The sequence below is a fragment of the Cupriavidus sp. GW821-FHT07C08 genome (assembly GCF_059419025.1).
Genome location: NZ_JBWKQZ010000014.1, coordinates 113,962 through 171,632, shown reverse-complemented (window position 1 = coordinate 171,632; position 57,671 = coordinate 113,962). Strand labels below are relative to the sequence as shown.

General features: G+C 56.8%; 44 protein-coding genes and 1 pseudogene (2 of these 45 only partly in view). 18 read left to right on the top strand and 27 right to left on the bottom strand.

The window, feature by feature from the left end; all coding sequences use genetic code 11:
* On the top strand, positions 1-979 hold the 3' portion of the coding sequence (locus tag AC07UK_RS19080) for a Rieske 2Fe-2S domain-containing protein (protein WP_494686182.1). 578 nt of this gene lie to the left of the window's left edge; only the last 979 of its 1,557 coding nucleotides appear in the window; its start codon lies off the left edge, out of view; the stop codon is at positions 977-979.
* A gap of 67 nt (positions 980-1,046) precedes the next feature.
* Positions 1,047-2,039: a PDR/VanB family oxidoreductase gene (locus tag AC07UK_RS19075; protein ID WP_494686181.1), complete on the top strand. Its 993-nt coding sequence runs from the start codon at positions 1,047-1,049 to the stop codon at positions 2,037-2,039.
* A gap of 491 nt (positions 2,040-2,530) precedes the next feature.
* Here AC07UK_RS19075 and AC07UK_RS19070 read toward each other — a convergent pair whose 3' ends face one another.
* Positions 2,531-5,956, bottom strand: a complete 3,426-nt coding sequence (locus AC07UK_RS19070; RefSeq protein WP_494686180.1) for an adenylate/guanylate cyclase domain-containing protein — start codon at positions 5,954-5,956, stop codon at positions 2,531-2,533.
* A gap of 762 nt (positions 5,957-6,718) precedes the next feature.
* Here AC07UK_RS19070 and AC07UK_RS19065 point away from each other — a divergent pair.
* Positions 6,719-9,058 carry a DUF6351 family protein gene (locus tag AC07UK_RS19065; RefSeq protein ID WP_494686179.1) on the top strand — a complete coding sequence of 780 codons (2,340 nt, stop codon included), beginning with the start codon at positions 6,719-6,721 and terminating at the stop codon, positions 9,056-9,058.
* A 244-nt stretch (positions 9,059-9,302) separates the two neighbouring features.
* Here the strand turns inward: AC07UK_RS19065 and AC07UK_RS19060 are convergent, their stop codons facing one another.
* A complete protein-coding gene (locus AC07UK_RS19060) occupies positions 9,303-10,715 on the bottom strand; it encodes an IS4 family transposase (RefSeq protein WP_454742948.1) in 1,413 nt (470 codons plus the stop codon).
* 736 nt (positions 10,716-11,451) lie between these two features.
* Between AC07UK_RS19060 and AC07UK_RS19055 the strand changes: the two genes are divergently transcribed.
* The 8 genes from AC07UK_RS19055 to AC07UK_RS19020 all read left to right on the top strand — a co-directional run bounded on the left by AC07UK_RS19055 (position 11,452) and on the right by AC07UK_RS19020 (position 21,060).
* Entirely contained in the window at positions 11,452-12,762 is a 1,311-nt protein-coding gene (locus tag AC07UK_RS19055; protein WP_494686177.1) for a GDSL-type esterase/lipase family protein, read from the top strand.
* A 223-nt stretch (positions 12,763-12,985) separates the two neighbouring features.
* Complete coding sequence (locus AC07UK_RS19050; protein ID WP_494686176.1) at positions 12,986-13,843, top strand: helix-turn-helix domain-containing protein; 858 nt, start codon at positions 12,986-12,988, stop codon at positions 13,841-13,843.
* 271 nt (positions 13,844-14,114) lie between these two features.
* Complete coding sequence (locus tag AC07UK_RS19045; RefSeq protein WP_494686175.1) at positions 14,115-14,822, top strand: Crp/Fnr family transcriptional regulator; 708 nt, start codon at positions 14,115-14,117, stop codon at positions 14,820-14,822.
* A 379-nt stretch (positions 14,823-15,201) separates the two neighbouring features.
* Positions 15,202-17,391 (top strand): DUF6351 family protein, encoded by a 2,190-nt coding sequence (locus tag AC07UK_RS19040; RefSeq protein ID WP_494686174.1) that lies wholly within the window; start codon positions 15,202-15,204, stop codon positions 17,389-17,391.
* Between the two features lie 586 nt (positions 17,392-17,977).
* The gene (locus AC07UK_RS19035) at positions 17,978-18,871 is read left to right on the top strand and encodes a LysR family transcriptional regulator (protein WP_494686173.1); all 894 of its coding nucleotides are present in this window, start codon (positions 17,978-17,980) and stop codon (positions 18,869-18,871) included.
* A gap of 298 nt (positions 18,872-19,169) precedes the next feature.
* Positions 19,170-19,913 carry a glutamine amidotransferase gene (locus tag AC07UK_RS19030; RefSeq protein ID WP_494686172.1) on the top strand — a complete coding sequence of 248 codons (744 nt, stop codon included), beginning with the start codon at positions 19,170-19,172 and terminating at the stop codon, positions 19,911-19,913.
* A gap of 18 nt (positions 19,914-19,931) precedes the next feature.
* Positions 19,932-20,675 carry an aspartate/glutamate racemase family protein gene (locus AC07UK_RS19025; protein ID WP_494686171.1) on the top strand — a complete coding sequence of 248 codons (744 nt, stop codon included), beginning with the start codon at positions 19,932-19,934 and terminating at the stop codon, positions 20,673-20,675.
* Positions 20,676-20,682: 7 nt separating this feature from the next.
* Positions 20,683-21,060: a RidA family protein gene (locus tag AC07UK_RS19020; protein ID WP_494686170.1), complete on the top strand. Its 378-nt coding sequence runs from the start codon at positions 20,683-20,685 to the stop codon at positions 21,058-21,060.
* Between the two features lie 150 nt (positions 21,061-21,210).
* Here AC07UK_RS19020 and AC07UK_RS19015 read toward each other — a convergent pair whose 3' ends face one another.
* From AC07UK_RS19015 to AC07UK_RS18995, 5 genes are all read right to left on the bottom strand, one after another.
* A complete protein-coding gene (locus tag AC07UK_RS19015; RefSeq protein WP_494686169.1) occupies positions 21,211-22,128 on the bottom strand; it encodes an SMP-30/gluconolactonase/LRE family protein in 918 nt (305 codons plus the stop codon).
* A 17-nt stretch (positions 22,129-22,145) separates the two neighbouring features.
* Positions 22,146-23,117 (bottom strand): Bug family tripartite tricarboxylate transporter substrate binding protein, encoded by a 972-nt coding sequence (locus tag AC07UK_RS19010; protein ID WP_494686168.1) that lies wholly within the window; start codon positions 23,115-23,117, stop codon positions 22,146-22,148.
* A 68-nt stretch (positions 23,118-23,185) separates the two neighbouring features.
* On the bottom strand, positions 23,186-23,557 hold the full coding sequence (locus AC07UK_RS19005) for an AtuA-related protein (protein ID WP_494686167.1): 372 nt from the start codon (positions 23,555-23,557) through the stop codon (positions 23,186-23,188).
* Positions 23,554-24,906: an acyclic terpene utilization AtuA family protein gene (locus AC07UK_RS19000; protein ID WP_494686166.1), complete on the bottom strand. Its 1,353-nt coding sequence runs from the start codon at positions 24,904-24,906 to the stop codon at positions 23,554-23,556. The genes AC07UK_RS19005 and AC07UK_RS19000 overlap by 4 nt, the downstream gene beginning before the upstream one ends.
* 140 nt (positions 24,907-25,046) lie before the next feature.
* On the bottom strand, positions 25,047-25,928 hold the full coding sequence (locus tag AC07UK_RS18995; protein ID WP_494686165.1) for a LysR family transcriptional regulator: 882 nt from the start codon (positions 25,926-25,928) through the stop codon (positions 25,047-25,049).
* A 282-nt stretch (positions 25,929-26,210) separates the two neighbouring features.
* Between AC07UK_RS18995 and AC07UK_RS18990 the strand changes: the two genes are divergently transcribed.
* The 3 genes from AC07UK_RS18990 (at position 26,211) to AC07UK_RS18980 (ending at position 29,938) form a co-directional block, all read left to right on the top strand.
* Positions 26,211-27,170 (top strand): Bug family tripartite tricarboxylate transporter substrate binding protein, encoded by a 960-nt coding sequence (locus AC07UK_RS18990; protein ID WP_494686164.1) that lies wholly within the window; start codon positions 26,211-26,213, stop codon positions 27,168-27,170.
* Positions 27,171-28,328: 1,158 nt separating this feature from the next.
* Positions 28,329-29,282 carry a 5'/3'-nucleotidase SurE gene (locus tag AC07UK_RS18985; protein ID WP_494686163.1) on the top strand — a complete coding sequence of 318 codons (954 nt, stop codon included), beginning with the start codon at positions 28,329-28,331 and terminating at the stop codon, positions 29,280-29,282.
* Positions 29,279-29,938, top strand: a complete 660-nt coding sequence (locus AC07UK_RS18980) for a hypothetical protein (protein ID WP_494686162.1) — start codon at positions 29,279-29,281, stop codon at positions 29,936-29,938. Before AC07UK_RS18985 ends, AC07UK_RS18980 begins: the two co-directional genes overlap by 4 nt.
* Positions 29,939-30,435: 497 nt before the next feature.
* On the opposite strand, the gene AC07UK_RS18975 is transcribed toward AC07UK_RS18980, so the two are convergent.
* The 8 genes from AC07UK_RS18975 to AC07UK_RS18940 form a co-directional block, all read right to left on the bottom strand.
* The gene (locus AC07UK_RS18975; protein WP_494686161.1) at positions 30,436-31,935 is read right to left on the bottom strand and encodes an amino acid permease; all 1,500 of its coding nucleotides are present in this window, start codon (positions 31,933-31,935) and stop codon (positions 30,436-30,438) included.
* A 1,022-nt stretch (positions 31,936-32,957) separates the two neighbouring features.
* Entirely contained in the window at positions 32,958-34,064 is a 1,107-nt protein-coding gene (locus tag AC07UK_RS18970; RefSeq protein WP_464227449.1) for an alkene reductase, read from the bottom strand.
* A gap of 73 nt (positions 34,065-34,137) precedes the next feature.
* On the bottom strand, positions 34,138-34,692 hold the full coding sequence (locus AC07UK_RS18965) for an OsmC family protein (protein ID WP_494686160.1): 555 nt from the start codon (positions 34,690-34,692) through the stop codon (positions 34,138-34,140).
* Between the two features lie 137 nt (positions 34,693-34,829).
* On the bottom strand, positions 34,830-35,504 hold the full coding sequence (locus AC07UK_RS18960; protein ID WP_464227451.1) for a DsbA family oxidoreductase: 675 nt from the start codon (positions 35,502-35,504) through the stop codon (positions 34,830-34,832).
* A gap of 120 nt (positions 35,505-35,624) precedes the next feature.
* Entirely contained in the window at positions 35,625-36,221 is a 597-nt protein-coding gene (locus AC07UK_RS18955; protein ID WP_494686159.1) for a TetR/AcrR family transcriptional regulator, read from the bottom strand.
* 190 nt (positions 36,222-36,411) lie between these two features.
* On the bottom strand, positions 36,412-36,981 hold the full coding sequence (locus tag AC07UK_RS18950) for a c-type cytochrome (RefSeq protein ID WP_464227453.1): 570 nt from the start codon (positions 36,979-36,981) through the stop codon (positions 36,412-36,414).
* On the bottom strand, positions 36,965-38,185 hold the full coding sequence (gene soxC, locus AC07UK_RS18945) for a sulfite dehydrogenase (RefSeq protein WP_464227527.1): 1,221 nt from the start codon (positions 38,183-38,185) through the stop codon (positions 36,965-36,967). Before soxC ends, AC07UK_RS18950 begins: the two co-directional genes overlap by 17 nt.
* 278 nt (positions 38,186-38,463) lie before the next feature.
* Positions 38,464-39,042 (bottom strand): TetR/AcrR family transcriptional regulator, encoded by a 579-nt coding sequence (locus AC07UK_RS18940; protein WP_464227454.1) that lies wholly within the window; start codon positions 39,040-39,042, stop codon positions 38,464-38,466.
* A gap of 377 nt (positions 39,043-39,419) precedes the next feature.
* Between AC07UK_RS18940 and AC07UK_RS18935 the strand changes: the two genes are divergently transcribed.
* Positions 39,420-41,369 (top strand): sigma-54-dependent Fis family transcriptional regulator, encoded by a 1,950-nt coding sequence (locus AC07UK_RS18935; RefSeq protein WP_464227455.1) that lies wholly within the window; start codon positions 39,420-39,422, stop codon positions 41,367-41,369.
* A 76-nt stretch (positions 41,370-41,445) separates the two neighbouring features.
* Here AC07UK_RS18935 and AC07UK_RS18930 read toward each other — a convergent pair whose 3' ends face one another.
* The 6 genes from AC07UK_RS18930 to AC07UK_RS18905 form a co-directional block, all read right to left on the bottom strand.
* Entirely contained in the window at positions 41,446-42,195 is a 750-nt protein-coding gene (locus AC07UK_RS18930; protein ID WP_494686158.1) for a TSUP family transporter, read from the bottom strand.
* A gap of 114 nt (positions 42,196-42,309) precedes the next feature.
* A complete protein-coding gene (locus AC07UK_RS18925) occupies positions 42,310-43,620 on the bottom strand; it encodes an MFS transporter (RefSeq protein ID WP_494686157.1) in 1,311 nt (436 codons plus the stop codon).
* 110 nt (positions 43,621-43,730) lie between these two features.
* Positions 43,731-44,048, bottom strand: a complete 318-nt coding sequence (locus AC07UK_RS18920) for a Rieske 2Fe-2S domain-containing protein (protein WP_464227458.1) — start codon at positions 44,046-44,048, stop codon at positions 43,731-43,733.
* Between the two features lie 18 nt (positions 44,049-44,066).
* The gene (locus AC07UK_RS18915) at positions 44,067-45,107 is read right to left on the bottom strand and encodes a 2Fe-2S iron-sulfur cluster-binding protein (protein WP_464227459.1); all 1,041 of its coding nucleotides are present in this window, start codon (positions 45,105-45,107) and stop codon (positions 44,067-44,069) included.
* A 13-nt stretch (positions 45,108-45,120) separates the two neighbouring features.
* Complete coding sequence (locus tag AC07UK_RS18910; RefSeq protein ID WP_464227460.1) at positions 45,121-45,582, bottom strand: aromatic-ring-hydroxylating dioxygenase subunit beta; 462 nt, start codon at positions 45,580-45,582, stop codon at positions 45,121-45,123.
* A gap of 43 nt (positions 45,583-45,625) precedes the next feature.
* Positions 45,626-46,843, bottom strand: a complete 1,218-nt coding sequence (locus AC07UK_RS18905; protein ID WP_464227461.1) for an aromatic ring-hydroxylating oxygenase subunit alpha — start codon at positions 46,841-46,843, stop codon at positions 45,626-45,628.
* Between the two features lie 470 nt (positions 46,844-47,313).
* On the opposite strand from AC07UK_RS18905, the gene aldA reads away from it, so the two are divergent.
* Entirely contained in the window at positions 47,314-48,750 is a 1,437-nt protein-coding gene (gene aldA, locus AC07UK_RS18900) for an aldehyde dehydrogenase (RefSeq protein ID WP_494686156.1), read from the top strand.
* A gap of 224 nt (positions 48,751-48,974) precedes the next feature.
* Here aldA and AC07UK_RS18895 read toward each other — a convergent pair whose 3' ends face one another.
* The 6 genes and pseudogenes from AC07UK_RS18895 to AC07UK_RS18870 all read right to left on the bottom strand — a co-directional run.
* Positions 48,975-49,655, bottom strand: coding sequence for a Crp/Fnr family transcriptional regulator (locus tag AC07UK_RS18895; protein WP_494686155.1), 681 nt, complete (start codon positions 49,653-49,655; stop codon positions 48,975-48,977).
* A gap of 78 nt (positions 49,656-49,733) precedes the next feature.
* On the bottom strand, positions 49,734-51,716 hold the full coding sequence (acs, locus tag AC07UK_RS18890; protein WP_494686154.1) for an acetate--CoA ligase: 1,983 nt from the start codon (positions 51,714-51,716) through the stop codon (positions 49,734-49,736).
* A 118-nt stretch (positions 51,717-51,834) separates the two neighbouring features.
* On the bottom strand, positions 51,835-52,836 hold the full coding sequence (locus tag AC07UK_RS18885; RefSeq protein WP_494686153.1) for an AraC family transcriptional regulator: 1,002 nt from the start codon (positions 52,834-52,836) through the stop codon (positions 51,835-51,837).
* Positions 52,836-53,825: a LysR substrate-binding domain-containing protein gene (locus AC07UK_RS18880; RefSeq protein ID WP_494686152.1), complete on the bottom strand. Its 990-nt coding sequence runs from the start codon at positions 53,823-53,825 to the stop codon at positions 52,836-52,838. The genes AC07UK_RS18885 and AC07UK_RS18880 overlap by 1 nt, the downstream gene beginning before the upstream one ends.
* A gap of 136 nt (positions 53,826-53,961) precedes the next feature.
* Positions 53,962-54,756, bottom strand: a complete 795-nt coding sequence (locus AC07UK_RS18875; protein WP_464227473.1) for an enoyl-CoA hydratase — start codon at positions 54,754-54,756, stop codon at positions 53,962-53,964.
* 453 nt (positions 54,757-55,209) lie between these two features.
* A pseudogene (locus AC07UK_RS18870) lies at positions 55,210-56,328 on the bottom strand (sigma-54 interaction domain-containing protein); the annotation flags it as partial.
* 280 nt (positions 56,329-56,608) lie between these two features.
* On the opposite strand from AC07UK_RS18870, the gene AC07UK_RS18865 reads away from it, so the two are divergent.
* Together AC07UK_RS18865 and AC07UK_RS18860 are read left to right on the top strand one after the other, a co-directional pair.
* The gene (locus AC07UK_RS18865; protein ID WP_494686151.1) at positions 56,609-57,508 is read left to right on the top strand and encodes an MBL fold metallo-hydrolase; all 900 of its coding nucleotides are present in this window, start codon (positions 56,609-56,611) and stop codon (positions 57,506-57,508) included.
* A gap of 80 nt (positions 57,509-57,588) precedes the next feature.
* A protein-coding gene (locus AC07UK_RS18860; protein WP_494686150.1) for an NAD(P)/FAD-dependent oxidoreductase crosses the window boundary here: on the top strand, positions 57,589-57,671 show its beginning. It continues 1,228 nt past the right edge of the window; 83 of the gene's 1,311 nt are visible here — the first part of the coding sequence; the start codon lies at positions 57,589-57,591; the stop codon falls past the right edge of the window.

The following is a 57,671-nucleotide window of genomic DNA, read 5'->3' as shown; positions in this document are numbered from 1 at the left end:
GACCGACGAACTGGTGGCCTACAGCAACTTCCAGCACTGCAACTGGCTCCAGGTGCAGGACAACGCCGCCGACAACTTCCACCCGACCGCGCTGCATGCAGCGAAGAACGTAGTGGGCGGCAAGTTCCAAAGCACGACCTTCGACGAGGTCGGCGCCGCATCGATGGAAGTCGCACCCGACATGCAGTTCATCCCGGTCCACGGCGGCCGCGGCCTGGCCTGCGCCGGTGCGCGTCGGGTGGACAAGGACAAGATGTTTTTGCGCATCCAGCACCAGGTGCTGCCCAATCTCAGCCTGCACGCATACACGTCGGAAGACGGCTCGCAGAAGAAACTGTTCAGCCGGTTCCACATCATCCGCTGGACGGTACCCGTCGACGACGAGAACAGCAAGATGATCGGCTGGCGCGTGATGGGACCGGGCATTGACACGCGCGGCGTGGGCGACAAGCGCCTGGTTGGCTACGAGAGCATCGACTTTCTTGACGGCCAGGTCGCGCTGCGCCGCCCAGAGCGTTTCGGTAAGTACACGCTCGAGGACATGCCTCCGATTCCGTCGAACCACCGCGAACGCGAGAACTACAAGAATGCGCAGTACGCGCCCGGCGACTACGAGGCCATCATCAGCCAGCGTCCAATCGCCGTGCACTCGCTGGAAAATCCGACGAAGTTCGACGCCGGCCTGTTCGCCTTCCGCAAGATGTTGCGCGATGCTGTACGAGGCACCAATGCCGCCGCCGCAGCGCAGGGATTCGCGGAATGGCTGCGCGAGGTCAACGGCGCGCCAAATAGCTACTGTTCGGGCAATGTGTTCGAGTTGCCCCAGGCCGAGACGATGGAGCAGGAGGTAGCCAACCGGCGCCTCCTGGCTCGCAAGGCGGTCGCCATCCTGACTGAAGCTGACCGCCTCAGCGGAGAGGCACGCGCTGAGTTCGTTAAGGCGAAGTTCGACGAACTGGAGCAGAGCCTCAAGGCTTGAGCAAACCTGAATGGCCGGGCGGCACTGAACCGCCCGGCAGGTGCACCTGGAGACACGAGGTTCAAACATGAACTCAAGCAACAACGAGCGTGAAGCGCTAACCCATCTGGAATTAGTCCTTCGGCAAGTTCGCATGGAGGCCAACGGGATCAACTCTTTCGAGTTTGTCGATCCCGAAGGCCATGATCTGCCGGCCTTCACCGCCGGTGCCCACATCGACGTACACATCGCCCCCGGTATCGTCCGTCAGTATTCGCTGTGCAACAGCCCGAGCGAGCGTCACCGCTACGTGGTCGCGGTGCTACGCGACGAGGCTGGTCGTGGCGGATCCCGCGGCATGCACGAGAGTATGCGAGTTCCGAACCGGGTGAAGGTGAGCGTCCCGCGCAACAACTTCCTGCTGGCCAGGGACGCAGCGAAAGTCATCCTGCTTGCCGGCGGTATCGGCGTGACCCCGCTCAAGTCCATGGTGCACCAACTCGAGGCCGAGTCGAAGGACTATGAGTTGCACTACTGCGCCAAAGGACCAGATTTCGCCGCGTTCCAGAGCGAGCTGGAGGGCATGGCGAAGATCGGTAAGGTTCACTGTCATTTCGACGGTGGCGATCCCGCCAAAGGGCTGAATATCGCCCAATTGCTGCAAACCCCTCAGGTCGGCACTCACGTCTACTACTGCGGGCCGGGCGGCTTCATGGAAGCCTGCAAGCAAGCGGCGGCCCACTGGCCTGCAGATTCTGTGCACTGCGAGCACTTCAAGGCGCCGGTACAGAAAGTGCCTGCTGAAAGTTCCGGCACTGCCGAAGGCTACATCGTCGAGTTAGCTGCTTCGGGGCAGAAATTGACCGTCTTGCCGGACCAAAATCTGGCAGAAGTTCTTCAGCAAGCCGGCGCGCCTGTAGAAACGTCCTGCGCTTCCGGATTATGCGGGACATGCAAGGTCCGGCACTTGTCCGGCGAGATCGACCATCAGGATTTCATCCTCGACGACACCGAACGGCAGAGCTTTATGACGCCTTGCGTGTCGCGAGGCTGCGGCGGAACGCTCGTGTTGGACCTATAGCTGTGAAACAACCGGAGCCGAACCATGCATCACGAATGTCGCCCACTCGTGCTGGTCGCATTGTTGAGCGGTCTGGCTTCTACCGGTGCTTTTCCTAACGACCGCCTACTGACGAAGGCGATAGCCTCCGTGCAGGCGGCTGCCGTCCAATCCATTGACAATCGGTTGAGGACGTGCGGCGCGGAACAGTGCTCTCGCCTGTTGCTCCTTAAGGAGGCTCTGCTTTCCGCACGCTGCGAGCCGAGTTCACCGGCAATCGTGTTGTCGGCGTCCCTCATGACTGCGTGGGCAGACACGCCAGTGGTGTCTTGCTCTGACTAGAGAATAGCGGAGTGACCCGCTTCGCGGTCGGGCAACCAGGAAGCCACATTGTTAGGGTCAAGCGCCCCACCCCAGCCTCTCGGTGCGAGTCGACACGCATTGTCCCTGATGACTGTTGTCGCCTGGCGGCTGGCTAGCGTACGTCGCTCTAAGCTAGAAAACCCCTTCCCTTACGTCAGGTTTGCCAGCAGCGCTTTTGCCTCTTGCCAGTCGGCCGTCTCGAACCCCTCCGTGAACACGCCATGAATCCCAGCCAGCATGCGGTGCGCATCGTCCGTCTTGCCCTGTCGCTGCCATAGGCGCGCCAAGCTCAGCGAGGCGCGCAGCTCAAGCGAGTTGGCCCCCTGTTCATGAGCGACCACCACCGCCTTCCGCAAACAATCTTCCGCCTCTCGATCTTTGGCGAGCGCTCCATGAGCAGCTGTTTGCAAAAGCAGTTCGCCCTTGAGATGAAGCAGCATCGCTTCAGCGTACCGCTCTTGCCTGGACTCAGCCAGTGCTTGAGCATCAGCCAGAGTGGCAAGGCCGGCTTCCGGGTTCCCGGATAGTCCGTAGACCTCCGCCAGCAAACCCAAGAGCCGGGACTGTCCCAGTGCCGCACCAGTAGCTTCACAGGCCGCGAGGCCTTCCCGTATCCGGGCGATGCCTTCAGCATGATTGCCCTCTACGGCCACAGCCCAGCCGCGTAGGATCGTTCCCCACGCAAGGTATAGTGGGAACCCCTGCTCGCTAGAGAGGGCGATGGCTGCATCTGCATACTCCCGCACCAGTTGGGTCTCACGCCGGAACTGGTGCAGTTCGGCCGCGAAAAGCAGGCTCAGCGCAAGGCTGAAGGGCTCAGAGCATTTCTTGGCTAGCGCCAGAGCCTCCTCGTTGCGTTGGCGGGATTGGTCCGGAAAGCCCAGAAACCAGAGAATCCAGCCCAGGGCGCTCAAGGCATGGATTGCTGGGAGGCGACCGTAGCCCAGCAGGAAATCACGCACATACGCATCCGGACGATGAAGCGAGAGCACTCGCTCCATATGCGTGCGCGCTTCGCCGAACCGGCCAAGGCGCAACATGCTTGCCGCGGCGGTGCGATGCGCCTCTGCCAGATGCTCCGACCTTTTCGAGCGTTGCGCGAGTTTGAGCAAGCGCTCGGCCACGTTGAGTGCCGTTCCATACTGCCCATGAATTTGGTAAAAGGACCACAACCCCAACTGCGCTGAGAACAGTTCCGGAGTTTCCCCGCCCTGCTCGCACAGGACAAGTGCCCGCTTGTAGGTCGACTCCACTTCAGCTGATGCCTGCCCGCGCGCCGCCATCCAGGCCGGGCCCAGTGTTAGCAGCAAGATGAGTTCTTCGCGCGCCCGCTCGGGCGAATCAGGCGTGGATTTGAGGAGCTCGAGGGCTGTACTGAGATGACGGATGGCTTCGAGTTGCGCCGAGCGCTCCAAGGCCTGTTGAGCCGCCAGGTGGAGGTACTCAATCGCCTTCGGTACATTGCCGCTCTTGCTGTAATGGTGAGCCAACTCGCTGCAATAGTCCTTCTGGCGGCCCGGATACAGCGCCTCGATGGCCTGCGCCGTCCGCTCATGGAGCATGCTGCGCTGACCCGTCAGCAAGGAATTGCCTGCAACCTCCTGGGTCAAGGCATGCTTAAACGAATACTCCACCTCGGGGAAAGCTGGACACTCGAAAATGAAATCCCCTTGCTGGAGATTGCCCAGCAGAGCGCGCAATTCCTCTTCGGGCAGGGCCATGACTCGCCGGATTAGGCTAAGCGGAAACTCCTTACCAATGACCGCAAGCGTTTGGAGCAATTCCTTCTGCGCAACCGGAAGCCGATCGATACGGGCAGCGAGCACCCCCTGTACGGTCGTCGGAATATGTAGGTCCAACGGAGCCTTCTCAATCCAGTAGCTGCCGGACTGACCGAGCAGGACCGTTTCCTCAACTAATGTCTGGACCACCTCCTCCATAAAGAATGGGTTGCCTTCCGTCTTAGACAAAATCAGCGATGTCAGAGGAACGAGGGAGGGATGGTTCCCCAGCAGTCCCGTTAGCATGCCCTTCGCTTCGGGCTGCCCTAAGGGCTCCAAAAGAATTTGGCTGTAATAGGGCTTGCCGTCCCAATCATGCACGTACTCCGGGCGGTAATTAATCAGCAGCAGGATGCTGGCTTCCGGCACGGATTCAATGAGGATACTCAGGAACGCTTCAGTCTCGCTGTCCAGCCATTGCAAGTCTTCGAACAAGACCATAAGTGGCTGATTCTGGCTTTCCCGCACCAGCAGGCGTGCGATGGCTTCGAAGGTGCGCTGGCGCCGAATCGCCGAGTCCATGGTAGTCAATCCCGAACCTGGTTCGCTGAAGCCAAGCAGGTAAAGCAGGTAGGGCAAATGCTCTGCCAAGGTGCGATCCAGGATCATCAGCCTGCCGGCGACCTTCTCGCGGCTCTGGCGCTCGTCATCCTGTATCGTTATCTGAAAGTAGTTCCTCAGGAGATTGACAAGAGGCAGGTAAGGAAACGCCTTGCCATGCGAGACCGAGAAGGTTTCGAGCACCATGCAGCCTTGTTGCGACGACACTTTGAACTCGTGGAACAGCCGCGATTTACCAACGCCCGCCTCGCCAAGCACGCCAATAATTTGCCCTCGCCCTGCCTTCGCTAGGGTAGCGGCGTCCTGCAGTCGCTTCAGTTCGGCCTGGCGGCCGACGAATTTTGCCAAGCCGCGATGCGCCGCCACTTGCAGGCGTGTTCGCAATGGACCGAGCCCGAGCACCTCGTACACCGCAAGCGGCTCCCGGACTCCCTTGACGTTGGTGGTTCCGAGATCCTTGAACTCGAAATATCCCTTGGTTAGCTTGTACGTCGATTCGCTGACCAGGATAGAAGAGGGCATGGCGACGCTTTCCATGCGCGAGGCGATATGAATGGTGTGCCCCACCGGATCATAGTCGGTGTGCAGATTGTCCCTGCGTATGGACCGCACCACCACTTCACCAGTATGGACTCCGACCCGAATCTGAAGTGGTACACCCTGCTCCATGCGGACCCGGTCGCCGTGGCGACGCATTGCGTCTTGCATGTGCAGCGCACCATAGATGGCCCGCATGGGGTGATCTTCATGCGCAATGGGGGCGCCGAACAGCGCCAGGATGCCATCGCCAAGCAGCTTCGCGACATAACCCTCATAGTGGTGCACGGCCTCCATCATCAGGCTCACCACTGGGTCAATCAGGCCGCGCGCCTCCTCAGGGTCGAGATCCTGGATCAATGCTGTCGAGCCAGCCATATCCGCAAATAGCGCGGTAATTGTCTTGCGTTCGCCAGCTGAGGCTCCCCTGGCTTCCATGGCTGCCCGTTCGGCAAGAATGCGCTCGGCCAAATGGGGTGGCGTGTAAAGAACAGGCGCAGAAACAACGGGGTGCGAGACCGGTGAAGCTGGATGTGCGACAGGTTCGGGCAATGGAAGGCCACATGCGCTGCAGAACTTTGCGATGGAACTCGACTCACTTCCGCATTGAGGGCAGACCTGCGCAATTCTGTTCCCGCATTCCTCGCAGAACTTTGCGTGCGCAGAATTTTCATGACCGCAACTTGCGCAGCGCATATCGCCCTCTGACCACATTCACCTGCCACGACCCCATTAGAGGCGCAATTCAGGTACATCGCAAGCCAAATTGGGGCCGGCCTATGACGGGAGAGACGCCCCAACGCGACCTGCTTACCAAAAGCGCCTGATGTGCATCAACCACAACTTGGCAGTGAGCGCCTCGCCTTCGACGTTCCAGTCCGCGATTCCACACTGCATTGCCCTGCACCGACCACAGTGACCGCAATTTTCCCATTAATGAATGAGCGGGCTTTCCGAGCTTTCAATCCTGCCCGACCGCCTCGTCTGTAGCCGCGGCGAAGCAACTCTCTAGTCGTAGATGGGATGGTCAAGCTTTGCGATGAGAGCACGGTGCTTAGGCTCTAGCACTCGATGCAGTCGGACTGCACTCCTCCCGGCTCGTTTGTCTGACTTCGGGTCTCTTCTTGCACTACCTGAGCCGCTGAACGCAGCATCGTGTAGCCCCAATTTCTCCTCTCGGCCAGTCGATCTCAGCGGTGCTTGCCAGTAGGGAATATCCCTCGCTTTTGCCATAGCAACGCGCGAGGCTTACATGGAACTTACAGTCCCCGGGGATCGAAAGTCAGCATTCCGAATGCTAACTACTATTTCCCGACGGGACGAAGCCGGGACTCGGTTCACGCAGCACGCATCGTTCCGCAGGGCAATTCCCCAGCCCGAAATGCCCCTCCATGGACAGTCAGGACCACGACGAGACTCTATGGTTCTGGCCGTAGTGAAGGAGCGAATCAAGCCGTAATGAAGGCACCTATGGTGTGTTGTCCTGAGCAACAGAGCACTGTCGGATCGTTGGTGATCTTCCACACGGCGGTGTCTTCCAACCATAATCTACAGCGAGACGAGATGCCGATTACTAAACCCATCGTCCTGAGCGCGCTAATGACAACCCTGTTGCTACATGGCTGCGGCGGGGACGACGCCAGCCTGGCTGAAGAGCCAGCGGACGCTCAGCTCAGCGTGCTATCGAGTCGCCCCGACATGGTGAGCGGCGGAACCGCCCTAGTTTCCGTTGCGCTTCCTTCCGGGGTTACCTTGGAGCGGGTCAAGGTGCTGCGCGGAAGCACCGACGTCACCAAGAACTTCAAGCCGTCCGGTTCGTCGCTGGTTGGCCTTGTCAGCGACTTGCAGTTGGGTGAAAACAAAGTGAGCGTGTCCATTGACGACCGTCCCAAAGGTCAGCTCAGGATTCTTAACTATTCTCGTAACGGACCGATCATCTCCGGACCGCAGCAGACTCCTTGGCTCTGCGAAACCGAGAAGTTCAAGCTTCCCGATGGCACTACGATGGGCCAAGCACAAGACGAGTTCTGCAACGCGCCCACCAAGGTCTCGTACATCTACATGCCAGAAGGTGGGCAGGCCTACAAGCCACTTCCCTCTTTGGGCACATTGCCAGCGGACATGTCAAAGACCACGACATCCGACGGAAGGACAGTGAACTATATAGTTCGGGTGGAAACAGGCACTGTGAACCGCGCCATCTATCAATACGCCATACTTTTTGACCCCGCGACTGAGGCAGAGCCCACGCCGACTGCACAGTACAAGGGGTGGAACGGCAAAATGGTCTATGTGTATGGGGGCAGCGCCGCATCGGGTTACCACCAGGGAGACTTGATATCCTCGTCCCCGACGGACATCCTCGCAGAGAAAAGCAAGCTCTCCAAGGGTTTTGCGGTCGTGACCTCGACCTTGAATATTTTCGGAGTCATGGCGAACGACGTGGTGTCAGCGGAAACCACATCCATGGTGAAAGAGTTATTCATCAAGAAGTTCGGCCCGGTGAAATACACGATTGGCACTGGCGGCTCGGGCGGGTCCATGCAGGTCCATCTTATCGCCAACAACTACCCCGGACTTTTAGATGGCATTGCACCAGCTGCGAGTTTTCCGGACAACCATTCCATGGTTCAACCGGCGATAGACTGCGCGGTGCTGGCTCGGGCGGTCAACGAATCCGGAACGGCTTGGAGCGATGCCCAGAAAACAGCCGTTGCCGGCTTCAATACGTGGAATACCTGTGACAGCCCAGCGGGGGCATGGACGAACAATTTCGCACCAATGTGGTTGCAAGCTACGCGCAGCTCCATCCCTCTTTTCCCATGGCAGGACGGCTTCCTCGATGTAAACAATTGCAGCCTGGCTCTGCCGGTGGAGTGGATCTACGATCCCGTAACCAACCCTGCAGGACTTCGCTGCGACTTGTATCAAGCTATCCGCAACCAGGTTGGGATTGACCCTGCGACCGGGCAGCCCGCGCGTGCCTACGACAACATTGGTGTGCAATACGGCCTGAACGCATATCGAGTGGGGACGATCTCGGCGGACCAGTTCCTCGTGCTGAATGAGAAAGCTGGAGGCTACGACAACGACGGACTGCCTACCAGCGCTCGAACTGCGGCCAGCCCGATGGCACTCAAGAATCTTTTCCAGTACGGAAGGATCACGAATGGTCAGAACCTCGGCAGTATCCCGATTGTAGACAGCCGTACAGACCCTGGTCTCAGATCAGATGTGCATGACAGCGTGAGATCCGTGGCGATGCGCGCGCGCTTGGTTCGCGCGAACGGCAGCGCGGGCAACCACGTCATCCTGAGGAGCAATGGCATGCCGTTGCCTCCGGGAGCTGGAAGCAGCACAAGCATGGACTCGTTCCTGATGCTCGACCAATGGGTGTCCAATATCAAGAACGACACGAAGAAGTATTCCAGCCCACTAGCCAAAGTGACCGCCAACAAGCCCCCGGAACTCAATGACACGTGTCAGGATCCTTCGGGAGCCTTGATCACGGAACCCGCCGACGTCAACAACTCCGGACGGTGCGGCGCCGTGATGCCGTTCTACGGGGATCCTCGCATCGCCGCAGGCGCTCCTCTGACCGGAGACGTTCTGAAGTGCCAGCTCAAGCCGATTCAGGATCAAGATTACCCTGGAATGAGGGGCGATCAACTGGCGCGCCTACGAAACATCTTCCCGCACGGCGTATGTGACTACTCATTGCCCAGCGTTGGCGCCGAAGACTTGCTCGGTACCTGGTTGACCTACCCGTCGCCGGGGATTGCGAAGCCACTAAACTGAACGACGCCTGACGATACAAGCACTCGACTGAACGCGCAGTTCCTGCAATCACCGAAGGGGTCGCAGGTGCGGGTTGCCTCATCCCGACCGAGTCAAACAGAAGCCCCGAAATCGCGAGATCTTGGGGCTTCTGGTCTCGAAGGCCGCGCAATTTCAGGCACAACACCCATCAGCACTTCCAGGGGAGTCGGCCCTCCAGCCCGAGGTCAGAGACGTCGCAGCTATCGGGTTGCCCGGCTTGCGATTACCCACAATTTTTGGCGAGCTCGAACCCGAGCTGAATATCGATAAGTCTTCGTAAGCCTCGCCAGATCACGGTATTGCCTGGTGGGGGATCGTTAGCGCGTGCCAGATAGCCGCCCAATTGGGCGAGTTTGATGATGTACCGGGTAAGAGGCTCGGCAGTTGATGTCTTCGCGGTATCTTTGACCAACTGATCGAGGCGCTCCATTTCTGGCGGCGTTAATCCGATTTCTGCCGGTAGACGTGGGGTGGCTCGATGCAACATCGTCAGCCAAAAGATACGCCAACTCACAACACAGAATACGGCGATCAGATTCGCCAGGCGGTCGGCGGTACGCAACATGGAGTCCTCTGCCTTGCAGCCGGACTTCAGGATCTTGTGGAACACTTCAATTTTCCATCGTAGCGCGTACCAGTCCAGCTTCTCGACAGCTTGCCCGCGGGTGGTCACCGGCAAGTTTGTGATCAGCTTCCACTCTATGCGCTTCCTTCCTGCCGGTGCGCCCCGTTCAATAGCATGGATCACCGTTAGGCGCAAAGCAGGGTAACGTCGTTGTTTGCCAATCGGAGGCAACACTGTTATGCGCCGATATCGTAGCTCTAGTACCGCCCGATGAGCCTTGCCAGTTTGGTCCCGGACTGTAATCCGATGTACGCCTTTAACCGGAACCTCATCCATCTCGTTTGCGATCGTGTGGCTCCCATCCCCAGCGAGCCGGTCAACGCAGGTACGAACCAAAAAGTTGGTTTGAAGCTCCTCGGAAAGGCAGAAGAGTTCGTAAATATCGCTCTCACGATCGCCAACGTGAACGCACCGTTGCGGTTGTTCAAGCAGTGCCGTTGATTGCCGTAGATTTTCGAGCCACCGGTAGCTCTCCTTTTCTTCGATCGGCACGCGTGTCGGATTGATCTTGCGCTTGAGCGCGTTGCATCCTTTGAATTTCTTCCGCGTCCAGAATTTGACAGCGGCAAGACCCAATGGGACCCCTTGTGTGGTGACCGCTAGACTAGAATGCATCAGAATCCCACAGACCGTATGCGTCGAATTTCGGCCAGAATCGCCCTTGCGGGTTGCGACTTTGTGCGTCGAGCCAATCAGCTCTGGCCGCTCTCGTTTGTATGAGAATTCGGTCGTATCCTGCAATATCAGGACATGACCTTGCGATGCGGTGAAGCGGCTTCGAGTTGCTTCGAAGTGTCCTCTCAGAATATCCTGTTCACTGACCTTGGGATTGGAGAAGAACCTATAGGCTGCCTTCGTGTTGCACCAGTCCTGAAAGGCCATCGGAATGCTTTGTCCCATACAGGACCACAAACGCTCAAGAACCAACCGGAATCTCTTTCCCAATCGCTCGTCGCGGAACTGACTTCGTCTAGTCTCTTCATCCAGCCACGCATTGGTTTTCAACTCCATGGCCCCATTGCCTTTGCCGCCTCCGCTCGCCATCTCTCGTTGTTGTCGAATGTACACGCAACAACGTTAACAGAATGGCTCTCTGGTTAACAGAGGCAATCGACCAAATATTTGTGGGTAATCGCAAGGTTGCCCGGACGCTTACCAGCTATCGGCCTCGGCGTGTAAAGATCGTTGCCGATGGGCTGCGTCGTAACGGTTCGTCAGTAAGCCTCGATCGCCACTGTGGTACCGAGCGTCAGCCACTGCGCTGGATTGCAGCAGAGGGGCACACAAAGAATTTCACTTTCGAACTTCGTGACCAGTCCAAGCGCTTTTCCAATGCTCTTGCCGCAGCGGGGATTGGTCCCAGCAATGTGGGGGCGCCCTGCTACCGCGAAGGCCAAAACTTATCATTACCATTCTTGCTGCATGGCGCGTTGGCGCTGTTTGTCAGCCCCACATCACCGCTTTCGACCTCAAGGCCATTAAGCACCGATTCACAACGGGTCATACGAAGAGCGGGAAACTGACTAAATCGCCTCTTCCTGCCGTTGTGATAGTTGCCTAAGCTACGCTCGTTGCCCCCTTCTCGCCTCTGCGCAAAAGGCAACCCTCCCATCTGTCTTAGGGTTTTCCCGCAAAGTTTGCCATTTCCACCTGACCCGCTTACACGAAGCTTACAAGGCCACCAGACATCAAATCAGAGAGTCTCCGTCTCCAGTACAAGGTGCGTACAACTACAGAGGAGACGACCATGCGTAAGTTCTGTATTGCCCTGTCCCTAGTCATTGCGACAGCCCTCGCGGGCTGTGGTGGGGGTGACAATGACACTCCACCATCCTCTGCATCGCCGCCGACACAGACTCCAACATTCGAGGTTGCTGCCTTTGTCGCGCCTCAAAGCGATCTTCTTGAGGAAACCGGCTTCGCCGGCTTAGCACCAAGCTCCCCACAGTTCAAGGAACAAACCATTCGACAAGTTGCTCACCTATCCACAGGCGGCAGCGCACTGAAGATCAAGTTTTCGAACTTGTTCGGCGTAGAGCCGCTGACCCTGGACAAGGTCCACATTGCGCACAACCTTGGAAACGGCAGCATTGATGCTTCGACAGATAAAGCGCTGACATTCTCCGGCAGTCAATCTGTGACAATTCCTCCCGGGTCCGAAATGTACAGCGACGTTATTGCATATCCAACAGCCGCCTTTACGGACCTTGCTGTGAGCATCTACATGAAAAATGCGACCGTCCGAACGGCTAGAAGGTTTTCCTCAACAACGACCTACCTCGGGACGGGCGACTTGACTGCATCGGCCGCAATGCCAAGTGCTACAAAACTGAACGCAATCCACTACATGTCTCAAGTTGTTGTGGTCCGCGAAAGCAAAGTCAACGTCGTTGTAGCAATGGGTGATTCCATCACAGAGGGAGCTGGATCCAGCACTACTGATGCCTATAATTCCTGGCCTGACCAGTTAGCAAGGATCGCAAATTCTCGCTTCGAAGTTTCCGTTGTTAACGCTGGTTTAGGCGGAAATCGATGGGTAAAAAACGTCTTTGGTCAGTGCGGGCTTTGCAGACTGGATCGAGACGTATTGTCTGTACCGGGTGTCACTCACGTCATTATGTCGTTGGGCGTCAACGATATTGGCCTTGGGTACTATTACTCGAACACCTTCAAGGATCCGAGTCAGTTGGTCAATGCCAAACAGATTACTGACAACATCCAAGCCGCTGTGGACAAGGCCAAGGCTAAGGGTATCAAGGTGTACCTTGGCACGATTACGCCATTCAAAGGCACCTACTATTACACCTCCGGGCAGCCTGGCGAAGTCCCCTTTGGCGCAACCGTTCCCTACAATGGCGAGCAGGTCCGTCAGGACGTTAATGCATTCATTCGAGCAAACAAGACAATTGATGGGTTCATCGATTTCGACAAGGTCATGCAGGACCCTTCGGACCCGCAAAAGGCGCTGACCGCGTGGACGTTCGATGGCACACTGCATCCCAACGACGTCGGGTACGCACATATGGCGCAAGCAGTTGATGTCGAGACCCTTCGCTAGGCTAGACGTAAACAGTCTGAAACTTCCGGCTGCATCTCGAAAAATGGGAGACAGCCGGAAGGACAGTCGCACCGACCCCGTGGGTCCCAGCCCCTGGATGCGAACCGCTCTGCACAATTGATGCTTTCCCCTTGACGTTTTAGCAATGAGGGAGGAGGCTGCACACCCAGAAGATGCTGACCCAGCAGAAGGAAGATCCAACGCGGCATTGAGGGAGACATGCATGGAGGTGCAAACGGAGTTCCCTGATGGGTGGTTGCAACTCGCCCAACCCTCTCGGTGGGATGGATTACATATCAATCACTTAGTAGCCCCAAGCTACGAAGGTGAGTTCCAAACTTCCACGGTAATCGTCTCGTTCATCAAGAAGGCAGCGCGCACCTCTGAAGCGCCCTCTATATCAGGCCGCTGGAAGGAACTCGGGATCACTTCCGGAACGATTTGCTCTTTGCCATTTCACTATGGAGACAGGATAAGGACAGAAGGAAACGTCGAAGCGATCAATTTGTTTGTCGATTTTTCTTGGTTGAAGAGCCGTCTTAATGACAGCCTTAATCTATTGGACAGGCCACTTTATGGCATGCATGATAAAGTGTCTCAATGTTTGATGGAAGATATATACAAGGACAATCAAGCCGGGACACCCAATGGCCTTGTCTATTCCGAATCCTTGGCATTGGCCCTGCTGCATCGACTAAACGCGAAATCGCTACAGAGGCCTGTGGACATAAGAGTTCAGCGAGAACAGCGAGTCATCGGCCTTGCCATTGACTATATCCACGCGAACTTGCATGAATCTCTAGCATTGGCCGATATTGCTCGAGCGGCTGGCTACGAAGGCGATCTCTTCGCATTCCTTCGGCTTCTGAGGCGATACACAGGCAAACCACCTCATCGATACATTTTGGACATTCGCCTTGAAGTGGCAAAAAAGATGCTATTAGGAGGCAAGCACACCGTCACTGATGTAGCACTATCTTGTGGCTTCGGTAATATGAGCCACTTCTCCACTGCTTTTAAACGGCATTGGGGAGTAACACCTTCTGCGGTACTTCGGTCTCCAACGCAAGCTAGCGTTTGACAACGGACGGAGAATTCGGTACCCACCGCTCATGTAGTTCTGCTTGCGACAAGAAGGATTTTAGCGGCATGTCGAGTTCGCAGCGCTCCGTACGGCCCGGGCCGAACCGAAGGAACTAAGAGAGTTCCGCTTGTTTAGACCCCAACGGGAATTCCCCGCTGTGTGGCCATCTTTTCGGGTTCGGTACCCGCAAGCAACTCTCTACAAGACAACTATTCCGACAACGGCGCCCTCTCGAGTCAATGCGGCTCCCAAACCGAACATAGTGAGCATGAACAATTCCGCTCAACCGGATCTTGAAACGCTGTTTTCGGTGACTGACTGGGTGCAGCGCTTACCAGCAGCCGCAAAGCACCGAGTTATCGCGGACTCGTATGACCGCACCTACGGACCCCGTGAAATGGTGGGCCGTAGAGGCGAACTCGTTACGTCCTGGATAGGGGTAGTAGAAGGTCTACTCAAAGTCAGTACAGCTACGCCTAGCGGAAGAACAGTCATGTTTACCGCGATACCTGGCGGCTCTTGGGTTGGTGAAGGCTCTGTGATCAAACGCGAACTGAGGCGCTATGATCTCATCGCACTTCGAACAACCCGCGTAATCCACGTACCACAGGCGACATTCATGTGGTTGCTCGCCACGAGTAATGATTTTAGCCGCTACGTCATTGATTATCTGAACGAACGAGCTGGCCAATTCATCGGGATGCTCGAAGTAGCCCGGATCACCGATCCCGCCGGTCGAGTTGCAGGTGCAATCTGCAATTTGTTTCACCCGGTCCTATACGCGAATGCCGGGCCGCTCTTAAACATATCTCAGGAAGAGATTGGCGAACTGGCAGGTTTGTCCCGCTCAACGACTAACATAGCGCTGAAAAAGCTTCATCAGCTTGAATTAGTCGACACCCAGTATGGCGGACTGCTCGTCCTTAACCTTGACCGCCTGAAGACATTCGTGAACGATTGCTGGCCAGAAAGCTAACGTTCTTACCCGCACAACCTTCTCGGCGATGGGAAATCTGCTCTCCCATAGAAGCGCGCCAATCCGAGCTATCACAACTACGGTGGTGGCCGACTGAATTTCATCGCAGGATGCCTCGCTGCGGCGTGCAAACGCCTCACCGCCTGCAACGCGCCCTAGGTATAGCGCAAACGTATCCACAACTAACAGACACTGCGATCTTGCTTCCGCATCGCAGCATCCAGTAGGTCCCAATCCTCCTTCCAATCTGCTCGGGGCACCAGGCTGAGGGCTCTTCGGGTCCATTCATCAGGGTTACTCCTACTCGACATTGTCGGGGCGCAAACAATGTCTTGTTCAGAGACGAACTATTCTGCGAGCAAACTAGGAGGAGACAACCATGAAATCTGTTTTTAAGTCTCATCGAAGTGCTGCGGTGCTTGCAATCATGGCAGCGACCCTTCTTGCTTCCTGTGGAGGCGGAGACGATGAACGCGTGGCGTCGGTCGTAACACTCTCAAACAGAGCGGATATGGTATCTGGTGACGATGTCCTTGTGGAAGTCGTCCTTAAGCAAGGGCAAGATTCTGCTCAGGTTAAAGTTACTTTAAATGGAGACGATGTCACTAGCGCCTTCTCGAAAGGGACGGACGGTAGATTTAAGGCCATGCTGACTGGTTTGAAAAGAGGGACGAATCTGTTGGCTGCCAAGTACAAAGGAGGACCCGTTAAAGCGCTAACAATAACGAACTATCCCATTGGAGGACCGATTTTTTCGGGTTCCCAAATGCAGCCATGGATCTGCGAAACGGATACATTCGGGTTGGGCCCGTCAGTTGATGCCCAGTGCAACGCACCGAGTCAGGTCGCGTACGTCTACAGATCGAAGGATCCAGCGCAAGTGAGTTTCCTTCCGTTCGATCCAAAAAACCGCCCTACCGATGTGGCGACGGTTACGACGGACACGGGAGTGACGGTTCCCTATATTGTTAGAGTCGAAACTGGGACGGCAAATCGCGGCATATACGTCATTGCCTATATCGCTGATCCGGCTCAAACAGCATCACCGCTGAATCCCCCAGCAAGCTGGAACGGAGCGCTGGTCTACGCGTTTCGCGGGGGTGCCTTGCCTCAGCATCGCCAAGGCCCAATCGATTTCAACAAAGCGAGTGGCTATAACAATCCGCGGGATACTGTTCTGCAGCCGACGGCGGCCGCCGCTTTGGCCAAGGGGTATGCCGTGGTGACCAATACTCTCAATCACTTCGCGCAAAACACCAACAGTGTCACATCCGCTGAGACCGCGATCATGATGAAGGAGAAGGTCGCTGAGCTTCTTGGTGAGATTAAGTACACGATTGGCATCGGGGAGTCTGGTGGCTCAATTCAGCAGAATCTGATCGTCAATGCCTATCCTGGCATCATTGACGGCGCTATACCAAACGCCACTTTTACAGATGTTTGGTCTACGAACACGGAGGTTCAGGATTGCTCGCTGCTCGCGAGATACTTCGACGCCAACCCTGGCATGTGGTCGAACGTTTCGCTGCAGAACGCAGTGATGAGCAACGCTAATCTGACGCCCGGGACATGTAGGTCATGGATTTCCTCGCACAGATTAGATACAGGGTGGATGAATCCAGCATCCCCTGCATGCTTCAATGCCAACCCTACTTTGAGCGCAACACCGAATCCGAAGGAGCCTTGGGAGTATGACCCTGTCACAAATCGCAAAGGCGCGCGCTGTACATTGCAGGACTACCAGGCAAACACCTTCGGTTTGCGCGACGACGGCTTCGCTCACCGTCCGTACGACAACGTCGGGGTGCAATACGGTTTGGCAGCGCTCAATGCCGGAACGATCACAGCAGAGCAGTTCGTTGACTTGAACGAACGTATCGGGGGTCGTGATATTGACTGGAACTGGACGGAGTCGCGAGCCCTCGCAACGACGGAGGCCCTCGACAGGGTTTACCGATCTGGGCAATACAACCTAATGAACAATGCAGCCAGTACTCCTATCATCGACATTCGTAGTTGCACCAATACTGAGATCCACTCTTGCTTCAATACTTTCAAGCTTCGGCGAAGGCTTGAAAACTCAACCGGACAAAAAACCAGTGCAGTTCTGCTGCTCAACAAACCAGCGCTCGACAATATTGAGCTGGATATCATGGCGGCATGGTTGCGGGCGGTCAAGGCCGACAACAGAGCCGGTTCTTTGACCGAGAAGGTGGCACGGAACAGGCCAGCCGACGCTGTCGACTCTTGCTGGATTAACGGTAGCCGTGTGACAGATACCGAGGCGTGTGCCGCAGAGAATCCGTACTTTGGAGAGCCTCGGATGGGTGCTGGGGCGCCCATTGACGCCCCAGCTGCAAAGTGTCAGCTCGCACCACTGAACCGCGCAGGCTATGGCGTGACGTTTTCAGATTTACAGTGGGCAAGGATGCAGACGGCCTTTCCGCAAGGTGTATGTGATTGGACCAAGCCTGGGGCCGGTCAAAGTGGCGCTGTTCCATGGCTTTCGTATGTCAACGGTCCTGGCGGCGAACCCATACCTGCAGCGCCCGTAGCTCGGGATGAATAGCTGGCCACAAGTGCCTTCTGGCTGCCAACGCCAAGAATGCCGTGCTCGCAAATGTCAATGACACCGACTCTGCGAGCGAGGCTTAGGATGCTGACGAAGGTGCGGAGATGGAACGCACCATAGCCGGGAAAGCTCTTCTCGCCGGCTCCCCACAGCAAAAGTTCAAGATCTTGCCTGTTTACAGAGGCTGCTCAACGCAACCCCACAAAAAGGCTGAGTGCACTGCGCTGACAAAGCCAGGAGGCATACGCCTTCTGGCTTTGTCAAATTCGTCCGGCGTCAAGAGGCTTAATTTCCCCCTCCTTGGCGTTCTCCTTCGCAGCCTGACTTCACCTATCAGACATGGCAAAGCGCCGACGACGCCGCGGTTTCCCGCGGCGCCGGCGCTACCGCTCCTTCCCACGGATCTCGGCGAGCGCGGTTTGACGTCCTTTGACTTAGCCCTCCTGGAGCCGCTTTCATCACATATTCGTACCAAGTCCATGTGTTTCCGGCTGCCGCAAGGAGGAATCGGTGAGAACTGGCTCTCACGCGGCCATCCTGTTGTATGCTAGAAAATGAAAGTTCACGCAGTAAATTTCCCGAAATGAGAAACGTCGACCTTGATGATCTTCACATCTTCCGCTCCGTTGTACGGGAGGGCGGTGTTGCTAAGGCCGCTGCCCGCCTTAACCGTGTACCGTCCAATGTAACGACACGCATAAAGCAGTTGGAGGACCGCCTTGGGGTTTCACTGTTCAGGCGCCAAGGTCGCAACCTCGTGATCACGGAGTCAGGTCGCATACTCCTCGGCCATGCTGAGCGGCTACTGAAAATGGCAGACATTGCGGAACAAGAGGTCCGCAGCGGTATGGCGGGTGGCGTCCTGCGACTTGGCACCCTGGAAAGTACTGCTGGCGCTCGGTTGCCGCCGCTGCTGTCCGCCTACCATCTGCAGAACCCCGGCATGTCGATCGAGCTTCAGACTGGCATCACCGACGCGTTGTTGCGCATGCTTGAACGATTCGAGATTGATGCAGCGTTCGTTGCGGAGCCATTTGAGAAGGGGCGCTTCTCCAGCATACCGGTCTTTGAAGAAGAGTTGACGCTCATTTCGGCCAAGGGCGGCCCCAAGATCCGCAATGCGAGCGACTTGAGTGGCCAAACCATTGTTGTATTTCCACATGGCTGCTCTTACAGGCGTCGCCTTGTCGAATGGCTTGCAGAGGAAGGCGTATCTCCGGGAAGAATTCTGGAGTTTGGGTCCTATCACGCTATCGTGGCCTGCGTAGCGGCGGCAACCGGAGTAGGCATTATCTCGGCCGAACTGCTTGAGCGAGCAGTATTGGGAACGGCAGTCCAGCGCCACCCCCTGCCTTCAAGGCTTCGCGGCAACCGGACACACCTAATATGGTCGGACGATCCCAGCCCACCGCTGCAGGCTCTAATGGCACTTTTGCCAATGCTGCGTAACAAGCGACAGATGGAGATGGCAGCCTGAGCTCCAAATGCGCTTGCGGTCGCACTACGTTAGCCCTACCTGGCAAGCCTTCGACCAACGGCATATGAGGGGAAAAAGTCACACTCCCCTTCTCTCAAGCGCATCGGCGAGGACGAACAGCCGGCAATGGGGGGCATGTAGTGGCCGCGCTCGGCTCGCATAGGCCTATGGCAATTCGCCGCGGTCAGAGCCGCACTCATCATTTCTTTTTTAGAGAATTGATGATCAATATAATTCACTATTCAGAATCATCCAACAAGCCTAGACTGCGACTTGGTCGACGATCCAGTGTTGCCTCATGCGCCCCAACCCACTTCTTCTCATCCAGGCGGGCACACCACCTGCGGACATCCGCGAGCGCGAAGGCGACCTGCCAGACTGGTTCCGGCGGGCGCTTGGCCCACAGGCTGACGGGCTAGAAGTGATCCGGGTATTCGAGGGCGAGCCCCTGCCTTCGCCGGGTTCCCACCGGGCAGCGATCATTACTGGCTCCTGGGCGATGGTCACCGAGCGGCTGGACTGGAGCGAAGCCACGGCGCATTGGATTCGTCAAGCAATGGACGTCGGCATGCCCTTGTTCGGCGTGTGCTACGGACACCAGTTGATGGCCCACGCCCTGGGCGGGCAGGTCGGCTATCACCCCGCGGGCCTGGAAGTGGGCTGTCAGGAGATTGAGGTGCTCCCCGCCGCCGCATCCGACCCACTCGCGGAAGTTCTACCCTCACGCTTCGCGGCCCATCTGACCCATCTGCAAACCGTATTGACGCCGCCACCAGGAGCCGCGGTCCTGGCCAGATCGTCGCATGACCCGCACCAGATCGTGCGCTATGGACCGCATGCGATCTCAACCCAATTCCACCCCGAATTCACTCCCAGCATCTCCGCTGCCTGCGTGAAGCGCCGCGTCGACATGCTGCGCAACGAAGGCCGCGACCCCGAGGCGATGCTGAACGATTTGCGTGAAACGCCTATTCCCAAAGACTTGCTGCGGCGCTTCGTTCAGTCCTACGTTGGCGAGCTGGAAGCCCACACCACCATTTGAGTAAAGGAAGCCCTTTCCATGGCACTGAAGAAAATTGGCCTGATCGGAGGCATGAGCTTCGAAGGCTCAGCCGTGTACTACCGAAAGATCAACGAAGCGGTGAACCACGCGCTCGGAGAGCTGAACTCGGCGGAGATCCTGCTGGATTCAGTCAACTTCCAAGACATCGTGGCAATGCAGAAAAGCGGCCGCTGGAACGATGCCGGCGAACGGTTGGCCAAGGCGGCACGCAATCTGAAGGCGGGCGGCGCGGACTGCGTGATGGTGTGCGCGGTCACCATGCACCTAGTCGCCGATGACGTAGCTCAGGCTACAGACCTGCCGTTTATCCATATCGTCGACGAAATGGCCAAGCGCCTGAAGGCGGCGGGCTGCAGCAAGCCCCTGCTGATCGCCACGCGCTACACCATGGAAAACGGCTTCTATCCCGCGCGCATGAAGCCTCACGGCATCGAGGTCATGGTGCCCGATGCGGAGGGACGAACACAGATCCACAACATCATCTTTGACGAGCTGAGCCTTGGAAAGATACTTGATAGCTCCCGCGATGTGCTGGTGACGCTGATCGAGAGGGCCAAGGCACAAGGCGCTGATTCGGTCATCTTTGGATGCACAGAGATTTGCATGATTCTTGAAACCGACAAGTTGCCTTTGCGGGGCTTCGATTCCACCGCTGTACACGCCGAAGCCGCCGTGGCATTCGCCTTGGGCAACTCCGACAGCCACCCTGGTGTGAGTGTTCCTTCCAAGCAAGACAAGTAGACAAGCCATGAAAGAAATCCAAACCTCTCAAGCGCCTTCGGCCATAGGCCCGTATTCGCAAGCCATTGCGCATAACGGATTCCTGTATGTCTCCGGCCAATTGCCGCTCGATCCGGCCAGCGGCGCCATCGTCGGTGACGACGCAGCAACGCAGGTCGTCCAGTGCCTGGCTAACATCCGCGCCATCGTGCAGGCCGCTGGCAGTGACATGAACAAGGCGGTGAAGACCACGGTGCTGATGACTGACCTAGCTGAGTTCTCGGCCGTGAATGAAGCCTATGGACAATTCTTCCATGCACCCTACCCGGCGCGGGCTACTTACCAGGTCGCAGCGTTGCCGAGGAGCGCGCGCGTCGAGGTGGAAGCCATCTTCGCCTTCGACTGACTCGCCTCCCCGGTGCTGCCTGCACGGTTCATAGCATCCTTACCTAAGAAAATCACTTGACGCGACACAGCCGCACTCGTTGGCCAGCGCTGCAAGTAGACTCACACACTTCTACAGGAGCGTCTGGCTCCTTAGCGCCCGACAATTCTCCTACATGTGGGAGAACATCGGGTTTCCGGGTACGGGGACGTCGGCCGCAAGGATCGTCCCTGTACCCGATTCGGTAATGTAAAGCGTCTTGTTGTCAGGCCCGCCGTATGCAATGTTCGTTGTGAACTGCATTCCCGGCGCTCGCACTCGATGCGTCGGCTCCCCATGACGGTCCACAATCCACACCGAGCCTAAGCCGACGTGTGCAATAGCCAGGCCACCCTCAGCGTCGAGTGCGAGGCCGTCCGGACCAGCTCCGCCCGATAGCTGGACAAAAACGCCGACCTTCGTTGCGTTCCCATTGCGGTCAAAGGGGACCCTCCATACAGCGTTTGCACGAGTGACCGCAAGTAAAACGCAGCGTTCCTCGAGATCCATAACGACCCCATTTGGACTTGGAACATTGCTCAGCAGGCATGATAGACGTCCATCGACCGTCATTCGGAAGAGCCTTCCCGACGGATCCTGCAAACCTGATGTACCTTGGTCCGTGAAGTAAAGATCTCCGTTAGACGCGAAGAACAGGTCATTCAGAGCTTTGAAGTGCTCCACGCCGTATCGCTCGAGGATCCGCGTGACTTTTCCGGAATCAGGGTCTACGGTGACCAAGCCAAGTTTGAAATCCGAAACGAACAACCTGCCGTCACGATGGACTTTGAGTCCATTGGGCCAACCGTCATACTCTGCTACAAGCTCGAAATCTCCTCCTGGTGGAATACGAAAGATGCGACCATTGGGAAGATCTACACAATAGAAGTTGCCGTGCCGGTCAAACGAAGGCCCCTCCAAGAGAGACTCGCTAGGCGTTCCGGCCGGCTGTCCGGAAACCCAGTCTGGATTTGGCACACAAGCGCGCCAATGACCGGGTAGTTCCGCAACTTTCTTAGCCTCAATAATAGGTGGCGGTTTAAAAAACATCTTGCGGCCTCTTTCTATTAATCCATCTTCAAACCAAGCTCTTTGATGAGAGGCCCTAGCTTTTCGGTCTCGGTATCGATCATGGCTCCCAGTTGCTCAGGTGTACTCGACGTAGCCGCAAGGCCAAGCTCAAGGAATCGCTTCTTTATATCAGGCATCTCCAGCACCGCATGAAGGTCTCCTTGCACACGCTGTTGAACATCCCGGGGCAAGCCGGCAGGCGCCACGATAGCATGCCACAGAGGCGCATCCGAGTTCTTTAGTCCCATTTCAGTCAGTGTCGGCACTTCGGGGAGCACGGTCACCCTTTTCGCGTCACTAGTTGCCAAGGCGCGCATCTTGCCTTGCTTGACGAACGGCAGATTCGCAGCGACACCGTCCATTGCAAGATCAATATCTCCACCGGCGAGCGCTCTTGTCACATCAGAGCCACTCTTGTATGGGACATAGACGAGTTGAATCTTCGCATCCCGACTAAGCCTCTCAACCGCTAGTTGCAACCCGACCGTTCCGCCTCCTATCGTGTACTTGCCAGGGTTCGCGCGCACAAGGGTCAAGAATTCCTTAAAAGTCTTCGCGGGAAACTTCTCGTTTGCAAAAAGAACGATCGGAACGGTCGCGACGAGCGAGATCGGTGTGAAGTCTTTCTTTACGTTGTAAGATAGTTTCGAAAACGTAAATGGATTAACGGTCAATGTGGAGTTGACAGCCTGTAGCAATGTATATCCGTCCGGTGTAGCGCGCGCAACCTCACTCGCACCGATTGCTGTGTTGGCGCCAGGCTTGTTGTCTATGATGACAGGCTGCCCCCAACGTTCGCTCAGCTTTTGTCCAACCGCACGAGCAACGGTATCGGCCGGGCCTCCTGCAGCAACAGGCACGACAATCCTCACTGGTCGACTCGGCCACTTCGCCTCGGCCGCCGCTGATTCCGCAACAAATGCAGCGACCAGCATAACGGCGTGCATACAGAACCATGTTCTTTTCATGCTTTTTGTCTCCTGAGATATGTTGTTTGATCCCCCGTACTTTGGGGACCTCAGAACTTGTCAGTCTGTCAGTCCACTTCTGGCGCCAGGTACTGAACCAGATCGCTATCGACTTCGATGAGAGTGTCAAGCAACATGAAAGACAAGGCTTTTCCGTGGGTATCTAGGTTTTTTGAATGGTTCACGCCTCCGTCAAGCACGTTGTCGATGACGACATTCATGGCGTGAAGATTCGGTAGCAGATACCGAGTGACAGCGCTCGGCTGCCTGTCACGGAAGATCTGTGCCACCACTTCCGCGGTCACTTGTTGGACGATCGTATCGAACAACGCGGGATGCCATGCAATGACACTGATGTTGGACCGGTCGCCCTTATCCCCCGTGCGGCCATGTGCGGCCCGGTACAGGGGAACGCTGTATTTTGAAGTGATGGTATTCATTCGATGATCTCGTAGTTGGATTGGATTGCCGAGCGCGGGACGTAGCACGGCAGAGTATCGAGACGTTGACGGAGTCCTGCTCGAACACCACCTCCGCCTGCGGGCCCGCACGTGTACAGGGCGGTTACCTCACGTCCGACGAGCTCTGCGACCTTCTGATCTTGGTGTACAGCTGCGACACGCAATCGGACATCTCGAGCTGAACCCTGTGGCGTTCGGGCAAGCCGGCGTCCGGCATCGTCCCCATGAATGCTGAGAACCCCAATCAAGTCAATTCGGAGGTCCAACTTAGCTCCAAGCCTATGCTTTACGATGTCGGCGGCCAGCCGCGCTCGAGCCTCAGCTCGCGGGCCCGCGTAGGAAATTTCTCCCTCTCCGAGCCATCCACCATCCTGGCAGACGAGAACTTTTAGCGTACCAGGCCACTCTCGACCTTCGACACCGCTCACCCTCACGCAGTCCGGCCCGATCTGCTCGACAACGCTGTTCGAGATGTCGGAGATTGCGTCCGGTGCGAGATAAGCGCTCGGGTCATCAATTTCGTAAAGCATCTGTTCTCTTACGACCCGGGTGTCCACTAGCCCGCCAGTATTGTCCGCTTTCGTGATGACACAATTGCCGTCAGCATCGACTTCCGCGATCGGGTATCCGATGTCAAAGAGATTTGGCACGTCTTTCACGCCGGGATCGGCAAAGTATCCGCCCGTCACCTGAACCCCACATTCAAGTAGGTGGCCAGCCATTACAGCTCTACCGCGCCTTGTCCAATCGTCTCGTGCCCAACCGAAGTGAGCGAGCAAGGGCCCTACGCAAAGGGCTGAATCTGATACCCGCCCTGTTACCACGATTTCCGCTCCGTCCAGCAAAGCATCCGCGACCGAATCAGAGCCAAGATATACGTTTGCAGCGACCATGCGCGCTTCATCAAGAGCGTCGCCTAGAGCCTCACGAAAAAAGGGCAGGTAGGTATCGCTTGAAAGATCATCCCCCGTTACAACGGCGATACGAGGTGACCGGATCCCCAAGCGAGCTGCCAGGGATTGGATTCTGCGAGCGGCCGCGCGAGGATTTGCAGCACCAAAGTTGCTCACAATCTTGATGCCGTGCCGGAGACATTTTTCCAGGACGGGCTCGAGGATATCCTCAAGCCATGGATCGAAGCCCGCTTCCGGGTCTTTGCGTCGCTCCAACTGGGCAAGTGCGAGGGTACGTTCGGCTAGCGTTTCGAAGATGAGACACGACGGCAAGTTGCGTCGAATCAAAGTCTCCACCACAGGAACTGCGGCGTCGCGGCGATCTCCGGAGAATGCGGAGGCAGCACCAATAAGGAAAGAGGATTTCGAGTTCACGGTGGCGTAGTCCAATGTCACAAGTACATGACAGGACTCTAGGCGCGCCCTCGACGACCGTCCAACTCAAAGATTGGATGGTGGCCATTCAATAACGAAATGGATGTCTATTCGTTGGCGCCACGTCGCCGGTTGTCCAGCTACTTCGGAACACGTTCTCGCAGCAGCCCTGCCAATCGCTCTGCTGCTCCTTTTGGAGGGCTGTCCGTTCTCCAAGCGAGGAATATCTCCCGCGCAAAGTTGCCTCCCGCGATGGGGCGCATGACAAGGCTCTCCGACTGGAAGATCGAGCGGTTCACGTCGGTAGCAACGCTGATTCCCACGCCGGATTCGACCAGCGCTTTGATGGTATGGATGTGTTCGGTCTCACACACCACTTCCATTGAGTCAGAGCTGAGTGCCGCGTCGATCTGCGCACGGGCCGCGGTTCCCTTCGCATAGTGGATGAACGGATAGTCGATGAGGTCCGTCAGTCCAATACTGGGCCGCTCCGCGAGAGGGTGATCCGCGCGACACACCACTCGAAAAGGGTCCCGCCAGAGGACTTCCGTGGTAATCCCTGGGGGGGCTACGTTAAGGGCCGTCACGGCAAAATCGGCCCGCTTCGCCTCAACGAGCGTCATACAGTCACGAGGAAAGACAGCGAACAGCTCTACCTGGATGCCGGGAATCGCTTGACGAAGCTCTCCGAGGATGGGAGGAAGCCACTCATACGTCAGCCCCACCATGGCCGCTATCGCCACCTGGTTCTTAGGATCTAGCGCCTCTCGGATGGAATGCATCCCCTCATCGAAATCACGTACAACCCGAGCCGAAAGCTCAGCAAACCGCTCTCCTGCTGGCGTTAGATGCACACCTCTTGAGTTCCGAAGTATGAGCTGGTGCCCTACTGTCTCTTCCAGGCCGCGCATCATTGCGCTAAACGCCGGTTGAGAAAGGTGTACTGCAGCTGCTGCCTTCGTAAAGTTCCGAAGCTGCTGCAATGCAATAAAGGCGCGCATTTGACGGGTTGACAGATCCATACAACTTGGTTGTGAGGTTCATACCTCGAATAGTACCCTTCCCTTGAGCCTTGAGCACACAGTCAGTGTCCCCGAGTGCGCTCGAGTACTTGGTCCGCTTCGGCGGCCCTCCCTGTAAATCCAGAGCACCCGCTACGCTGCAATCGGAGCCGTGGATCGCTGCAATCCAACTTTTGATTTGGACTGGTCACCGCCTTTTGCTTACAGTCTCGACACGGCATTTGGCCGAGCTAGAACCAGATTGCAGGAGACACAATGCAGGAAATGCGACGCAGGAGCGTCATGGCACTGGCACTTTCGCCGCTTGCCCTAACAGCGGGCGGTGCGCGGGCGCAGACCCCTGCCTCCACATACCCCAACAAGCCGATTCGGCTAGTGGTCCCATTCTCGGCAGGCAGTGCAACCGATCAGTTGGCGAGGGCTCTCAGCTCTGTCATTTCGGCGGCAAGTAAGTTTCCCATGGTTGTCGAAAACAAAGCCGGCGCCGCGGGCATCCTGGCTGTGCAGAGCGTGACCACGGCAGCTCCAGACGGGCACACCCTGCTAGTGGGCGGTACAACCACTCACAGTGCGAACCCCTTTCTCTTCAAGCACCTTCCTTACGATCCCATACGAGATTTCACACCGATCACGATGCTCGGCCAAGGGTGGCAGGTGCTCGTGGTCTCTCCAACACTACCGGTGCGTTCGCTTGCAGAGTTGATTAAGTACGCGGCCGCTCGACCAGGCATGCTCAACTATGCGAGCGGAAGTTCCGGGAGCCGAATCGGCAGCGAAGCGTTTCTTCAAAAGACCGGCCTCAAGATGACACACGTGGCGTTCAAGGGTAATCCCTTAGCGATCACTGAGGTGATGGCGGGCAGAACCGAGATGATGGTGCTGGATACGGGCACCGCTATCCCACACATCCGAAGTGGGAAGGTTCGAGCGTTGGGTGTGACGAACACAACGAGGTCGCCGCTCTTGCCCGAGGTACCCTCCATTAGCGAGTCAGTGCCAGGATACGACGTGTCAAACTACTTTGGTCTTTGGGGGCCAGCAGGTATCAGGCCTGAGCTCGCAGGGCGCATTGCTGCCATGTTCGCCGACGCGGCGAAGTCGGAGAAGGCCCGGAGCGCCTTCTATTCAGTGAGTGGCACTGCTGTACGCACGTCGACACCGGTAGAACTGGCGGAATACCAACGGCATGAGGCACAGAACTACGGGCGCATAATCCGTGCGGCAGGAATTGTCCCGGAATAGCCTACTTCATAGCGTGGCGCGGGCGTCGGCTTGAATTCGAGGCCCCGCCATCAAGCTAGTAACGTATTGAGAGCGGTCTCCCGCAGCAGGAAAATCACCTTATATTTTTTCAACGTGTCGTGGCATCGCATATAGCAAATGAATCTAAGCCATGCCACCTCCACGGAGATATACGATATTGTCACACGTCGGCCGACCACAAGGCGCCCGACGGGAGGGCCGCCCTTTCCATTGAAAGGCTTCGGTGGTGACCGCCTCGTTGGTCGGCTAGATTACGGCAGCAACGGGGGGAGACCGGTCTCTGTGGGGGAAAGAGTTGAGACGGCCGGCACGCGGGCGAAGATAGCGCGTGGCTCGAAAAGACTGTCGGAAGCATCCAGGTCCGGATGCCGGAAGGACCCTCGCTTTAAGCGTGTAGGGGGCCTTCGGCTGTCCCCAGCATATATAAAGTGAGAATATGCTTACTAAAAAAGCCTAAGCATATCTTTACGTAAGCATATGCATTTGGTTATTCCTGATCCTATGCTTAGGTTTCCATATGTATTGGGAATAACCCAATACTCCTCAGCGCAGATCTCTTCGTCTGGTTGAGCATACCTGTACGTGCACATGGACCGCTTCGCGGTCGGGCAGCCAGGAAGAACTGTACGGATGCAAGCCATTCCTGCTCCACACATCCCTGCGCTCGCTCCGAACCACCAAGGCATACGGGTTCTCGTACACGCGTTAGATTCCGCCCAGAAGCCGCGCAAAACTCCCATCGGCTGCAGGGGTCTGCAGCGCATCTCGCCCTCCGCTGTCCGAAACCTGTCGTCTGCCCCATTCCACTCTCGGTAGTGCTGGAGTCCATCGCCACAGAAGGTCGGGGGTGTCGGGGGCATCATTTTCATCTACCGCGTTCCCCGTCTTGTTGAGTGCCAGGCCAAGGAGGCCAAGTGTCTGCCGTCCCTCTAGCCGGATTCTGCAGAGAACACTAGGGCCAACATTTCTCATTTTGAGAATGTCAGTTCTCAAACAAACACTTTAATCAGCATTAGCTGTCATAAATCTCGATTAACGTCATGTTGGCCGTGCACTCCTAATCGAGCTGCTCAGTGCTACCTCGCGTGTATTACCAGCGAACACCTCACCTTTCTTAAACGCTTCGACATTACTGAAATGGAAACCCGCTACATCGCCGCAGCCTTACTGGCCTGCACAGCGAGCCCGGCCTTCGCTCTGAATATTTTGCTCACCAACGACGATGGCCTCACCAGCAACTTAAAGGCACTGTACGAAGCCCTTAAGGGTGCAGGCCACAACGTCATCGTCAGCGTTCCTTGCACTGGACAGAGCGGCCGCGGCGCAGGCATCGTCATGTACAGCACGACGATCATCGTCCCTGACAATGACAAGACCCAAATCGAGGCCGAAGGCGGCTGCCACAACGGCGCCGCTGCCACCGGTGAGCCGGCGGTGGGCCCTTTTACAAAGGCGGGCTACACCAACGGCGACTACAACTACGCCCATGGCACCCCGGTAATGGCGACGATGTACGGGTTGGATGTGCTTGCTCCTGCGCGCTGGGGTAAGGCGCCCGACCTGGTGCTATCCGGGCCAAACGAAGGGCAGAACCTCGGCTACGTCGTCAATAGCTCTGGCACCGTGAGCAACGCCCAGAGCGCGGCACAGCGCGGCATTCCGGCCATCGCCCTGAGCGCGGGCGGGGACTCTGTCGACAACGCAGGCCTGGCAAGCCCCGTTTCCGGGGTCGTTGCACAGCTGACTATCAAGCTTATCAACACGCTGCGTACCAAGGCGAACGGTGGTCCGCTGCTACCTGCAGGGCTGGCGCTGAACGTCAACTTCCCGAATGCACCGTCGGCAGCCACCCCTTTCGCGTTCTCGCGGCATGGCACTTACGACATCTACCAGTTTAGGTTCAAGGGCACGGCGCCATACGGCCTGGGAGTGGGCGGGAGCCCGGGATCGCCAACGCCTGCTCAAAGCGAGGATGAATCCGTTGTCTACAAGACCAAGACGGCCGTCACAGCCATGCAGGTCGGCTTCGAGCAACGCCCTGCGGGCCAGCAATGGCTGCGACTGCGCCTAGCTGAATTGTTTGGTCAGTGAGGCATGCCGATGAAACGCTTCCTTCCCGTTTTCTCCCTGGTGACCGCGAAGTACTGACCGGCTGCGGCGGCGACAATACGTCCGATAGCGCGAGCGCGGCCACCAGCTTGTCGGTCGCCGATGTCGATCCTGGTGCTTACATTGTCAGCGTTGGCGACAGTGAGAATCCCGCGGTTGGCAAGTACTACGCGGCACCGGACGGCAGCCGGCACCTAGTAATCGCCGATGCAGACGACAAGGCCACTCTCATCTACCGGCGCGCCAAGGGTGGCAACTGGGTTGCCGCCCCTGCTTCCACTGACGCCGTTAGCGTCAAGCTGTTGCGGGCGGATCCAGTGCCTGCGGCAATCGTCGAGATGATTAGCGTGGCGGGAATGTACACGACCGCGCTACCATCTGGCGCTGCGGCGCGCTTCACGATCACGCCGGAAGGCAAGGTCACGCCCGGAGATTCGGCGTGCCAGCTCTCGGGCATTGTAGACGCGCATGGCATGCCGAATACGCTGAGCCTGAAGCTGTCTGCGGCAGACTGCGGCACGCTACCTGCCAACGTCAACGGCATACTGGCGGTCGACACCGACTACCGTCCCGCCGCATTCCGCCTGATTGCAGACGATGGCAACCGGATTGTGGACCTCTGGGCCTATCGCGACTGACCTGATCAATCACCCTGCCAAACGGTGCCAATCCTACGGGGTAGGCGCCGTTTATCGCTTCGCTGCGGCGTTGGAGCGAATGAGCCGTCGGAGCAAGGCGTTGGCGTGCGGCGTGTCACGCGGCCCGGTCAACTTTGCATTCGCTTGGTTCGAAAAAAAGACCAGCCATCATCCACGGGGACAAACGATGGCCGGATAAAGGGTCAGGTTCAAGCCCCTCACAACGCTCTTGCTTTTATCGAGTCGCGCGGAAGGCCTCGGCCTTCAGGCCAGGTACGCAGGGCGCTATAGCGCTCGTGCAGAAAGGCGCCACGGTTCTTGGAATAAGAGGCAACGGCTGCGGAACGGTTCAGGACCGCAACGTTCACGCCGCCAAGAACATCCTTGTCCTCGGGTACGGGTCTAGCAGCAAATCCCTGCCCTTCCAGCACCGCTGGCAGTCGCAGGCTGAGGGCACGGAGAACATCAAGGATTGACGCCGCCTCTGCACATGGAGATCAATTTTCCACCTGAGAGCCTTGCGCATAGGTTGATACACGGAACCGCTCTTTCGAGCCTGTCGCCTTTCGTCTGGCAAGGCGCCAGCCAACTGCCAAGCCAATAGCGAGTACCGGAATCATTGCGAACGTAATCGTCCCATTCGGATAGTCCAATGCCATCAATAGCAGCACGACTGCGAGGAACACCAAGGTAAGCCACGACGTGAATGGCGCGCCAGGCATCCGAAACGAAACATCACGCATTTCGCCGCGATTCACTGCGCGCCGGAAGAGAATCTGGCAAAGGACGATGGACGCCCACGTCGTAATGATGCCGATGGCAGCAATATTGAGGACAATCTCAAATGCTCGCTCTGGAACGATATAGTTCAGAGGGACGCCAATCGCAATGAGGCAGATCGTCACCACAATGCCGCCATAAGGTACGCCGCGGGCATTCATCCTGGCGACGTATTGAGGAGCTGACCCACCCATGGCAAGGGACCGCAACACACGCCCAGTCGAATACAAGCCAGCATTGAGATTGGACAACGCAGCAGTGAGCACAACAACGTTCATAATGCTGTCGATATGCGGGATTCCCAGCTTGCTGAAGAACGTCACGAACGGGCTTTCATGCGCACTATATGCAGTCCAAGGAAGCAGCGTGATCAGCAGCAGTACCGATCCAACGTAAAATAGTGCGATCCGCCACATGACGCTATTGATGGCTTTAGGCAACACCTTACGAGCATTTTCGGTTTCACCTGCTGCGACCCCAACAAGCTCAATGCTGGCATACGCGAATACCACACCCTGAACAATCAGAACGGCGGGAAGAATCCCATGCGGAAAGATGCCGCCATTGTTCGCGATGAGTTGCAGTCCTGGAGTATGTCCGTCAATAGTCTGTCCACTGGCGAGAAAGAATGTTCCAACAACCAAGAACAACACGATTGCGCCGACCTTAATAACGGAGAACCAGAACTCCATTTCGCCGAACAGTTTCACTCCGATCATGTTAATGACCGACACAACTGCGAGTGCTCCTAGCGCGATCGTCCACTGAGGTACGTCCGAGAAAATGGCCCAGTACTTCAAATAAATCGCAATAGCCGTGCTGTCAGCGATGCCCGTTGCCGCCCACGCTAAATAGTACATCCAGCCTGTGACAAATGAAGCGCGCTCGCCCATAAACTCACGGGTATAGGAAGCGAAACTCCCACTTGTCGGCCTGTGCATGACCAACTCGCCGAGTGCTCGCATAATGAAGAACGCGAACACACCGCACACGAGATAGGCGACTGCCAAAGCAGGCCCCGCACTCTGCAACCTGCCGCCAGCACCCAGGAACAAACCAGTCCCAATTGCGCCCCCCATCGCGATCATTTGCACGTGTCTGGGCTTTAGCTTCTTTTCATAGCCTGCTTCATGAGAAGCTAGCCAGCTTTCCTTATCGGAATTACCGTCGCCTTCTATTTTGGCAGTAGGGGCTGCTCTGTTGTTAAACCTATCCATTATGTTCCTCCTCTGTTGACGTACTTATTAAATACTTTCAACGACATATAGAGCGGATCAGCCTCGCAACCCGACCCACCCTACTAGTTGGTAAGTGCCCCTGCGCAAAAAAAGGAACCATGTCGCCTGCGAGCGATGGTTCCTTCAGCCGAAACTAATGATCGCAACGTTAGTTGTCGCGGCCACGTCGCGCGCCGCCTCCCTTTGTGGCACCGGAAGGTTCATGTTTTCAACACAGGCTACCTACTAGTTGGTAAGCCGTCAACCCGTGGTAACACCAATCTGGCGCCTGATGCCAGGGAAGATATGCTGTGGATCTACGACGGTTGTGCTATTTCGTCGCCGTTGCCCAGCACGGAAGCATCAGCTTTCTGCTTCAGGCCAAGCATTGATTGCCCAACCCACGCCGACTCGTCAGCTGCGGGCGTTGACGGAAGCTCGAAACTGCGCTGTTTGAGCGAACGCCACGCAGCGCAATCTGACCGACGCAGGCAAGCAGTTGCTAACGGACGGGAACAGGATCCTCGACGACACGGCGGCAGCGTGGAGTTCGCCTGGCTGCCTCGCAATATCGCCCAAATCTGGCACGACAAGCTGATTCACTGCATTTTTTTAAGGCAGTGTTCATTCCCAAGCATCCGTCCACGGTGTGGAAATGGGTTCAATGCTCACGCTAGTCGCTGCGGGCATGGGGTGCACAGCGCTCCCCGAATCGATGAGAAAAATTGCGCCAGTGGTCTCAAGCTACTTTGCGAGACAAGGCAAAAGCATGGGCTAGTAGGTTTCCCATACTAGCCCATACACCGCTCTTTCGCAGAGAGCAAAAATGCGCATAGCAGCCGCGCACGCAGCAGACGCTGCGCCCATGGAATAGCCATGAAGCAACCACACCGGTGGCCGTCTTCACGCAAGATCTCATGAGTGGAAGTCGCCGCGACTTGGAAGTCGCGGCACGAGTCTGGACTAGGGCAGGGCCCCGTCAGCGGCTCCCATCCATGCTTACGTCGCCCCGAACGTTTCGATTATGCAGCTTCACGCTCGTAGCGCGGATAGTCGGTATACCCCTTCGCCCCGATGACGCCATAAAAAGTGGATCGATCGCTTTCTGCAAGCGGCCAGCCATGTTTCATGCGCTCGACCAGGTCCGGGTTAGCAATGTACGCAGTTCCGAAGGCAATAAGGTCCAACTCACCCTTCCTCAACTCCGCATCGGCGATTTCGCGATTGAATCCGCCAGCGGCAATCAGTGTGCCTTGATAGGCTTTTCGGAACTTCGCCCCAAAGCCGGCGGGCACATCCGCGGCAGTGATGGTGGGCTGATAGTTCAGATGCACGTAGGCCAGCTCTCGCACATTGAGTTCGGCCGCGACACTCATCCAAGCCTCCTCCTCGTCGGCATAGGGCCCCAAATCGTAGAGGCGTCCAAACGGCGAGAAGCGAACACCGACCTTCTCACCGCCAATTGCTGCAGCAAGAGCGTCGATTGTTTCCAGCAGGAAGCGTTGGCGATTCGCGAGAGAACCACCATACTCATCCGTCCGCTTGTTCAATTCACTGCTGAGGAACTGGTCAAACAGGAAGCCATTCGCTGCCATGAGCTCGACTCCATCGAACCCTGCCTCCATCGCGCGCAGCGCAGATGAAACGAAGTCCATCGTGACACGTTGGACCTCTTCAGTGGTCAGTGCTCGCGGAACGCTAGGCGCGACAGGGCCGGCTTCGCCGGTTTCCGTCCATGCGTACACGGTTGTATTCGTAGCGGGCACTGTGCCCGAGGACACGGGAGCGGCATTGCCGGGTTGAATGGAAACATGAGACATCCGACCAACGTGCCACAACTGCGCGAAGATTTTGCCGCCCTTCTCATGCACAGCCGCGGTGACCTTGCGCCAGGCCTGAGTCTGTTCGTCGGTATAGAGTCCAGGCGTGTACAGGTATCCGCGGCCTTCATCGGAAATCGGCATTCCCTCAGTAATGATCAGGCCAGCCGATGCTCGCTGTGCATAATAGAGCGCCGTGAGTTCATTTGGAGTATTGTCGGTCGTTCTGGTCCGCGTCATCGGGGCCATGACCACCCGATTGGCCAATGAGATGCCGGACAGATTGTATGGGGCAAACAGATTGTTCATTTCGTTCTTCGCTAAGGAGTTGAGCGCCGAGGAGGTGACTTCGACGTGATAGAGGAAAGATGCGCTTGGCAGGTTACGCCTCGCGGATCTCCAGCGTGGGAACCATGCGGATGGCCTTGGAGAAGTTAGCCAAGTTCACCGAAGTCTTGGATACGATCTCGTGCAGCTTTTCCACCTCCTCACGCGACGCGTCAGTGTGCAACCGCACTGCGTAGCTCACTTCGTCGTAGCCAGGATTAACGGTTTCGTCCAGACCGAGAAAGCCACGCAAGTCCAGCTCGCCGTCGGTTTCGATTTCAAGGCTGTGGACCGTGATCCCCATCGCTGCAGCGTTGACAACGTAACCCACCGACAGGCAAGCATTGAGCGCAGCCATGAGGAGTTCCTGAGGATTCGGTGCAGAGTTTTGCCCGAGCAATTCAGTGGGTTCGTCTGCGGCAATTTCGAAATGCCGCTGGTGTTCGACGCCACCCAGGGAATAGTGGCTAACAGTCGCCACGCTACGAGTCTGATGCTCCCATTTCGTCTTGACGTTGAAGCGGGCGCTTCGCTTTGAAATATCTTCGGCCACGCCCTTTGCAAATTGGCTCAAAGCTGCAACGTCGATACCATTCCGCTTATCATTCATGGATAAGTTCCTTCTTAAAAAGGCGCTTCTGCGCATATGAAATTTACGAGACACACATAGCGTGTCCGCTAGCTTGCGAATGCCGGCCCACTTTGTTGCCAACCTCGCTTAAATGAGAACACTATTTTCTCCACCTACTAGCTTGTACAGCCATTGATGCTGCAAGTCGCGCCGGCATCCTCCGCCGAATCTTCAACATCAGCCGCCGCCTTTAGCAGGGTCGCTTCAAAATTGGCCACTTCGCGCGCTCCCGAGACGAAAAATTTGTCATTAAAGACAAACAACGGAACGCCATTTGCTACCTGACTAGCCTCGATCTCATCACGCGCTATCTCTGATGCCAGTTCGCGGGACTCCAAATCGAAGGGCGCGCTAACGCCGAGCTCCTTTGCGAGGGCAAGAAGTACGTTGCTATCAAAGATGTTGAGTCCGTCTGTGGTAACGCCACGGTAGATTCCTTCAATCATCCGTTGCCTGTCAGCTGACGACTCGATACTCTTGACCAGAACATGCGCAGCGGTCGTATCACCAAAGCGCATGGTGTCAAAGTTGTACTGCAATCCTTCCGTTACGCCGGCTTTTGCTACTGCCGCCATCATCCCTTCGGCTGCAGCCGAATTACCAAACTTTGTGTAAAGAGTTTCCTTAAAATCCATAGGCGCCATGCCTCTAGCAAGGCGGTAGGCCTTCAGGGTGACAACTACCTCGACTTGATTTTCCAGAGCCATCACGGCTTTTTCAAAACGCCGCTTGGCAATCCAGCACCAGGGACATACGAAATCCGACCAAATCTTGACGTTGACTCGCTTCATGATTATGTTCCGCGAACCCACCCTACTAGTAGGTAGGTATTGAGATTAAATAAAAGGACCAGCCCATACAGACGGTCCTAGTGCAACCAGGGATATGATTTTCCCCGCGACAATCAGTCCTTACTTATCGAGGCCGGCTACAAGTCGAACAAAACTCCAATCGAGTGTCTCACCGTCCTTCAGCGCCCAGTTAATAAAGCTCGCGCCTTCCAGTGCACTCAGCAGCTGGAATGCCTTCTGCCGCGTGCCAGGAACTGCCGGAATCTCTCCATTGACTACCCCCACATCGAAGATCTTTGTCAGCCACTTCAACTGAAGATCGAAGAAATGGTGCGTGAGTCTTTGCAAACCCACCGGTAGCGCTGCCATTTCGGCGGCGAGCGCACCACAGAGCGGCAACAAGCCGCCTTCACTACTGGCGCTGAAGGCGAGGAAAAACGCCTTCAGGCGACCTTCCAGGTCTTGATGGAGCTGTTCGATGCGCTCGAAGTCGATGCGCACCCGATCGATGTACGCTTCGACGATGGCTACACCCAAATCTTCCTTGGTGGGAAAATGGTGATGGATGCTTGCCTTCTTGATACCGACGGTGTCAACAAGGTCGGCATAGCTGAAAGCAGCGTACCCCTTCGAGCGCATCAAATTTTCCGCAGCGCACACCAGCGCTTCCCGCGTTCCCATCGCCGTCATCCGACTAACCATCCCTTCGTCATCCAATGCAGGGCATTCTACCTACTAGTTGGTTGGTTGTCAAACACTCAAGCTGGGCGGTGACGATTGCCTACAGGGTCACTTCCCTATGGCGAAATGCGTAGCACTAGTAACACAGCATTAGGAGTAGCGCCGCTTCCGTCGATTGGACCGAGGGAAGCGGGGTACCAGATGAACGCAAGCTAGCTTCGAGCAACTAAGGCTTCTTGTTTCGGGGGTCTGGAATAAAGCCATCCCGGTTCGGCATCCTCACATTCGCAAGCGTCTTATGGCTCAACGTGGTAGTGGAGTCAATGATCTTCCCTTCCGAAAGGATATAGGCTGACAACGCATATACCTCATTGTTGGTCAGACTACCAGGCGCATTAAAAGGCATGGCACGCTTAATGTAATCGAAAAGAGTTGTTGCATAGGGCCAATAGCTTTCAACTGTCTTTATCGGGGCTTTAGTTGGATCATTATTTACCAGGGTGCCGCGGCCACCTATAAGGCGATCAGCAATTCCGCCTTCCAGGCTGACACCATGGCATGCGGCGCATTTTTGCTGAAAGATTTCCCTCCCCTCCTTCGCACTGCCAGCTCCTTTTGGCAATCCTGTACCATCTGGCAGAGGAGATATAAAACCCGCGAGATCGTTCTCAGTCGCAGGCGCTCCAAAGCCAAACGTTCGCACACTATCCGCGGCAATCGATAGTCCTTGGCCGCCTCCCGCGTAAAGAACGCAAAGAAGGACTACATTACGTACGCGCCTAGCCGTAGTGAACATTGGAGACCCTCCCGTCAGATGCAACTTTCCAGCTTTGGATTGCGTTCAAGTGATATACCGAGGCGACGGGTCCGTTGGTGCCACGAACTTTGGTAAGCTCAGCCAGCGTTGGCTGCCGGTATCCAGTGTCATCGACACAGCGGCTTTGCAGGACACACTCCTTCCCATCCCATTGCCATGCGAACCGGAAGCGTGTGTGACAGATCGGGAGGACAGGTCCTTGCAATTTCGCTTCCATCCAACTTTTTCCGCCATTGACGCTGATTTCAACCTTGCGGATGCTGCCCCGGCCGGACCATGCGAGCCCTGTGATCTCATAAAAGCCGGGCCCACGGAGCAACATCTCTCCCGAGGGATACGTGATTACAGACTTTGCGTCCATCTCGAATGAAAATTGGATAGCCTTCCCACTCGGAAGCAAATCAGTGTACTTGGAGGTTTCCTCTCTCGTCATAAATGGCCGGTCGGAAATCTCAAGGCGCCTTAGCCATTTGATATGCGTGTTTCCCTCATAGCCTGGAACGATCAGGCGCAACGGGTATCCCTGCTCGGGACGAATGGCTTCACCGTTCTGGCCATATGCCAGAAAACAATCCTTCAACGCCTTATCGAGAGGAATGCTCCGAGTCATGACTGCTGCGTCGCCACCTTCCGCTAACAGCCATTTAGCACCAGGCTTTATACCAACTTCGTTCAGAATCGTAGCAAGCGAAACGCCGGTCCACTCGGAGTTCGATGTCAATCCGTGCGTACCTTGCACCGTTTTCATCGTCGGCTTTATCCATTCGGTCAGACCGTTCCCTGAGCATTCAATGAATAAAATGCGGGATATAGATGGGAAACGCCTTATATCTTGCATACCAAACTTCTTGGCCTGCTTCACCATGCCATGAACGTAGAGCATGTGCTTGGAGGGATCAATAGTCGTGATACCTCCATGATGGCGTTCGAAGTGAAGTCCGGAAGGGGTGATAATCCCGAGACCATTTTGCAGCGGCGTCATCGTCCAAGATGACTGGTTTGTCGGTGTTTTAGGCCGAGTACGGATTTCGGTCTCAAACTGCGAACGCGTTCCATAGCCTCCATCCGCCCATGTGTCTTCACCCTGCACTTTGGTCGGATCTGGGGGAACCTCCCGGTTTTTCGCCCCTGCCGGTGTAGCTGACATGGCACTGCTAGCTACCCCCGCACCCATCGCGGCCATACCGCTAGCCAGGAATGCTCGACGACTAAACGAGTGGTTTTCATCGAGATAATAGGGAGAGTCGGGATTGCTTCGTTCGGTAGTCAAAAAGCTCTCTTCCCTCGATCGACGAGCTTCCACCGTTGGCCCCGCCCAAGGATCTTTTCGGCCGCCAGATTTCTCCTGCATTGGGTTGTCTCCGCATGGGTTTTGGTTATGAAACTGTACCGATCGGTCGGTACAGTGCGGCCCGTGATAATGCGCTACAGGGCCTCGATGAAATGATGCTTAGTTAAGGTTTACGGTTGCACCATGCGAAGCGCCATCTCATTTAGACGCTCCGCGATTGCCTCCGGGCTAACCGGCCCTTCAGGGCGAATCCAAAGGTAACTGTAGAAATACATCCCTAGCACGCCCTTCAAAACGACGGAATCGTAGGGCCGGAAAATTCCCAGGTCGGCCCCATCGACAAGAACCTCGCGCCACGCCTTCTCGTATTTCGAATGCAGCGCCAGGACCTCCTCTCGTCGGCCATCAGTTAGCGATTGCACGTCACGGAAGCAAACTGTCAGTTCGGCTTGGTGAGACGCAATCTTCAGCACGAGATGCTGACCAAGTACTTTGATCCTCTCGCGAGGATCCATATCTGCATCCAGCTGCTCGGCGAAAGCTGCAAGATCCGTGATGTACTCTCGCGTAATCTCGTAGAGCAAGTCCTCCTTGCTGTGAATGTGGTGGTATAGCGCTCCGCGTCCCAGTTTGACCGCCTCTTGAATCGCGCTAATGCCTACAGCGTGGTATCCCCGTTGCGCAAAAAGCTGCGCCGCAGCCCTCAGGATGCGGTCTCGTTGCAGACCGTGACTGACTCCCTTCCCCATAAGCTTGTGGCTCCCATCATTGTCTGCCCTTAAGAATAGGTCGTTGGACCGACCAGTCAATACAATCCCGCACTTTTAGCGTTTTGTGCCAAAAAAAGTGCAGATATTAGGTCATCAAGACTGGTTAGCAGTGTGGTAACGCGCATTTTCTGTACCGAACGGTCCACCAGGCTGGCCATGCTCGAGCCTCCAGGCCCGGACGGAAATGGCAAATCCCGAGAGGAGCGGCGAGCACCTCCTCGAGCGGGCGCTTCGGGCAAACGATAGGCGGCTTCTTGCCCACAAAGGGGCGCCTTATACCGAGAACTGCTTTACCATAACGATGAGTGCCGACCAGCGAAGTCGCGCCTACTTACCCCAAAACAGTGGAGACACGTGTGCCCCCGGAGTTCCATCCAGCCAAAGGCGCCCTAGCAAAACATGCCTTGGAGGCGTCTTGGCAGCGTTCTGTTGCGTCAGGATTGGCCGAAACACATCAGGTTCGCCCAACTGGGACGTCCTGGGCAGATGCCCGGGCGGTTAGGTCGCGCAACAGCAAACTTCTTAAATATGCCGAGCCTTCTGTCGAAAACACTTTCGAGCAGATGGCCGGTACCGGCACCGTGGTCGTGTTAGCCGATGCTGAGGGCATCATTGTTTGTAGCAAGGGGGATGCTGACCTAATGTCCGGGCCTTTCGGCCCCCTCTTTCAGCCGGGCGTTAGTTGGTCAGAAAGGATTGCTGGCACAAATGCCATCGGCACTTGCGTAGCCAGCCGTGCGCCAGTGACAGTCGATTTGGCCGAGCATTATCTGATCCCATTTCGGTCACTGAGCGGGGCAGCTGCGCCGTTTTTTGACTCTGCCGGCGCAATAGCAGGCGTTTTCGCTGCATACAGCACGAGCCCTGCCATCCACGCACTTCCATTGATTCGTACGGTAGCGGTGCTGATAGAGAACCGCATGCTCGTGCGTGAGATGGCCGACGAAATCGTCGTCGTTTTCCATCCTGTCGCCGAGTACCTTACGACCATCAAGCAAGCGATAGCGGTGTTTGGGCCCGACGGAAAGCTACTCGGTTCGAACAGTGCAGCACGTTGTCTCCTGAATCTGGGCCCAAGCGACACCCTGGGCAAGCGATTCACGGATTTGTTCGGGTTCAACTTTTCCTTGGAGCGCTTTGTAGACAAGGCCCGCGCGATGAGGGGCAGCCAGTTCGCGGCCTCTCTCCGGGATGGCCGCGACGTAACGATGATCGTGAACGTGGGACTTACTGGCGAGGCAGCTTGCTCAGGCCGGGCCCCCACTGATGCCGGTCAAAGTACGGACCAGCAACAAACGACGCCAAGAAGCGCACGCGTTCTGCTAAAGGACCTCGACCTCGGGGACCCGCAGATGCAACGAGCGATTCAGAAGGCTTCGATGATTCTTGGCTCCGACATCCCGCTGCTTATTGAAGGCGAATCAGGCGTTGGCAAGGAGGTCTTTACTGCTGCGTTTCACAACTCCGGGCCTCGGCACAACGGGCCTTTCGTCGCTGTCAACTGCGCAGCGATTCCAGAGGGGCTGATTGAGTCTGAACTGTTCGGTTACGAGGAAGGGGCATTTACTGGTGCGAAACGCAAAGGCTTCCCCGGAAAAATCTTGCAGGCAAATGGAGGAACGCTATTTCTTGATGAAATCGGAGACATGCCTCTATCCCTTCAAGGCAGGCTGCTGAGGGTGCTGCAGGAGCGTCAAGTCACTCCTCTCGGCAGCACGCGGAGCATGCCTGTCGATGTCTCCATCGTTTGCGCGACACATCGTTCGATGATCGAAGAGGTCACGGCCGGTCGCTTCCGCGAGGACCTTTACTATCGGCTAAATGGTCTTCGCATCCGTCTTCCATCCCTTCGGGAAAGGAAAGACATTTCTTGCCTAATTGATTTTGTCATCAACGCGGAGAGCGGCGGCAGGAAAATTGAAGTCGCACCGGACGTGCGCCACGCGCTTTGCACACACCCATGGCCAGGCAACATCCGTCAGCTTCAAATGACTCTGCGCACCGCGCTTGCAATCCTCAGGGACGGCACTGAGCTAAGGCTTGAGCATTTGCCAGATGAACTTCTTCCAACCGAAGGGTCGGAGACGCCGCTCCAGGCAGATGCGCAACCCTGCGACCTGGCACAAATTGAGATGGATGCCGTTCGACGGGCCATAGCCGCATCGGATGGCAACATGTCCGAGGCCGCGCGAGTATTGGGCATCAGTCGGAAGACGCTATACCGCAAGCTGGAGAAACTGTCGGCCCAGTCTGCGGCAGGCCAGGCTGCAAAAGAGCAGATCGCCCCGCGAACAAAGGGCACCTGATTGGGACCGATGTGGTGCCTCAATGATCTCGGGCTGGCGGCACTGCTTAACGGACCAGGTAGTGGGCGAACGGCGCTCATCGCCACCCCATCGCAACGATACAAATGCCCATCGCTGAAAGCAGCAAAAATGCGGCGCGCCGTATGGCTAACTCAGATAGCTGCGGTGGAAAACGAATGAACAACGCTGTCGTAATTGCCACCACCGGTATCGATAGCAGGCCCAGATAGACGGCGTTAGAGTCGACCCCCCCATTTGCTGCGAGGATAGTGATCCGCATCAGCGATATGGTGCCAAAAATTCCTAGAAGCGTGAGCCTTACCTGTTCCAGTGCCAGTGGCTGTATGTAGAACTGATAGATGATAGGCGGACCAGGTACGCTGAACATTCCACCTAGGACGCCACCGACACCGCCAGCCAATACAAAGCTTGTCGATGGTGAGGTCACCGCTCGCGCACGGGGACGCACGCAAAGCGTAGCCCCAGCCACCAAAACAACGACGCCAAGAGTCAGTTGCAGCAGCATGGCGCTGCGTGAGCTAACGGTTTCAAGCAGCCAAACACCTAACGGCACGCCAGGAATTATCCCTAATAGCGTACGAATAAAGAGCTTTCGGTTAAGGAGATGGAGATTGCCGCGAAGCGCCAGCGCTGTGTTCACCAGCGTCATGATATTGATTGCAGTCGCGGTCGTCTCAAGTCGCACGAGTTGAAGCACGACAGCTGCGCCAAGCACGAAGATGCCAAGGGCAAACCCTGTGAAGGCTTGCAGGTAGCTCCCTATGGCAACTATGCAAAGAAAACCAATCAGGGCGGTAGTGCTCACGGTCAGCTCCAAGGCGCGTCGGACCAAAAATTAACCGCGCCACGTTCTTGTTCTCTCATTAAGCTTGGTGACAAATGAGACAAGGCGCGACTGAGTCGCGCCTTGTCTTGACTTTTATGCCACTACACCGCACTCACTGTCTAGCGCTGCCTTACGGCGACTGAGCGCAACAAGCCCGATAAGTGCCATCACTTCTGAGGCAACGAGCAGCGCTGAGATCGGCCAGGTACCGTACTTCGGAAGCACTGCGGTTGAAAATAGAGGAACGAGTCCGCCGATGATCGTCGCAGCCTGGCTGCCTAGCGAGATGCCGGTATACCTGAGTTGCTCGGGGAACAACTCGGTAAAGTACGCCGGCAGGACTCCCCACATAGCCCAGAGGGGGCCAGCCATCAACAGCATTGCCAGCCAGATCCACTTGATCTCACCGAGGTCAGCGATTGTGAAAAACGGGAACGCTATAGCAGTGAGAATCACAAACCCAGTCAGGAAGATCGGCCTCTTTCCAATACGGTCCGACAATGCTCCCGCAGTTAGGATGACAAGGGTGAGCAAAAGGTTGACCACTACAACACCGAGAAGCACCATCGATCTGTCCAACTTCAGGACGGAGGTGGCGTAATAGGTCAGAAACACCCACACTGTGTAGAACGGGACCGTAATCGCACCCAGGTAGACGAACGCGGTATACACGACAACCCCCGGATGATCCCGCAGCACTTCGACAACGGGAAACTTGGCAATCTTGCCCGCTGCTTGCGCTTTTCGGAAGGCAGGCGTCTCAGTGACCTTCATGCGGATATACAGGCCTGACAGCAGCATGACGATGCTGAGCAGGAACGGGACGCGCCAGCCCCAGGACATGAACTGTTCCTTGGTCAGAAAGTACGAAGCACTGAAAAGGACCGCGGTCGCAATAGCCAGCCCAAGCGTGGCACCGATTTGAACAACGCTACCAAAAAAGCCGCGGCGAGCCGGCGGTGAATACTCAACGGCCATCAACACCGCGCCACCCCATTCACCCCCTAGCGCAATGCCCTGCATGAATCGGCAGGTGGTCAGCAGAATCGGAGCCCAAACGCCGATCACCTCATAAGTCGGCAGCAACCCGATTGCGAAAGTCGACGCGCCCATCATTGTGAGTGTAGTGATGAGCATGGTCTTTCGCCCGATTCGGTCCCCGAAGTGCCCGAAAAGAACGCCTCCCAGCGGTCGAGCGACAAACCCGACCGCCAAAGTGCCGAATGAAGCGAGCGTGCCGGCAACTGAAGAATACGCTGGAAAGAAAAGTTGGCCGAAAACTAGTGCTGCAGTAAAGCCATACAAAAAGAAGTCGTACCACTCCATGATGGTTCCAACCATACTTGCGGTTGAAACTCGCGCGGGGGATACCGGCATCTCGTTGTCTAGAGAATTGCTGGTCATCGTTGTCTCCTCGTTTCGTGTCGAAGATGGATCTAGTAGTAGTGCGCTATTGATTTAATTGGTTGCGCAAATGACGGGTGGGGGATTTCACCAAGCCGTCGTGACCATGGCTACAGCTTCATATCGGGATCTACGTAGATGGCCTCTCCTTCCATATCGACCCTGTAAACATTTAGTGGGCACTCGGCGAGTCCCACGGGCTCCCCTGTTGCTACGTTCCACTGCCACATATGCTGGTGGCAGGTCAGCACTTCACCGTCGAACAGCCCATCTTCCAACCGTACCTCCTGATGTGGGCAAACGCCATCGCAGGCGTAAACCTGGTCATCCACCCGCAACAGAAGAATGGAGGCTCCGCCGGCGAGATCGAAGGTGGCCATGCCGTTCTCGGCAATGTCCCGGCGGTCACAGACATAATGACGTGCCATTTCCTTTCTCCTTGCGAGTCAGTTAAATTTGTCGTACGAAATACACGTCGGACTGAGCTTTCCTTGCAGCACAAGTCCGCGCATGGCCGCGTCAACCGCCGGAGGGGGACCGGCTAGAAAGGCGTGGACATCCGAAAGTCGTCCCTCCATCTGCTTCAGCGCAACCTCGTGAACGAGACCCCGTGTGAACGCCAACCCTGGGTACTGATGTGCGACATCTAGCGAAACCGACTCATCGGAGATGCAAATCGTGACGTCGAGTCCGCCTCGTGCTGCACGCGCGAAATCAGCTAGGCGCTCCAAAAAGAACGTGTCTCGCATAGACCGCACGCCGAAGAAAACAGCCCCCGTCCTTTCCCAAAAATAGTCTAGCTCTTGCGCATGCGAAAGAATGGACATCATCCCCGCCACTCCGCTGCCTCCGGCAATACAGAGCAAGTTCTTCTGCTGCGAAGGTTTGAAGACGGCTTGTCCAAATGGGCCCATTACACGCACAGCTGTTCCCACCTGATTCGCCCCAAAGTAAGCTTCCGAAAGTCCTCCCCCGGGCTTCCTCTTGATCAACAGTTCAAGCCTGCAAGAGTCACGCTCGTGATTGACGATTGAATATGCCCGGTAGCCACTGAGACCTGGAGTTGCAAGCAGCACAAACTGGCCCGCCTGATAGTTCATCGGCTCCTGAAGTTCGATCTCCCATGAGGCCACATCGTGCGTCAGCAACTCCCAACGGGTCACTGTCCCATTTGCGGCGAACGGCAGAACTTCCTCAGGCGCAACCCGTGCTACGGACTGCTTCAACTCGATTTCGCAGTCACCCCGTGGCGCACACTGGCACAGCAGAATTTCGTCAGCTTTCGCTGCTGATTTTTTTCCGGGCGCGGCACTCCACAGGTCTTCGACCTTGCCTGCCGTGAGCCGCGCGCTGCAACTGCCACAAGTTCCGCTCGCGCATGCATATGGCAATGCATAGCCTCTGGAAAGCCCCGCCATCAACAAGCTCTGGCCCTCGTCGGCCTCGAACTCATGGCGCTCGTTCCGAGAGTGAATGGTGATCTTCATAATGTTCATGACTCTAGAAAGGAACGTGATAGCCTTTTCCGAGCATTCTGGTATCCAGTCGTACCTCTCGCTGCACCAGTAGTGCCCCGTCGCTGCCGAGCTGGATCTCATCGAGATACTTGCCGACTGCAACGAGAGAGGTAGTCCCACCTTGTAGCTCCGTGCGGAATACCTGAAGTGCCGACATCACCTTCACATGTCCTTCCCGGTCTGCCGGTTCTACTGTGAAGATCGAAAAATGGCGCGTGAGCGGTGTCCGGTCCATGTTCTGCTTCGGCAGCAGGTTGAACAGATCCTTCAGATCAAGCTTGCTCTTCTCCAGCCAGAGCATGTCTTTTCGGATTTCCGGACTATATGCCGCGATGCGATAGTTGAAGCTCTCGTGGCAGAGGGCCAGATACCCTGGGTAGTCATTTCCATCCAGCGCCAGGCATGATTTTGCGATCAGCGCGCGAACGGTGCTTTCGATTTCCATGTCGATGTCCTGTATTAAATGTCGGAATTTTCTGGTTCAGGGCTTACAGCTCGCAAAAGGGGTCAGATGCCTTACGCCCCATGCGACGACTCCATTCCTGATAGAAGTGGCGCATGCCAACTTCGTCGTGAATCTTGTTGTTCTCTACCCGTGCATGCAGGATGACGGGAGCTTCGGTCCGGTCGGCAAGCGCAAGACCCTGTCCATATGCCCCCATGAGATCCTCAGGGAGATTGCGTCCAAATGGGCCCCAGATGGAGTTGTGCATACGAACACGCGCTGCCCGCTCTTCGGGGGTATCAGCCTTTAGACCGAAGCCGCGATACTCGATAAGAAGCTTGTTCGGGCCGAGCGGAAGAACCGTGTCAAGCCGGAATGCCGGAGCTCGAATATTGAACGTCGCACCGGGAAAGAGGTCGACCAGTGCCCAACGGTTGGGGCCCAACCCTGGCCAACCGAGCGTCTGCTTTTCGTGGCCTTTCATTGCGTCGTACTTCAGCATCATGTCCGTAACCTGAGCATGACCGCCTTCGAAGGTGACGAACTCCCGGTCGAAGTAGCCGGGCTGCAGCATACCCGTGACCCGGTTGTGGTAGTGCATGTAGTCGTGGTACAGCTCGCAGTTGGTGTCATGCCAAAGCTTGTAGTTACCTTCGACAACCGCGCGGTGGTAATGGAAGATCTCCAGAGGCTCTGCCAGCATCTCTGCCAACGGATCAAGAGCGCCGTTGAGATACTCTTTGAGCGAAGGCCCGTTATCGTCGACGTTGACCCATACGAAACCGCCGTGCGCAACTTCCGACCGGAATTCGCGCAAGCTGTAATCGCACTTCGACACACGGTCCTGGTAGCCCTCCTTTTCGCGAGGGATGTCGACGCAGTTCCCGCGCGCATCAAATGCCCACGCATGGAAAATGCAAGTGATGCGCTTTGGCCCGCCGGACGCGCTCGCTGCCGCAATCGATCCAGAGGCTTCATGCAACAGCAAGTTGCCCCGGTGAGGGCAGATATTGTTGAAGACGTGAATCTTGTTATCCTCGTCTCGGATGATGATCATGTTGTGGCCGCCAGGGTGCTCGTACAGGCGGTAGTCAAGCGGAGCCGGCAACTCGCTTTCATGACAGGCGACCAGCCAACATTTGTCGAAGATCTGCTGTTGTTCTTCCTTGAAGATCTCTTCGTCCGTGTAGATCCTCGGATCTACGAACTGCGATGCGGTAAGGGAAGGTCTCCGGGTCCATTCCGAGCCGTTGCGCGACATTTCTGCTCCTTGTGTGGGTCAAGTAGGTTGACTGCACCCTTTCCTCTACAGGTTCTGTGCCAGCCAGGCTTTACCTAGGGGAAATCCCGACGATAGATCCGCCCCACGGGAGCAATTCATGCCGCTTTCCGCGGTGCAACACGCGCTCGACCCCATTCGGACAGCGCCACCTGTGTCGAACCGACCCAACTTCCCCGCGCGCGCTGTAGCGTTTGGAAACACCTGTCACCCCCCCATCAATAGCGACAGGCAGCCCCAACTGCGCGCTGCAAGCAGTTCTTGATAGTCGGTGGCAACTACTAGAGCCCGCATCAGACTTGGCACGACCATTGCAGTTTCCGTCGTCAGCCGTTAGCCGACAGGTGCATTCACCGCGTCTTCCCGGCAAGACCCGCCCACGCGTACCGAGGAGACAGGGCGCGGGTGCGGAGAGAGTTCCATGTCTGACTTGCAATCCCAAAGGAGCAGGAATGTTCGACGACCATCGCAACTTCATTGATGGGGTGTTTTCCAAACAAGCTTCAACTGCGCAGTTGGCGGTACTGAATCCAGCAACCAACGAGACGCTCGGCTACATTCCCGATTCGGATCGAGCTGACATCAATGCTGCGGTTGCGGCAGCACGTCGCGCGCAAGGCCCCTGGGAACGGCTTCCGGCCATTGAGCGCGCCAGTTTTCTTCGCCGCATTTCCGCGAAGATTCGTGAAAACAAAGCGCACCTTGCGGAGCTGATTACTCGCGAACAAGGCAAGGTACTGAGCCTGGCGGAGGTGGAGGTAAACTTCACCGCCGACTACATCGACTACATGGCCGAATGGGCGCGCCGTATTGAAGGCGAGGTTCTCACCAGCGACCGCCCGAACGAAACGATTCTGCTGCTGCGCAAACCAATCGGCGTAGTCGCCGGGATCCTTCCGTGGAACTTCCCATTCTTCCTGATTGCTCGCAAGATGGCTCCCGCTCTTGTGGCCGGCAACACGATTGTCATCAAGCCGAGCGAAGAGACGCCGCTGAACGCATTTGAGTTTGCGAAGCTGGTCGCCGAGTGCGACTTGCCTCCAGGTGTTTTCAATCTGGTTGGCGGCGGCCGAGACGCAGGCGCGACGCTGGCCGGCCATGCCGGCGTGGATCTTGTATCGTTCACGGGAAGTGTCGGCACTGGCGTTCATATCATGCTAGCGGCCGCCCAAAACCTGACGCGGGTCAATCTGGAACTGGGCGGGAAGGCGCCGGCGATCGTCCTAGCCAGCGCCGATCTTGACCTGGCAGCCAACGCCATCTACCACTCACGCATTTTGAATTCCGGACAAGTCTGCAATTGCGCAGAGCGAGTCTACGTTGAGCGCTCAGTCGTTCCGGCCTTCACTGAGAAGATCGTCGCGCTGATGAAGTCGGCTACTTTCGGCGACCCCCTAGTAGACCGGACCGTCACCATGGGTCCGTTGGTCAGCGCCGCGCAGCTCTCGAAGGTCGCTGCCGCGGTCGAGACAGCGAAAAGTCAAGGCGCGCGGGTGGCGCTTGGTGGCAAGGTTGCAGACCGCGCCGTCGGCCACCATTACGAGCCGACTGTGCTGGTTGATTGCAACCATGACATGGACATCATGCGCACGGAGACGTTCGGCCCAGTGCTCCCGATCCAGGCCGTTGATTCGCTGGACGAAGCAATTCGCTACGCAAACGACTCGGAGTATGGGCTGACCTCATCCATCTTCACCAACGATCTGAATGCGGCCATGCACGCATGCCGCGAGCTAAAATTCGGTGAGACCTACGTCAATCGCGAGCACTTCGAGGCGATGCAGGGTTTCCATGCGGGCCGACGGAAGTCTGGCATCGGAGGTGCAGACGGCAAGCATGGCCTCTATGAGTATATGGAGACGCACGCCATCTACATGCAGACGAGGTAAGTCAGCCATTGCCAGGTAAAAGGGTGTTGCTCGAGTAGGGCAACACCTCTTTTTTTGCTGCCCCATTCGACCGTGGTCGCTATTGCAACCCCAACCTCTTTGCTGCTTACCAACCGTCTGACTGCTCAGCGCTAGGCACTAACTCCTTCCGCAAGGCATGAAGAGCCACAGAATGGTGGTCGCTGCTCTGGGCCGGGCTAATTTCTCCCCGGGAGAATGCCACTTCAAAGTCTGAGGGCACTCCAAGCCGACGCTTCGGCTTCATCTGCTGCGCAAAGCAATGCGGCCATCGTCTCACCAACGGGTTGTGAGCTATCGCTCGGCTGCAGGACTTTGTTCCGCATCATTGATATGGCCTTGATGCACTGCCTGAGTGCTTGATCCTTCTTCAGTTCCCCTTCCTGAGCTAGGGACGGAACGCTACGAGTCCCTTCCTGCCAACCGCTTCGTGGCTCGCCATAGCTCAGCAGAAGATTCTCAATAAGGGCCAGATCCTGATCTAGTCGAGCATTCAACTGGTCAATCACCCAGCGACTGAATTGCCGACTGTCGTCGAGCAGCCACTGAAATGTGGCTAGTGGAACTAGCGCCACAAGACTGGAACGGGCAGCACTCACGGCATATGGCCGGGGCTGCCGGTTCAGTATGGCGCCTACGCCAAGCCACCCCCCAGTGAACACGCTCGAAAAGGCGACGCGCCGACCATTGCCGTTAACTGCATCGATTCTCAAGGCGCCTTCGATTACACCGAGCCAGTGCTGAGGTGCCGATCCACGCTGACAGACGACTTCACCAGTAAGATAGCGTTGGACAGACGCGTCCTGCTTGACGCGGTCAAGCTGCTCGTCGCTCAGCCCCGCACTCCAAGCAGCGGTGTCGATGAATCGAGAAAGATCAATGGACATGGTCCTCAGCACTGGTTGCGCACGTTCGTCATTCAACCGGAATCCCGGGGACCCACGAGAGGTCCCGGGGACCCAATGTCACTGACTCTGGCTCAGTTGCTCCAGGATTCCCGGATTTTCCAGCGTAGAAATGTCCTGCGTAATGTGCTCACCCTTTGCAAGGGATCGCAGCAGGCGCCGCATGATCTTGCCCGAGCGCGTCTTAGGCAGGTTGTCCCCAAAGCGGATTTCCTTCGGTTTGGCGATTGGGCCAATTTCCCTGCCCACCCAGCTACGCAACTCTGCCGCAATCCGATGGGACTCGTCGCCTTTGGGGCGCGAGCCTTTGAGGACCACGAAGGCACAGATCGCCTCGCCCGTCGTATCATCGGGACGCCCTACCACTGCTGCCTCGGCCACCAGGGGGTTAGACACCAACGCCGACTCAATTTCCATTGTGCCCATGCGGTGTCCCGACACATTCAGCACGTCGTCGATGCGGCCCATGATGGTGAAGTACGCGGTGTCCTTATCGCGAATCGAGCCATCACCGGCCAAGTAAAGCTTGCCGCCCAGTTCCTCTGGAAAGTAGCTCTTCTTGAACCGCGTGGGGTCGCCCCAGATGGTGCGAATCATCGACGGCCACGGGCGCTTGATCACCAGGATACCGCCGTTTCCGTGGGGCACCTCCTGGCCGGTCTCGTCGACAATGGCCGCCATAATGCCAGGCAACGGTAACGTGCATGAACCCGGAACCAATGACGTTGCACCTGGCAGCGGCGCAATCATATGGCCACCCGTTTCAGTCTGCCAGAACGTGTCGGCGACTGGGCACCGCCCCCCGCCGACATTGATGTGGTACCACATCCAAGCTTCTGGATTGATTGGCTCGCCCGCGGTTCCCAGCAAACGAAGGCTGGACAAATCGTACTGCTTCGGATGGATATTCTCGTCGGCTTCCGCTGCTTTGATCAGCGCACGAATGGCCGTCGGCGCGGTGTAGAAAATGTTGACCTTGTGGCGCGCGATCATGTCCCAGAAGCGGCCCGCGTCAGGATAGGTCGGAATACCTTCAAACAGGACCTGCGTAGCGCCGGCCGCCAGTGGGCCATACGCGATATAGGTATGCCCAGTAACCCAGCCAATATCAGCAGTACACCAGAAGATGTCATCGGGCTTGATGTCGAAGGTCCACTTCATCGTCATCCTTGCCCACAGCAGATAGCCCCCGGTGCTGTGCTGCACGCCCTTTGGCTTCCCCGTTGAGCCTGACGTGTAGAGCACGAACAGAGGATGCTCTGCACTGACGGGCTCAGCCTCGCAGGTATCCGGCTGGTTGGCGCAGAGGTCCTGCATCCAGTGGTCGCGCCCGTCTTTCCAGCCGACGTTACCGCCAGTGCGGCGGTAGACGATGACATTCTCCACCGCCTTGCAGCCGCCCAGCGCCAGTGCGTCATCTGCGATTGCCTTCAGCGAGAGCGCTTTGCCGCCACGCATCTGCTCGTCGGCTGTAATCAGCGCCACCGCCCCCACATCGGTGATCCGCTCATGGAGCGACTTTGCGGAGAAGCCGCCAAACACGACCGAGTGAGTAGCCCCTAGGCGCGCGCAGGCCTGCATTGCGACCACACATTCCACGGACATCGGCATGTAAATGACGACCCGGTCGCCCTTCTTGATGCCGCGCGTCTTCATCCCATTGGCAAACCTGCATACCCTGGCATGCAACTCGCGGTAGGTGAAGCGTGTCACCGTACCGTCGTCGGCCTCGAACACGATTGCGACCTTATCAGCATTGCCGTTCTGAAGGTTGCGGTCCAAGCAGTTATACGACGCGTTCAGCTCGCCGTCTTCAAACCATGTATAGAACGGCGCATTGCTTTCGTCCAGCACCTTGGTGAAGGGCTTGTGCCAGTGCAGCAGCTCGTGCGCGTGACGAGCCCAAAAGCCTTCATAGTCGCGCTCGGCTTCATCGCACAACGCGTGATAGGCATCCATACCACGAATCGCGGCGACGGAACTGAATTCCGAGGGAGGTGGAAAAATACGGTGTTCCTGCAGGTGTGATTCAATCATCGTCATTGCTCTCAAGAAAACAATCCGTGCTGCACCGAGGCGTCGGCGCTCGCCCTCCGCGGCCCGACTCCTACGACCAGGTCAAATTTTCGGCCTTACTCTGAATGGTTGCTGGCGGACCAAGTCAACGCAGTCGCTCGTGCTGAGCCATCGGCTTCTCTTGCTTGCGCCAGGCAGCCGGTGGGATCCCAAACTCTCGCTTGAAAGCTCTGTTGAACGAGGTCTCAGATTCATAGCCAACCTTGGCAGCAATTTGGGCAAGACAGTCCTCTGTAGCAAGCAACGCACTTGCCGCCAACGAGATTCTCCACCGCACCAAATACTGCATCGGTGGTTCACCGAGACTTGCAACGAAACGGCCAGCGAGCGCCGAACGAGAAAGACCAACTGCCTTCGCGATCTGCTCTACTGTCCAAGGGGCCGCGGGGTCTTGATGCATGAGCGATAGCGCCCGTTGGACGAACCGGTCATTTGAGACGAGCAGAATCGATCCTTTGATCCGCTCTGCCTCCTTCGCGTAATAGCGCATTGCTTCAACAAGCATGAGCTCAGAAATTCTCTGTACGACAATAGAACTCCCTACCGCCACACATGCTGACTCGGCAAGGCATGTCGTCATCGAGACACGAAGCCATTCAGCAAGAGGGTCGCCCCGAGGGATTCTCAGGAATCTCGGCATGCCCGTGAGCAGAGATGAAAGTCCCTGCCCTCCCTCAAACGCGACGAATCCGCATACCATTTTTGCAGCTCGGTCGAACTGAACTTCCTTCGTTACGCCATACCTTTGTACGTCAATACCGTTTCGAAGGTTCTCGCATTTCACTTCAATTGAACGCAACCGCTGATTGTCCTGACCACTACCTGCAAGGAAGTGGCTGTCGCCTTGAGGAAAAAATATCATGTCACCGGCGCTAAGCTCGACTTCTCCGCCGTCTTGCATCCATGCCAGGCATTGGCCTTCCGTGACCAGATGGAATGCCATCAGGATCTCCGAGCGAGGCGACAAGAAGTCCATAATCGCTTGCGGGGCCGGACTGACGTAGCACCACTGCGAACGCAGTTCGGACTCAAGAAAGACTGAGCCGGTCAGCCGCATAGAGCGGAGGATGTCTGCGAGTACATCCATCACGCCTCCGCCCTCTGATTGGCCTCCACCTTACCGCTACACCGTCGCATGTCGCCGCGCGAACCCGCCATCTCCTCAAATACCCAGTCTCGAAAGGAGCGGACGACTGGCCGATCCAAGGAGCGCTGCGGACAAGTGAAGTAGTATGAATACGGGCAGTCAAGCGCATACTTCACGGGGGCCACCAGAAGGCCGGACGCGATCTCCGGTTGAACAAACCGGCCGTCCATCAACAAGATTCCTTGACCCGCGATTGCGGCCTCCAAGGCGAGCAGCGCGTTGCCAAAACGCCGCTCTTTAAGTGATGCCGGTTCCTGCATGGATGCTGCAGCAGACCATTCTGACCACCCGAACTTTTCCGTAGCACGGGACGTCGACGTGTCGCAGAGCAAAGGACCATCCATCAGCCTGTCCGGGGACGTGGCAATCTCCTGGGCTAGTTCGGGCGAGCAAAACGGCTTGAGTTGAACGTCCAGCAACTTCTGCACATGAAGATCCGGATAAATTCCATGCCCCAGTCGGATAGAGAGGTCAATGCCGGTTCTCAAGAAACCAGCAGCATCTGGCGGATTTACCGTTTCAGAATCTATGGAACCGATGCTGGCCTGGATGCGAACCTCCACCTCCGGACAACGTTCGTAAAAATGATGCAAGCGCGGAACGAGCCATTTGGTGGCAAACAAAGGCTCGGCGCATACGGTAATGCCCCACTGCGAATTTCCATCGCGGCGCATTTGCTCAACCGCATCACTCAACGCCTCAAAGCCCTGTTGCAGCAAAGGCAGAGCCGCAACAGCAACTGGTGTCAGACTGACCGTCCTGTTGTGTCGCAGGAACAATTCCACGCCGAGGTACTCTTCGAGGGCCTTGACCTGGTGGCTGACCGCAGCCGGCGTGACGTGCAGCTCTTTGGCAGCACGAGCAAAGCTCCTTGTCCGTGCGGCGGCCTCAAAATACAGTAAGGCAATTAGTGGGGGCAAACGTCTCATGGTCTCCGTCTCGTTCGTCCATCAGCAAAATCCCGTCCGATCTTGAAGCCACATCCGGCAGTAGACGACTACCCCGATGCTGCAATCCCTCAAAATAGCTATCGCTCACAAGAGTCAAGCGAAGCGATATTGATGCTCAGTAGCTCCAGACGGGCTTTCGTTTGGACAGGAAAGCATCGATACCCTCCTGCGCATCTTTGCCCATCAAGCTGACTGCGATTCCGTCAGTTGCAAAGTCATAGGCATCTGCAAGCTCCATCTCACGCTGCCGATAGAACTGCGATTTCCCAAACCGCAGGGCGACACCACTCTTGCTCGCAATCTCACTTGCGAGATTCGCCACCGTCTGGTCGAGCTCATCATGCGGGACAACCTCATTGACGAGGCCCCACTGCGCGACCGTTTTCGCGTCAAAGAAACGACCCGTGAAGAGCATGTTGAATGCGTGACGCGCTGGAATGGCCCGCGTGATGGCGACAGCAGGCGTCGCACAGAATGAGCCCAGGTTTATTCCGGCAGCGGCAAACCTTGCATTGGTACTGGCGATAGCCAGATCGCATGCTGCGACAAGCTGACAGCCCGCCGCGGTTGCATCGCCATGGACTTTGGCAATAACCGGCACCGGCGTGGCTCGAATGCTCATCATTACTCTCGAACACAGCGCGAACAAGGAGCGGTAGTAATCGAGCGTCGCATTCTGGCGCATGTCTTTCAGATCATGACCAGCGCAGAAGGCACGGCCTGAGCCCGATATGACAACGCATTTGACCTGAGCGTCTTCCGAAATCCGCAGGAACTCGACCTCAAGTGCAGTAAGTAGCTCTTCCGACAGGCAGTTCATCGAATTGGGGCGATTCAACTGCAAAGTCACGACGCCAGCCTCGTCGCTGCGTACTAATACTGGTTGTGTCGCGCGTCCAGGTTCGTTCATCCCCAATCTCCGGTAGGCTTCGCTTTCTTCAACTGTGGCTCGCTGTGCTGTCCTGTGCATTGGCACACGTTGGCGCGGCAAAGTCCGCCCAGCGCTTGGTTTTCCCAGCCAATGATAAGTGGGGAAGCTCTCAGCGAATAGCGAATTCTTCTAGCGGATTGATTAGAAAAACTAAACTGAATTCGGGCGGAGACGGGACGAGAAGGGCGGCCTGGGCTGCACATTAGTTCACTCGGCGCTCCCTCTCTATTGAGCTCACGCCAGGCCTAGCGCACTGAGGCGGCGGTACAGCGTGCGCTCGCTGCAGCCTATATGTGCAGCCAAAGCCTTACGAGTCCCCGCAAATTCCCGCACCAGTCGGCGAAGTTCAGCGTCATCGGGCATGACCGCCGGTCGACCCCGTTGGAGCGAGGAGGTGCGGACAACCGACCGCTGCACCGACCTGCCCTGGAGTTCCGTGAGCTCCGGCGGCAAATCCTTGGCCCGTATGACTTCGTCGTCGGCAAATAGCATTGCCCGTTCCAGCGCATTGCGCAGTTCACGAATGTTGCCCGGCCATCCATACGCGCACATGCGCGACAAGGCCTCACTATCGATCCGCAGGTTGTGCGCTTGGGGTACTGCCCTGCGCAGTAGCGACTGAGCCAGTAAGGGAATATCGTCGGGGCGTTCGCGCAATGATGGCAGGTGGATCGGAAAGGCGTTAATCCGGTACAGCAAGTCCTGCCGGAAAGTGCCTTGCGCAACCATCTGCTGTAGCGGCTTGTGGGTGGCTGCAACTAAACGGAAATCCGCGGAATGCGTTTCGAGTCCACCCACACGTCGAAAAGTGCGAGATTCGATAAGTCGTAGCAGCTTGACCTGCATGGTCAGGGGGACGTCACCGATCTCGTCCAGGAAAAGCGTACCTTGCTGAGCTGTCTCGACCAGGCCCGGCTTGCGAGCCATAGCCCCGGTGAACGCACCCTTCTCGTAGCCGAATAGCTCGCTTTCAAATAGGGCTTCTGACAGTCCGGAGCAATCGACTACGACAAAGGGTCCAGCGGCACGGTCGCTGGCGTCGTGCAGTGCCCGAGCAAATACCTCTTTGCCAGTGCCCGATTCCCCCTGAAGCAAGACCGGCAGGGCCGACGGCGCAACCCGCTGCAATAGTTCCACTGCGGCATTAAATGCCGGCGAGCGCCCAACTAACCCTCCCGCGCTGGCGCGAGCTGATGCGCTCTTGACAGTTGCTAGTCGCTCGACGAATGCCATGATGGCACCATCAGGGCCCTTGATCGGCCTGAGCTCAACATCCACGTGCTCGGGACCCCTGGGGGTATGGTGCACATGCAGAACCCGGTCGCTCCCAAGGGTCTCTCGGGCTTTCTGCATCGGACAGTGTTCACCGGCCTTGTCACAGGGCACCTCATACCCATGTGACACTTGATAGCACTTGCGGCCAACATACTGTTTGCCATCGCCAGCGAACTGTCGTTGATAAGCGGCATTGGCGGCCACGATGTTGTAGTCCGGATCCAGCACGATCATCGGCTGCACTTCGTGCTCGAGGAACCCGATTAGGGGTCGCATTGCCTCCACATTGGCGGAGGTTTCTCCGACCACTGAGCCCTTCTTGCGTGTCGTCATGATGGAATGTAGTAGCGCCACCGGCACTGCCACACCCTGACACTGCCATCTCTGCCAATGGCGGCAAGTATGCCATACCTCCACTGCTTCAGGGCGCAAGATGCTGCCGCACGTCCTCACTATATGTTTGTTATTTAAGGGATTTCTGAGGCTCCGCTGAATGACCGCCGCACTGGCACGAAACTTGTGTCGGATAGCGTGAGTTATTAAATAACGGACAACCGTGGCAGCCCAGTTGACTTCACCCGCCCCGCGCCTCGCGGTCGAATCCTTCTTCGACTCGAGAACAAGCACCATCAGCTATATCGTCTTCGACGAAGACTCACGCCAGTGCGCAATCATCGACAGTGTGCTGGACTACGAGCCGAGTTCCGGTCGGACATCAACCGCCAGTGCCGACACGTTGCTTGCGCGCGTAGAGGCCCTGAGCCTGTCCGTGGCGTGGATACTGGAAACTCATGTCCATGCTGACCACCTTTCCGCCGCGTCCTACTTGCAGACCCGTGTCGGAGGAAAATCTGCCATTGGAGAGCAGATTTCTGTAGTACAGGAAGTCTTCGGCGGTCTATTCAACGCCGAACCTGGTTTCGCGCGGGACGGCAGCCAGTTCGATCGACTGTTGGCCGACGGCGACCGCTTGCAAATCGGTGGACTTGAAGTTTCCGTCCTGTCCACTCCTGGCCATACGCCAGCGTGCGTAACATATGTGGTCAGCGATGGACGCCAACGAGCCGCGTTTGTCGGGGACACGCTGTTCATGCCGGACTACGGTACTGCTCGCTGCGATTTCCCCGGCGGCGATGCACATACGCTGTACCGGTCTATCCAGCGCATCTTCGGCCTGCCTCTGGATACCGTGCTCTATATGTGCCACGACTACCAGCCGGGTGGTCGTTCGCCGCGCTTCAGCTCAACCGTCGAGGAACAGCGCCGCGAAAATCTGCACGTTCGGGACGGCATAGCCGAGAACGACTTCATCTCTATGCGCACGCAACGTGACGCAACGCTTGGCATGCCGGCTTTGCTTCTGCCGTCAGTGCAAATCAACATGCGCGCCGGGCGACTTCCAGAGCCCGAAGGCAATGGTGTGACCTATCTGAAGATTCCACTCAACGCGGTGTAGCGCTCACAGATCTCTCACCGCATTTTTCCGTGCCGCCCCAGGATGAACGGGGTGGCCTTCACCCTTCACCTGACGAAATCATGGATCCGCGCCCCCACGATCCCAGCACCCACACGCCTCTGCTCGACGAACATCGGCCAACCTTCCCCGTCGCCAGACTGGT

Bases quoted from the DNA above. Each gene is read 5' to 3' on its own strand.
- AC07UK_RS18925 (WP_494686157.1), bottom strand. From the start codon at position 43,620: ATGACCAGCAATTCTCTAGACAACGAGATGCCGGTATCCCCCGCGCGA.
- AC07UK_RS18995 (WP_494686165.1), bottom strand. From the start codon at position 25,928: ATGGATCTGTCAACCCGTCAAATGCGCGCCTTTATTGCATTGCAGCAG.
- AC07UK_RS19060 (WP_454742948.1), bottom strand. From the start codon at position 10,715: ATGGAGTTGAAAACCAATGCGTGGCTGGATGAAGAGACTAGACGAAGT.
- soxC (WP_464227527.1), bottom strand. From the start codon at position 38,185: ATGGCCGCGATGGGTGCGGGGGTAGCTAGCAGTGCCATGTCAGCTACA.
- AC07UK_RS19070 (WP_494686180.1), bottom strand. From the start codon at position 5,956: ATGCGCTGCGCAAGTTGCGGTCATGAAAATTCTGCGCACGCAAAGTTC.
- AC07UK_RS18940 (WP_464227454.1), bottom strand. From the start codon at position 39,042: ATGGGGAAGGGAGTCAGTCACGGTCTGCAACGAGACCGCATCCTGAGG.
- AC07UK_RS18885 (WP_494686153.1), bottom strand. From the start codon at position 52,836: ATGGATGTACTCGCAGACATCCTCCGCTCTATGCGGCTGACCGGCTCA.
- AC07UK_RS18965 (WP_494686160.1), bottom strand. From the start codon at position 34,692: ATGAATGATAAGCGGAATGGTATCGACGTTGCAGCTTTGAGCCAATTT.
- AC07UK_RS19075 (WP_494686181.1), top strand. From the start codon at position 1,047: ATGAACTCAAGCAACAACGAGCGTGAAGCGCTAACCCATCTGGAATTA.
- AC07UK_RS19025 (WP_494686171.1), top strand. From the start codon at position 19,932: ATGGCACTGAAGAAAATTGGCCTGATCGGAGGCATGAGCTTCGAAGGC.
- AC07UK_RS18985 (WP_494686163.1), top strand. From the start codon at position 28,329: ATGGAAACCCGCTACATCGCCGCAGCCTTACTGGCCTGCACAGCGAGC.
- AC07UK_RS19045 (WP_494686175.1), top strand. From the start codon at position 14,115: ATGAACAATTCCGCTCAACCGGATCTTGAAACGCTGTTTTCGGTGACT.
- AC07UK_RS19015 (WP_494686169.1), bottom strand. From the start codon at position 22,128: ATGTTTTTTAAACCGCCACCTATTATTGAGGCTAAGAAAGTTGCGGAA.
- acs (WP_494686154.1), bottom strand. From the start codon at position 51,716: ATGACGATGATTGAATCACACCTGCAGGAACACCGTATTTTTCCACCT.
- AC07UK_RS19050 (WP_494686176.1), top strand. From the start codon at position 12,986: ATGGAGGTGCAAACGGAGTTCCCTGATGGGTGGTTGCAACTCGCCCAA.
- AC07UK_RS19055 (WP_494686177.1), top strand. From the start codon at position 11,452: ATGCGTAAGTTCTGTATTGCCCTGTCCCTAGTCATTGCGACAGCCCTC.
- AC07UK_RS18950 (WP_464227453.1), bottom strand. From the start codon at position 36,981: ATGTTCACTACGGCTAGGCGCGTACGTAATGTAGTCCTTCTTTGCGTT.
- AC07UK_RS19005 (WP_494686167.1), bottom strand. From the start codon at position 23,557: ATGAATACCATCACTTCAAAATACAGCGTTCCCCTGTACCGGGCCGCA.
- AC07UK_RS19010 (WP_494686168.1), bottom strand. From the start codon at position 23,117: ATGAAAAGAACATGGTTCTGTATGCACGCCGTTATGCTGGTCGCTGCA.
- AC07UK_RS19035 (WP_494686173.1), top strand. From the start codon at position 17,978: ATGAGAAACGTCGACCTTGATGATCTTCACATCTTCCGCTCCGTTGTA.
- AC07UK_RS18910 (WP_464227460.1), bottom strand. From the start codon at position 45,582: ATGGAAATCGAAAGCACCGTTCGCGCGCTGATCGCAAAATCATGCCTG.
- AC07UK_RS18920 (WP_464227458.1), bottom strand. From the start codon at position 44,048: ATGGCACGTCATTATGTCTGTGACCGCCGGGACATTGCCGAGAACGGC.
- AC07UK_RS18905 (WP_464227461.1), bottom strand. From the start codon at position 46,843: ATGTCGCGCAACGGCTCGGAATGGACCCGGAGACCTTCCCTTACCGCA.
- AC07UK_RS18880 (WP_494686152.1), bottom strand. From the start codon at position 53,825: ATGAGACGTTTGCCCCCACTAATTGCCTTACTGTATTTTGAGGCCGCC.
- AC07UK_RS18990 (WP_494686164.1), top strand. From the start codon at position 26,211: ATGGCACTGGCACTTTCGCCGCTTGCCCTAACAGCGGGCGGTGCGCGG.
- AC07UK_RS19040 (WP_494686174.1), top strand. From the start codon at position 15,202: ATGAAATCTGTTTTTAAGTCTCATCGAAGTGCTGCGGTGCTTGCAATC.
- AC07UK_RS18895 (WP_494686155.1), bottom strand. From the start codon at position 49,655: ATGTCCATTGATCTTTCTCGATTCATCGACACCGCTGCTTGGAGTGCG.
- AC07UK_RS18875 (WP_464227473.1), bottom strand. From the start codon at position 54,756: ATGAACGAACCTGGACGCGCGACACAACCAGTATTAGTACGCAGCGAC.
- AC07UK_RS18915 (WP_464227459.1), bottom strand. From the start codon at position 45,107: ATGAAGATCACCATTCACTCTCGGAACGAGCGCCATGAGTTCGAGGCC.
- AC07UK_RS19030 (WP_494686172.1), top strand. From the start codon at position 19,170: ATGCGCCCCAACCCACTTCTTCTCATCCAGGCGGGCACACCACCTGCG.
- AC07UK_RS19065 (WP_494686179.1), top strand. From the start codon at position 6,719: ATGAAGGCACCTATGGTGTGTTGTCCTGAGCAACAGAGCACTGTCGGA.
- AC07UK_RS18960 (WP_464227451.1), bottom strand. From the start codon at position 35,504: ATGAAGCGAGTCAACGTCAAGATTTGGTCGGATTTCGTATGTCCCTGG.
- AC07UK_RS19020 (WP_494686170.1), top strand. From the start codon at position 20,683: ATGAAAGAAATCCAAACCTCTCAAGCGCCTTCGGCCATAGGCCCGTAT.
- AC07UK_RS18970 (WP_464227449.1), bottom strand. From the start codon at position 34,064: ATGAACAATCTGTTTGCCCCATACAATCTGTCCGGCATCTCATTGGCC.
- aldA (WP_494686156.1), top strand. From the start codon at position 47,314: ATGTTCGACGACCATCGCAACTTCATTGATGGGGTGTTTTCCAAACAA.
- AC07UK_RS18975 (WP_494686161.1), bottom strand. From the start codon at position 31,935: ATGGATAGGTTTAACAACAGAGCAGCCCCTACTGCCAAAATAGAAGGC.